General features: G+C 69.3%; 54 protein-coding genes, 1 tRNA gene and 1 pseudogene (1 of these 56 cut by a window edge). 22 read left to right on the top strand and 34 right to left on the bottom strand.

The genetic code is table 11. The features are described 5' to 3' along the window. Nucleotides 1-1361 (bottom strand): annotated as a pseudogene (locus MKK52_RS16970) (methyl-accepting chemotaxis protein); it reaches 337 nt to the left of the window's first position. Between the two features lie 264 nt (nucleotides 1362-1625). On the opposite strand from MKK52_RS16970, the gene MKK52_RS16965 reads away from it, so the two are divergent. Then, on the top strand, nucleotides 1626-2696 hold the full coding sequence (locus tag MKK52_RS16965; RefSeq protein ID WP_243955745.1) for a WcbI family polysaccharide biosynthesis putative acetyltransferase: 1071 nt from the start codon (nucleotides 1626-1628) through the stop codon (nucleotides 2694-2696). A 110-nt stretch (nucleotides 2697-2806) separates the two neighbouring features. Beyond that, nucleotides 2807-3814, top strand: a complete 1008-nt coding sequence (locus MKK52_RS16960) for an alpha/beta fold hydrolase (protein WP_243955890.1) — start codon at nucleotides 2807-2809, stop codon at nucleotides 3812-3814. On the opposite strand, the gene MKK52_RS16955 is transcribed toward MKK52_RS16960, so the two are convergent. The 3 genes from MKK52_RS16955 to MKK52_RS16945 form a co-directional block, all read right to left on the bottom strand. Next, nucleotides 3789-4520, bottom strand: coding sequence for a RibD family protein (locus MKK52_RS16955; protein ID WP_243955744.1), 732 nt, complete (start codon nucleotides 4518-4520; stop codon nucleotides 3789-3791). The genes MKK52_RS16960 and MKK52_RS16955 overlap by 26 nt on opposite strands. 65 nt (nucleotides 4521-4585) lie before the next feature. Further along, complete coding sequence (locus MKK52_RS16950; RefSeq protein ID WP_243955743.1) at nucleotides 4586-5353, bottom strand: SDR family oxidoreductase; 768 nt, start codon at nucleotides 5351-5353, stop codon at nucleotides 4586-4588. A 16-nt stretch (nucleotides 5354-5369) separates the two neighbouring features. Further along, on the bottom strand, nucleotides 5370-6080 hold the full coding sequence (locus MKK52_RS16945) for a GntR family transcriptional regulator (protein WP_243955742.1): 711 nt from the start codon (nucleotides 6078-6080) through the stop codon (nucleotides 5370-5372). A 103-nt stretch (nucleotides 6081-6183) separates the two neighbouring features. Between MKK52_RS16945 and MKK52_RS16940 the strand changes: the two genes are divergently transcribed. From MKK52_RS16940 to MKK52_RS16925, 4 genes are all read left to right on the top strand, one after another. Continuing rightward, complete coding sequence (locus tag MKK52_RS16940; RefSeq protein ID WP_243955888.1) at nucleotides 6184-7107, top strand: 3-hydroxyacyl-CoA dehydrogenase; 924 nt, start codon at nucleotides 6184-6186, stop codon at nucleotides 7105-7107. Between the two features lie 2 nt (nucleotides 7108-7109). After that, nucleotides 7110-8039, top strand: coding sequence for a 3-keto-5-aminohexanoate cleavage protein (locus tag MKK52_RS16935; protein ID WP_243955741.1), 930 nt, complete (start codon nucleotides 7110-7112; stop codon nucleotides 8037-8039). A gap of 80 nt (nucleotides 8040-8119) precedes the next feature. Continuing rightward, nucleotides 8120-8326 (top strand): antitoxin, encoded by a 207-nt coding sequence (locus MKK52_RS16930; RefSeq protein ID WP_313898761.1) that lies wholly within the window; start codon nucleotides 8120-8122, stop codon nucleotides 8324-8326. After that, nucleotides 8323-8745, top strand: coding sequence for a type II toxin-antitoxin system VapC family toxin (locus MKK52_RS16925; protein ID WP_243955740.1), 423 nt, complete (start codon nucleotides 8323-8325; stop codon nucleotides 8743-8745). Before MKK52_RS16930 ends, MKK52_RS16925 begins: the two co-directional genes overlap by 4 nt. Here MKK52_RS16925 and MKK52_RS16920 read toward each other — a convergent pair. The 4 genes from MKK52_RS16920 to MKK52_RS16905 are packed head-to-tail and all read right to left on the bottom strand — an operon-like array spanning nucleotide 8742 to nucleotide 13085. Next, nucleotides 8742-9053 carry a DUF167 family protein gene (locus MKK52_RS16920; RefSeq protein WP_243955739.1) on the bottom strand — a complete coding sequence of 104 codons (312 nt, stop codon included), beginning with the start codon at nucleotides 9051-9053 and terminating at the stop codon, nucleotides 8742-8744. The two genes, MKK52_RS16925 and MKK52_RS16920, sit on opposite strands and share 4 nt — an antisense overlap. 4 nt (nucleotides 9054-9057) lie before the next feature. After that, a complete protein-coding gene (locus MKK52_RS16915; RefSeq protein ID WP_243955737.1) occupies nucleotides 9058-10428 on the bottom strand; it encodes an FAD-binding oxidoreductase in 1371 nt (456 codons plus the stop codon). 33 nt (nucleotides 10429-10461) lie between these two features. Further along, on the bottom strand, nucleotides 10462-12069 hold the full coding sequence (locus MKK52_RS16910; protein WP_243955735.1) for an acyl-CoA synthetase: 1608 nt from the start codon (nucleotides 12067-12069) through the stop codon (nucleotides 10462-10464). Beyond that, nucleotides 12069-13085 carry a TRAP transporter substrate-binding protein gene (locus MKK52_RS16905; protein WP_243955734.1) on the bottom strand — a complete coding sequence of 339 codons (1017 nt, stop codon included), beginning with the start codon at nucleotides 13083-13085 and terminating at the stop codon, nucleotides 12069-12071. Before MKK52_RS16905 ends, MKK52_RS16910 begins: the two co-directional genes overlap by 1 nt. A 229-nt stretch (nucleotides 13086-13314) precedes the next feature. Between MKK52_RS16905 and MKK52_RS16900 the strand changes: the two genes are divergently transcribed. Both MKK52_RS16900 and MKK52_RS16895 read left to right on the top strand, forming a co-directional pair. After that, complete coding sequence (locus MKK52_RS16900; RefSeq protein WP_243955733.1) at nucleotides 13315-14949, top strand: dihydroxyacetone kinase subunit DhaK; 1635 nt, start codon at nucleotides 13315-13317, stop codon at nucleotides 14947-14949. Nucleotides 14950-14958: 9 nt separating this feature from the next. Further along, nucleotides 14959-15909, top strand: coding sequence for a D-2-hydroxyacid dehydrogenase family protein (locus MKK52_RS16895; RefSeq protein WP_243955883.1), 951 nt, complete (start codon nucleotides 14959-14961; stop codon nucleotides 15907-15909). A gap of 4 nt (nucleotides 15910-15913) precedes the next feature. Here MKK52_RS16895 and MKK52_RS16890 read toward each other — a convergent pair whose 3' ends face one another. From MKK52_RS16890 to MKK52_RS16870, 5 genes are read right to left on the bottom strand one after another with little or no spacing between them, the layout of a single operon-like run. Further along, a complete protein-coding gene (locus MKK52_RS16890) occupies nucleotides 15914-16978 on the bottom strand; it encodes an ABC transporter permease (protein WP_243955732.1) in 1065 nt (354 codons plus the stop codon). After that, nucleotides 16975-17898, bottom strand: coding sequence for an ABC transporter permease (locus tag MKK52_RS16885; protein WP_243955731.1), 924 nt, complete (start codon nucleotides 17896-17898; stop codon nucleotides 16975-16977). Before MKK52_RS16885 ends, MKK52_RS16890 begins: the two co-directional genes overlap by 4 nt. Next, entirely contained in the window at nucleotides 17895-19484 is a 1590-nt protein-coding gene (locus MKK52_RS16880; protein WP_243955730.1) for a peptide ABC transporter substrate-binding protein, read from the bottom strand. The genes MKK52_RS16885 and MKK52_RS16880 overlap by 4 nt, the downstream gene beginning before the upstream one ends. Further along, complete coding sequence (locus MKK52_RS16875; protein WP_243955729.1) at nucleotides 19484-19921, bottom strand: GlcG/HbpS family heme-binding protein; 438 nt, start codon at nucleotides 19919-19921, stop codon at nucleotides 19484-19486. The genes MKK52_RS16880 and MKK52_RS16875 overlap by 1 nt, the downstream gene beginning before the upstream one ends. A gap of 13 nt (nucleotides 19922-19934) precedes the next feature. Continuing rightward, nucleotides 19935-20435, bottom strand: coding sequence for a GAF domain-containing protein (locus MKK52_RS16870; RefSeq protein ID WP_243955728.1), 501 nt, complete (start codon nucleotides 20433-20435; stop codon nucleotides 19935-19937). A 304-nt stretch (nucleotides 20436-20739) separates the two neighbouring features. On the opposite strand from MKK52_RS16870, the gene MKK52_RS16865 reads away from it, so the two are divergent. Both MKK52_RS16865 and MKK52_RS16860 read left to right on the top strand, forming a co-directional pair. Continuing rightward, nucleotides 20740-22020 (top strand): glycosyltransferase, encoded by a 1281-nt coding sequence (locus tag MKK52_RS16865; RefSeq protein WP_243955727.1) that lies wholly within the window; start codon nucleotides 20740-20742, stop codon nucleotides 22018-22020. Nucleotides 22021-22113: 93 nt separating this feature from the next. After that, nucleotides 22114-23106, top strand: a complete 993-nt coding sequence (locus MKK52_RS16860; protein ID WP_243955726.1) for an SDR family oxidoreductase — start codon at nucleotides 22114-22116, stop codon at nucleotides 23104-23106. A 107-nt stretch (nucleotides 23107-23213) separates the two neighbouring features. On the opposite strand, the gene MKK52_RS16855 is transcribed toward MKK52_RS16860, so the two are convergent. Both MKK52_RS16855 and MKK52_RS16850 read right to left on the bottom strand, forming a co-directional pair. Beyond that, nucleotides 23214-23289, bottom strand: a tRNA-Lys gene (locus tag MKK52_RS16855). 101 nt (nucleotides 23290-23390) lie between these two features. Then, on the bottom strand, nucleotides 23391-24965 hold the full coding sequence (locus tag MKK52_RS16850; protein ID WP_243955725.1) for a 2-isopropylmalate synthase: 1575 nt from the start codon (nucleotides 24963-24965) through the stop codon (nucleotides 23391-23393). A 403-nt stretch (nucleotides 24966-25368) separates the two neighbouring features. Between MKK52_RS16850 and leuB the strand changes: the two genes are divergently transcribed. From leuB to ubiB, 3 genes are all read left to right on the top strand, one after another. Further along, the gene (gene leuB, locus MKK52_RS16845) at nucleotides 25369-26478 is read left to right on the top strand and encodes a 3-isopropylmalate dehydrogenase (RefSeq protein WP_243955724.1); all 1110 of its coding nucleotides are present in this window, start codon (nucleotides 25369-25371) and stop codon (nucleotides 26476-26478) included. Nucleotides 26479-26581: 103 nt separating this feature from the next. Further along, the gene (gene ubiE, locus MKK52_RS16840; protein WP_243955723.1) at nucleotides 26582-27355 is read left to right on the top strand and encodes a bifunctional demethylmenaquinone methyltransferase/2-methoxy-6-polyprenyl-1,4-benzoquinol methylase UbiE; all 774 of its coding nucleotides are present in this window, start codon (nucleotides 26582-26584) and stop codon (nucleotides 27353-27355) included. Nucleotides 27356-27368: 13 nt separating this feature from the next. After that, entirely contained in the window at nucleotides 27369-28931 is a 1563-nt protein-coding gene (gene ubiB / locus MKK52_RS16835) for a 2-polyprenylphenol 6-hydroxylase (protein WP_243955722.1), read from the top strand. Between the two features lie 6 nt (nucleotides 28932-28937). Here ubiB and zapE read toward each other — a convergent pair whose 3' ends face one another. Further along, nucleotides 28938-30170 (bottom strand): cell division protein ZapE, encoded by a 1233-nt coding sequence (gene zapE, locus MKK52_RS16830; protein ID WP_409564686.1) that lies wholly within the window; start codon nucleotides 30168-30170, stop codon nucleotides 28938-28940. A 266-nt stretch (nucleotides 30171-30436) separates the two neighbouring features. On the opposite strand from zapE, the gene MKK52_RS16825 reads away from it, so the two are divergent. After that, a complete protein-coding gene (locus tag MKK52_RS16825; RefSeq protein ID WP_243955721.1) occupies nucleotides 30437-31033 on the top strand; it encodes a GNAT family N-acetyltransferase in 597 nt (198 codons plus the stop codon). Here the strand turns inward: MKK52_RS16825 and MKK52_RS16820 are convergent. Then, complete coding sequence (locus MKK52_RS16820) at nucleotides 31030-31737, bottom strand: ComF family protein (protein WP_243955879.1); 708 nt, start codon at nucleotides 31735-31737, stop codon at nucleotides 31030-31032. The two genes, MKK52_RS16825 and MKK52_RS16820, sit on opposite strands and share 4 nt — an antisense overlap. Before the next feature lie 74 nt (nucleotides 31738-31811). Then, nucleotides 31812-32042 carry a hypothetical protein gene (locus tag MKK52_RS16815; protein ID WP_243955720.1) on the bottom strand — a complete coding sequence of 77 codons (231 nt, stop codon included), beginning with the start codon at nucleotides 32040-32042 and terminating at the stop codon, nucleotides 31812-31814. 146 nt (nucleotides 32043-32188) lie between these two features. On the opposite strand from MKK52_RS16815, the gene MKK52_RS16810 reads away from it, so the two are divergent. Next, a complete protein-coding gene (locus MKK52_RS16810) occupies nucleotides 32189-33070 on the top strand; it encodes a methyltransferase domain-containing protein (RefSeq protein ID WP_243955719.1) in 882 nt (293 codons plus the stop codon). Between the two features lie 22 nt (nucleotides 33071-33092). Here the strand turns inward: MKK52_RS16810 and MKK52_RS16805 are convergent, their stop codons facing one another. Further along, nucleotides 33093-33332, bottom strand: a complete 240-nt coding sequence (locus MKK52_RS16805; protein ID WP_243955718.1) for a DUF2188 domain-containing protein — start codon at nucleotides 33330-33332, stop codon at nucleotides 33093-33095. Nucleotides 33333-33458: 126 nt separating this feature from the next. Between MKK52_RS16805 and MKK52_RS16800 the strand changes: the two genes are divergently transcribed. After that, the gene (locus tag MKK52_RS16800; protein ID WP_243955717.1) at nucleotides 33459-33722 is read left to right on the top strand and encodes a hypothetical protein; all 264 of its coding nucleotides are present in this window, start codon (nucleotides 33459-33461) and stop codon (nucleotides 33720-33722) included. A 2-nt stretch (nucleotides 33723-33724) separates the two neighbouring features. Here MKK52_RS16800 and fabI read toward each other — a convergent pair whose 3' ends face one another. From fabI to fabA, 3 genes are all read right to left on the bottom strand, one after another. Next, entirely contained in the window at nucleotides 33725-34555 is an 831-nt protein-coding gene (gene fabI, locus MKK52_RS16795) for an enoyl-ACP reductase FabI (RefSeq protein WP_243955716.1), read from the bottom strand. Nucleotides 34556-34654: 99 nt separating this feature from the next. Further along, complete coding sequence (fabB, locus tag MKK52_RS16790; RefSeq protein ID WP_243955715.1) at nucleotides 34655-35881, bottom strand: beta-ketoacyl-ACP synthase I; 1227 nt, start codon at nucleotides 35879-35881, stop codon at nucleotides 34655-34657. Nucleotides 35882-36064: 183 nt separating this feature from the next. Next, a complete protein-coding gene (gene fabA, locus MKK52_RS16785) occupies nucleotides 36065-36604 on the bottom strand; it encodes a 3-hydroxyacyl-[acyl-carrier-protein] dehydratase FabA (RefSeq protein ID WP_243955714.1) in 540 nt (179 codons plus the stop codon). A gap of 191 nt (nucleotides 36605-36795) precedes the next feature. Between fabA and irr the strand changes: the two genes are divergently transcribed. After that, nucleotides 36796-37314, top strand: coding sequence for a Fur family transcriptional regulator Irr (gene irr / locus MKK52_RS16780; protein ID WP_243955713.1), 519 nt, complete (start codon nucleotides 36796-36798; stop codon nucleotides 37312-37314). Between the two features lie 54 nt (nucleotides 37315-37368). On the opposite strand, the gene MKK52_RS16775 is transcribed toward irr, so the two are convergent. Then, nucleotides 37369-37920: an SH3 domain-containing protein gene (locus MKK52_RS16775; RefSeq protein WP_243955712.1), complete on the bottom strand. Its 552-nt coding sequence runs from the start codon at nucleotides 37918-37920 to the stop codon at nucleotides 37369-37371. A gap of 193 nt (nucleotides 37921-38113) precedes the next feature. Here MKK52_RS16775 and MKK52_RS16770 point away from each other — a divergent pair, with 193 nt between their 5' ends. Continuing rightward, nucleotides 38114-39112, top strand: a complete 999-nt coding sequence (locus MKK52_RS16770) for a 2-hydroxyacid dehydrogenase (RefSeq protein ID WP_243955711.1) — start codon at nucleotides 38114-38116, stop codon at nucleotides 39110-39112. On the opposite strand, the gene MKK52_RS16765 is transcribed toward MKK52_RS16770, so the two are convergent. Both MKK52_RS16765 and MKK52_RS16760 read right to left on the bottom strand, forming a co-directional pair. Beyond that, nucleotides 39063-39728: a Crp/Fnr family transcriptional regulator gene (locus MKK52_RS16765; protein WP_243955710.1), complete on the bottom strand. Its 666-nt coding sequence runs from the start codon at nucleotides 39726-39728 to the stop codon at nucleotides 39063-39065. The genes MKK52_RS16770 and MKK52_RS16765 overlap by 50 nt on opposite strands. 63 nt (nucleotides 39729-39791) lie before the next feature. After that, on the bottom strand, nucleotides 39792-41099 hold the full coding sequence (locus MKK52_RS16760) for a flavin monoamine oxidase family protein (RefSeq protein ID WP_243955709.1): 1308 nt from the start codon (nucleotides 41097-41099) through the stop codon (nucleotides 39792-39794). Between the two features lie 89 nt (nucleotides 41100-41188). Here MKK52_RS16760 and MKK52_RS16755 point away from each other — a divergent pair, with 89 nt between their 5' ends. After that, nucleotides 41189-41890, top strand: a complete 702-nt coding sequence (locus MKK52_RS16755) for a sulfate transporter family protein (RefSeq protein ID WP_243955708.1) — start codon at nucleotides 41189-41191, stop codon at nucleotides 41888-41890. A gap of 95 nt (nucleotides 41891-41985) precedes the next feature. After that, the gene (locus MKK52_RS16750) at nucleotides 41986-43260 is read left to right on the top strand and encodes an efflux RND transporter periplasmic adaptor subunit (RefSeq protein ID WP_243955707.1); all 1275 of its coding nucleotides are present in this window, start codon (nucleotides 41986-41988) and stop codon (nucleotides 43258-43260) included. 2 nt (nucleotides 43261-43262) lie between these two features. On the opposite strand, the gene MKK52_RS16745 is transcribed toward MKK52_RS16750, so the two are convergent. Further along, a complete protein-coding gene (locus MKK52_RS16745) occupies nucleotides 43263-43640 on the bottom strand; it encodes a plastocyanin (RefSeq protein WP_243955706.1) in 378 nt (125 codons plus the stop codon). A gap of 231 nt (nucleotides 43641-43871) precedes the next feature. On the opposite strand from MKK52_RS16745, the gene MKK52_RS16740 reads away from it, so the two are divergent. Continuing rightward, nucleotides 43872-46634 carry an EAL domain-containing protein gene (locus tag MKK52_RS16740; RefSeq protein WP_243955704.1) on the top strand — a complete coding sequence of 921 codons (2763 nt, stop codon included), beginning with the start codon at nucleotides 43872-43874 and terminating at the stop codon, nucleotides 46632-46634. A 35-nt stretch (nucleotides 46635-46669) separates the two neighbouring features. Here the strand turns inward: MKK52_RS16740 and MKK52_RS16735 are convergent, their stop codons facing one another. The 7 genes from MKK52_RS16735 to MKK52_RS16705 all read right to left on the bottom strand — a co-directional run bounded on the left by MKK52_RS16735 (nucleotide 46670) and on the right by MKK52_RS16705 (nucleotide 52998). Continuing rightward, nucleotides 46670-48052, bottom strand: a complete 1383-nt coding sequence (locus MKK52_RS16735; RefSeq protein ID WP_243955702.1) for a class II 3-deoxy-7-phosphoheptulonate synthase — start codon at nucleotides 48050-48052, stop codon at nucleotides 46670-46672. Between the two features lie 93 nt (nucleotides 48053-48145). Beyond that, entirely contained in the window at nucleotides 48146-48469 is a 324-nt protein-coding gene (locus MKK52_RS16730; protein ID WP_243955700.1) for an RNA polymerase sigma factor region1.1 domain-containing protein, read from the bottom strand. 54 nt (nucleotides 48470-48523) lie between these two features. Continuing rightward, nucleotides 48524-49903: a glutathione-disulfide reductase gene (gene gor / locus MKK52_RS16725; RefSeq protein ID WP_243955698.1), complete on the bottom strand. Its 1380-nt coding sequence runs from the start codon at nucleotides 49901-49903 to the stop codon at nucleotides 48524-48526. Then, nucleotides 49900-51114, bottom strand: a complete 1215-nt coding sequence (locus tag MKK52_RS16720; RefSeq protein WP_243955696.1) for an O-antigen ligase family protein — start codon at nucleotides 51112-51114, stop codon at nucleotides 49900-49902. Before MKK52_RS16720 ends, gor begins: the two co-directional genes overlap by 4 nt. Before the next feature lie 6 nt (nucleotides 51115-51120). After that, complete coding sequence (locus MKK52_RS16715) at nucleotides 51121-51663, bottom strand: DUF2059 domain-containing protein (RefSeq protein WP_243955694.1); 543 nt, start codon at nucleotides 51661-51663, stop codon at nucleotides 51121-51123. Nucleotides 51664-51692: 29 nt separating this feature from the next. After that, nucleotides 51693-52406 carry a ribose-5-phosphate isomerase RpiA gene (gene rpiA / locus MKK52_RS16710; RefSeq protein WP_243955692.1) on the bottom strand — a complete coding sequence of 238 codons (714 nt, stop codon included), beginning with the start codon at nucleotides 52404-52406 and terminating at the stop codon, nucleotides 51693-51695. 127 nt (nucleotides 52407-52533) lie between these two features. Further along, nucleotides 52534-52998 carry a hypothetical protein gene (locus MKK52_RS16705; protein ID WP_243955690.1) on the bottom strand — a complete coding sequence of 155 codons (465 nt, stop codon included), beginning with the start codon at nucleotides 52996-52998 and terminating at the stop codon, nucleotides 52534-52536. Nucleotides 52999-53125: 127 nt separating this feature from the next. Between MKK52_RS16705 and gph the strand changes: the two genes are divergently transcribed. Beyond that, nucleotides 53126-53803, top strand: coding sequence for a phosphoglycolate phosphatase (gene gph, locus MKK52_RS16700; protein WP_243955688.1), 678 nt, complete (start codon nucleotides 53126-53128; stop codon nucleotides 53801-53803). A 6-nt stretch (nucleotides 53804-53809) separates the two neighbouring features. Here the strand turns inward: gph and MKK52_RS16695 are convergent, their stop codons facing one another. After that, a complete protein-coding gene (locus MKK52_RS16695; protein WP_243955686.1) occupies nucleotides 53810-54964 on the bottom strand; it encodes a pyridoxal phosphate-dependent aminotransferase in 1155 nt (384 codons plus the stop codon). Between the last annotated feature and the right edge of the window lie 37 nt (nucleotides 54965-55001).

The raw sequence follows: 55001 nt of genomic DNA, 5'->3' as shown, positions 1-55001 counted from the left end.
GCGATCTCCTCGGTCGCCCGGCCGGTCTGGTTGGCGAGTTCCTTCACCTCGGCCGCGACCACCGCGAAGCCGCGCCCCGCATCGCCCGCGCGGGCGGCCTCGATGGTGGCGTTGAGGGCGAGGAGGTTGGTCTGCGACGCGATGTTCGAGATCATCCCCACCATGTCGCCGATCCGCGTCGAGGTCTCGCGCAGGGCCTGCACGAGGGCGGCCGTCTGGTCGGCCTCGGTCATGGCAAGTTCGGCGAGCGCGGCCGAGCCCTGCACCTGCCGGCCGATCTACTGCACCGACGTGCCCAACTCCTCCGCCGCCGCTGCGACCGTGCTGACATTCGAGGCGGCCTCCTCGGCGGCGGCGGCGACGGTGGTCGATTGCGCGGCCGTCTCGGCGGCGGCCGAACTCATCTGCTGGGCGGTCGCCTGAAGCTCCGTCGCGGAGGACGACACCATCCCGACGATGCCCCCCACGGCGGTCTCGAACCCGTCCGCCAGTTCCACCATCGTGCGCCGGCGCTCGGTGGCGGCCGCCTCGTCGGCCAGACGCTGCATCTCGGCCTGTTCCAGGGCCTTGCGCGCGACCATCTCCTTGATGGCTTCTACCGCCTTGCCGACAGCGCCGATCTCGTCGCCGCGCTGCGCCTCGGCGATCTGCGCGTCGATGTCACCCTTCGCCACGCACTGGAGCACCGACACGAGGCTGCTCAGCGGCCGGTTGATGCCGAAGATCACAATGGTGAAGGACAGCCCGATCGCCAGGACGAACCCCACCAGGGCGGAGCCGATCAGGATGAACTCCGCGCGGCTCTCGGATTGCGCGGTCGCCTCCCGAAGCGCCTCGAACTGCTTCTTGAGGGTCGCGGTGCGGTCCTGGATCATGTCCCGAAGCTTCAGCCGGACTGCCGAGGCATCGACCAGCGCCACCTTGGTCGCGCCATCCACGTCGCCCTTCAGCCGAAGCTCGACGGCGCGGTTCAGCAGCGTCATCAACTCGGTGAGGCTCCGATTCAGGCTTTCGTTGGCGGCGCGGCGCTCGTCGGAATCGGCCAGCTTGTTCAGGCTGTCGAGGGCGGTCTTTGATGCGGCGAAGGCGGTGTCGTAGCGAACCCGGTAGCCTTCCACTTTGTCGTCGCGCTTTTCGATGAGCATGTTGCGGACGACGACCGACGCCTCGTTCGTCTCGATATTGAGCTTAAGAATGTATTCCAGACGGACAGCCTGAACTTCCGTGATGATCCGGATGTCGTCGGACAGATTGATGAGGGTGCTACGGGCATAAAGCACCAATCCGCCCGCAAGAAGGGCGAGGACGATCTGTGGAATTGCCGCCTTGACCATCAGGCGGGTGTCACGGAAAAAATTCATCGAGGCCATCCCAAGCCGAGAACCGACCGCTTCGGGCGGTGAAGCGACGTGCCCGCAGGCTCGCCTAAATCCTTCCAGAAAACCTGATCATGGCCCTCTCAGAGCAATTTATATCGAGGCATAAAATCAGTCATTTCGCCTAAATACGACGCCTTTGCTTCAGATAAACAATCATACCAGCAAGCACAGACAGCACGTGTACGTCGTGTCTACTAGTGGTTGTAAGAAGCCTGGCGGAGTTTGCCGCCGGTCCGGGGACATGCGATGGACGGCGCCATGTCCACCCTCGATGCAGTCCGGCGTGCCCAATACTGGCTGTCGCAAGTCGGCAAGTCTCGGGCGCGAAACCCGCGTCTGCTCGTTCTCGGCGTCTGCCAGGCCGGCACGGTGGCGCGGGCCATGCGCTACCTCCTGCCCGACGCGCAGGTGGATTTCCTCTCCGTCTTCACCCTCGGCCGCCGCTTTCGCCGCCTCGCGGACGTGATCGCGCGGGCCGACCGCTACGATGCCGTCTTCACCAACATTTACCTGCCGCCCTTCCGCGACGGCGGGACGATCCTCGATCTGCGGGCCCGGCCGAACGTCCACGTCATCCCGACCGTGGCCTTCGCGGCGTATCACCCGGACGTGGTGTCCATCGGCGTGCAGAACCATGCGACCCTGCGTGGCCTCATCTCCGGCCCGATGGGGCATTCGCACTCGGCGGTGACGCTCTTCGCCTACCTCGCCGGCTTCTCGCAGGCCCAGGCCCTGCGGTTGTTCAACGAGGCGGTGTTCGAGCGGCTCGGCTATTACGAGTTCTGGGACAAGTCCGTGGCGAGCCTGCGCCGGCTCGGCAGCGAGGCGGGCTACGATCTCGACGGGCATCTCACCCGCTGGGTGCGGCGCGGCTGCTTCATGCACTCGACCAACCACCCGAAGCTCTACGTGATGAGCGACATCGCGCGGGGGCTGCTCGGAAAGGCCGGCATCGGCTTCGAGGAATGCGACCTCGATGCGTTCCTGCCTGATGACCTCGGGGGCATGGGAAGCTGGCCGGTCTATCCCGAGATCGCCCAGCATTACGGCGTGCCGGGCAGCGCGCTGTTCTTCAAGGCCGAGACGCCCCGCTCCGGCCCTGCCCGCACGATGACCCGTGTCGCCTATGTCGCCGCCGCCTATGCCTATTACGACAACCGGCCGAAGGAGGTTCTGGTGAGCCAGCGCGTCCAGGCCTGGCGGGGGGATGCGCCGACGGTCGAGTTCCTGCGCCGCGCGGCCGGGCACCGGGAGGAAGCGCCCCTTGCGGCACGGCGCGGGGTACGTGCCTTGGCGGGGTCCATCGTCGCAGGGTAGCGCCGACGCCTTGGTCGCCCCTGCGGGGGATTGTAAGTTGCGACGACTTGGCACCTTCGGCCCGAACCGGCGTTGACGGGCTGGCCCACACCCGACCCCTTCCCGCAGTGATGTGCTCCCTCGCTCGCCCGTCCGGGCGCACACTCCTCACCCTTGCGGCCTCGGCGGGCACGCTCGCCCTCGCGCGCTATTTCCGCAGCGAGACGACCGATCCCCTGCCGGCCGCCCTGCCGGGGACGCGCGAGAGCGTGGCGGACCAGCAGGTCGGGTCGATCTCCTATTATGCCTCGCCGGAGGGAAGCGGGCGTCCGCTCCTGCTGATTCACTCGATCAACGCCGCCGGCAGCGCCTACGAGACCCGACCCCTCTACCTGCATTACCGCGAGACGCGGCCCGTCTACGCCCTTGACCTGCCGGGCTTCGGCTTCTCCGAGCGCAGCCGGCGCCGCTACACACCGCGCCTCATGGCCGAGGCGATCCACGCCGTCACGGCGCAGATCCGCGCCCGGCACGGCGGCGACGCCGTCGATGCCATGGCGATCTCGCTCTCCTGCGCGTATCTCGCCAAGGCCTGCCTCGCCCGGCCGGCGGACTACGCCACCCTCGGCCTCATCAGCCCCACGGGCTTCGACGGGCGTCTCTCCGGCGAAGGGCCGCCGGACGGGCATCGCGGACGGGACATCGTGCGCGGTCTGCTCGACAGGCCCCTCGTCGGGCCTGCCCTGTTCGGGGCGCTGGCGAGCCGGGTGAGCATCCGCTTCTTTCTGGAGAAGACCTTCGGCGCGACGAAGATCGACGAGGGGCTGCTCGATTACGCCTACGCCACGGCGCACCAGCCGGGGGCGGAGCATGCGCCGTACTGCTTCATCGCCGGGCACCTGTTCCCGACCGACTCGACGCTGCTCTACGACCGCCTGCGCCTGCCGGTCTGGATGATCCACGGCCAGCGAGGCGACTTCGTGGATTACCGCCTCGCCCCGCGCTTCGCCGACCGTCGCAACTGGCGGATCGATACGGTGCCGACCGGCGCGCTGCCGCAATTCGAGCGGCTGCGCGCCGTGACGGCCTGTTACGACAGCTTCCTCGGGGCGATCAGGCTTCCTCCCCGACAGGGGTGATGCGGTAGCGCAGCCAGACGGTGCCGTCGTCGAGTTGCTCGCAGGATTTTAGATCGAGCTTGCGACGCTTCCCCATCGAATCGGATTCCTCGCCGCGAAAGTCGAACACGGCCGGCGTCCCGGAGACGCCATCGACGGCCGGCGCCAGGAGCAGGCTGAGTTCGTCGATCACCCCGGCTTGCAGCATCGAGCCGTTGATGTGCCCGCCACCCTCGACGAGCAGGCGCTCGATGCCGAACAGCGCCTTCAGCTTGCGCACCGCCAGTGCGAAATCGACCTCGCGCTCCCCGGCGAACAGGTAGGATTGGCCGCCGGCCTTGAGCGCCCGCAGGTGCTCGTCGGGCACCGATTCCGTCAGCACCACGACCACGTGGTCCCCGGTGATGTCGTTGCGGGCGCCCCAATCGAGCCGGCCGCGCGCGTCGAGGGCGATGGCGTAGCCCTTCGCGTCGTGCGTCGCGACATGGTCCTCGCGCGGCACCGGCACGCCGTCGTCGGCGGGGGCCTGCGGCAGCGGGTCGGCGCTGTCGGCATAGCCCTGCATGGTGATGCGCCCGCACATCCAGGCATCGCCGCCGAGTTCGGCATGGATGCGCTCGTAATGCCGGTCGGCATCGGCCAGCCAGCGGCGGACCTTGATCCGCCCATCGACGGAACTCGTCATGTGGCAGAGGACGTAGGGGCGGTCGGGGTGGGGATTGTCCATGATCGGCTCGGGTCACGTCGCGAGAGCCGGTATCGCTCCGGCGGCGCGATTGGTTCCGGCGCGGATCAGGAGAGCATCCGCGTGTCGCCGTCGATGGCGATGGCCTGCCCCGAGATCGTACGCCCCCGGTGCGAGGCGAGCAGCAGGATCTGGTCGGCGAGTTGCCGCGCGGTGACGTATTCCTTCATCGACACGAAGGAGAAGGCCCGCGCCTCCATCTCGGCGAAGCTCGTGCCCTGCTGCTGTGCCTTGGCTTCGAGCACGCGCCGCTGCCGATCCCCCGCCACGAGGCCGGGCAGGATCGCATTCACGCGGATGCCCGCCTCGCCGAGTTCGATGGCGAGTGACTTCGTGAAGCCGATCACCCCCCATTTCGCCGCCGCGTAGGGGCTGCGCAGGGCGAAGCCGAACCTGCCGGCCGCCGAGGACAGGTTGACGATGGAGGCGTTGTCGCTTGCCCGAAGGTAGGGCACCGCCAGCCGGGCGCAGTTGAACTGGCTCGTCAGGCACACGGTCAGGCAGCGATCCCATTCCTCGGGGGCGATGTCCTCGACCCGGCCGGTCGGCCCGGCGATGCCGGCGTTGTTCACCAGCACATCGAGCCCGCCGAGATCGGACACCGCCGCCTCCATCATCGCCGCGACCTGATCGCGCTCGCCGACATCGGTGCGGCAGCGACCCACGCCGGCGGGCAGGCCGGCGAGGGCAGCTTCATCGACATCGCAGGTGAAGACCCGCGCGCCCTCTTCGAGGAAGGCCTCGACGATGGCCCGCCCGATGCCGTTGGCGCCCGCCGTAACCAGCACGCGCAAACCGTTGATGCCGAGGTCCATGATGCGTCCTATGGGTTCAGGGGATGGCGGTGGCTGGAAGGGCGCCGCGCGAGAGGATGAAGTCCGCCGCATCGCCGATATCGGCGGCGATGGCGGCTTCCGCCGCCGGGCCGTCCCGCGCCTCGATGGCGCCGAGCACTTCGGCGTGGCGGCGGATGGCGAAACCCTGCCGCAGCCTCTCGGGATACGCCCTCAAATCTAGATTCAGCACCGGCCCGGCCTTCAGCCACAGGCGGGCAATGATCTCCCGGAGCGGTTGCAGACCGCAGGCGGCATAGATCGCAAAATGCAGATCACGGTTCAGCGCGACCGCGCGGGCGCCATCGGGCTGTGCCGTTTCCGCCAGCGAGCGGAAAGACGCCTCCGCCCGGCGGATCGCCGCCAGTTCTTCGCCGCTGCGTCGCATCGCAGCCCGCGACGCGGCCATGCCCTCGACCGCCATGCGCGTCTCGGCCAGTTCGCGGAACGCCCTGGCGCTGAGGATCGGGACCCGCAGGGCGCGGTTCAGCGCGACCTCCAGGGCGCCGTCCGAAGCCAGCCGGCTCACGGCCTCGCGCACCGGCATCACCGACACCCCGAGCGCCGCCGCCGTCTGGCGCAACGAGAGCTTGTCGCCGGGCGCGAGACGCCCGGAGGCCAGGAGATCGCACAGGGCGTCGTAAGCGGTGTCCGCGAGGGTGCGCCGCTCGATCTGCGGGAGATCCGCGAGGGCTCTGGGTGAACTCATGTGCCAACTCTAGACGAAAGCTGCAGTATCACGCTAGTGATGTGTGATCACAGTTCGGGCGGCTACGCGAGGATCGGGATTTGTGTCGGAAGGTACCGTGGCGGTGACCGAATCCGTTGCCATCGTCGGCGCGGGTCTGATCGGCCGGTCCTGGGCGATGATCTTCGCCCGCGCCGGCTGGGACGTGCGCCTGTTCGACAAGGCCGAGGGCGTCGCCGCCGGGGCGGTGCCGCTCTGCGCCGAGGGCTTGCGGACGCTCGCCGCCCACGGTCTTTGCGACGATTCCGAGGGCGCCGCCGGCCGCATCCGGGCGGTGCCGAGCCTCGCCGACGCCCTGTCCGGCTGCACCTTCGTGCAGGAGAACGGGCCGGAACTGGCCGAGGTGAAGCGCGCCCTCTTCGCGGAGATGGACGTCCTCGCGCCGCCGGAGACGGTGATCGCCTCGTCCTCCTCCGCGATCCGCTGCTCGCTCCTCACGGAAGACATAGCCGGCAGAGGTCGGTGCCTCATCGGCCATCCGGTGAACCCGCCGCATCTGATCCCGCTCGTGGAGATTTCCGGCGCGCCCTGGACCGATCCGGCAGCCCTGACACGGGCGCGGGACGTCTACGAGGCCATCGGGCAGGTGCCGATCACCGTGCTGAAGGAGGTCGAGGGCTTCATCCTCAACCGGCTTCAGGGGGCGCTGCTGGCGGAAGCCTTCCGTCTCGCCTCGGAGGCCTACGTGACGCCGCAGGATCTCGACCGCACCGTCGCGGACGGGCTTGGCCTGCGCTGGAGCTTCATGGGCCCGTTCGAGACCATCGAATTGAACGCGCCGGGGGGCATCGCGGATTACTGCGCGCGCTACACCGGCTTCTACAAACGCCTCGCCGCCGAGCCTCCGGCGCCCGCCGTCTACGAGCCGACGGCGGTCGAGACGATCCTCGCCCAATGGACTGCGCCCGCCGACCTGCCGGCGCGGATGAAACGACGCGACGCGCGCCTGGCCGCCCTTCGCGCGCACAAGAGCCAGCAGAAGGATTGAGCATGGCCACCCAGCGGAAGGTCATCATCACCTGCGCGGTGACGGGGGCGATCCATACGCCGAGCATGTCCCCCCACCTGCCGGTCTCGCCCGAGGAGATCGCGGACGCCGCCATCGGCGCGGCGGAAGCGGGCGCGGCCATCGTCCACCTGCACGCCCGCGACCCGCAGGACGGGCGCCCGGACCAGAGCCCGGAGGCGTTCGCGAAGTTCCTCCCGGTCATCAAGCAGCGCTCGAACTGCGTCGTGAACCTCACGACGGGCGGCGCGCCGACCATGTCCATCGAGGAGCGCGTCCGCCCCGCCGCCACGTTCAAGCCAGAGGTCGCCTCCCTGAACCTCGGCTCGATGAATTTCGGCCTGTTCGGGATGCTCGACCGCTTCAAGGACCTGAAGCACCAGTGGGAGCGCGACTACCTCGGCAACAAGGACATCATCTTCCGCAATACGTTCGGGCAGATCGAGCACATCCTCACCACCTGCGGCCCGAACGGCACGCGGTTCGAGTTCGAATGCTACGACACCGCGCATCTCTATAATCTCAAATACTTTTTCGACCGTGGCCTCGTGCAGGCGCCGCTGTTCATTCAGACGGTGTTCGGCCTTCAGGGCGGCATTGGCGCCCACCCGGACGACGTGATGCACATGAAGCGCACCGCCGACCGGCTGTTCGGAGATCAGTACCAGTGGTCGGTGCTGGGCGCGGGCCGCAACCAGATGAACATAGCCGCCATGGCCGCCGCGATGGGCGGCAACGTCCGCGTCGGCCTGGAAGACAGCCTCTGGGACGGCCCCGGCAAACTCGCCGAGACCAACGCCGCCCAGGTCCGCAGGGTACGCAGCATCATCGAGGGGTTGGGACTCTCCATCGCCACCCCCGACGAAGCGCGGGAGACGCTGGCGCTGAAGGGCGGGGACAAGGTGGGCTTCTGAGGGTCTTGCTTCGTGAGATGCCCCGGCATATGTCATATCATATGCCGGGGCGATACATGGTACGCGTCGCAAGCTTGTTCATGAACAACCGCAGCCAAGCCGTTCGCATCCCGAAGGAATTCGAGTTGCCGGGCAGCGAGGTCACGATCGAGCGCCAGACGGACGGCAGCCTCGTGATCCGCCCCAGGCTTCACTTGGCTGCCCTCGTGGCGTCTTTCGAGCCGTTGCCGCCCGGCGATATCCTGGATGACATCCCGGAACTCGAGATTGAGGATGTGACGCTGTGAGCGTCGCGCCGCATTACTTGCTCGATACGAACATCCTGTCTGATCTGATCAATCGCGGCCGGACCAGCGTAGTGTCCGCAAAGCTCGACAAGTTCGGCTCCGTCGTGTGTACGAGCGTCGTGGTCGCGGCCGAGATTCGCTACGGTGTCGCGAAGAAGGGCTCCGCGCTTCTGGCGGAACGCGCCGATGCGGTGCTGAAGACCATCCCCATCCGCGCGCTCGGCGATCCCCTGGATCGACACTACGCCGAAATCCGCGTCCATCTGGAGCGCCAAGGGACGCCGATAGGCCCGAACGACCTGCTGATCGCAGCCCAGAGCCGTGCCCTCGACCTGTGTCTGCTGACGGCGAATGTCGGCGAGTTCGGTCGCGTGCCGGGTCTCGCGGTGGAGAATTGGCTCGATCCGCGCGAGCGTTAAGGCACCACGCCGAACACCCGCGTTAGGTCCGCCTCCCCTACCCCCACGATCTCCAACCACTTCACCCGCGCCTGATGGCCGGCAACGACCTTTACGGCGCGGCCGGGCACGTTCAGCGTGCTGGCAATAAGCTTTTCCAGCGCCTCGTTCGCCGCGCCTTCGACCGGCGGCGCCGAGACGCGGACCTTCAGACAGGGCGCGCCGTCCGCGTCGCGCATCCAGCCGTCGATGGCGTCGCGACCGCCGCGCGGAGTGAGCCTGACCGCGAGGCGCGCTGGCTTGTCCGCCTTGGCGGGAGCGCGGGCCATAACGTCAGAAGACCTTGCCTGGGTTCAGCCGGTTGTCGGGGTCCAGCGCCCGCTTGACGAGCCGCATCGTGGCGATCTCCTCCGGCGAGCGCGACAGCTTCAGCTTGCCCCGCTTCATCAGGCCGATCCCGTGCTCGGCCGAAACCGAGCCATTCAAATCTGCCAGCGGCTCGTAGATCGCCGCGTCGATGGCCGCGTTGCCGGCGGCGCCGAGGTCGGTCGTGTTCCAGTGCAGGTTGTTGTCGCCGATATGGCCATAGACCACCGCGCGACAGCCGGGGATCGCGCCCATCCGCGCCAGGGCGCCCTCGACGTAACCGTTCATCGTGTCGAGGGGCACGCTCACGTCGAAGGCGCGTTCGATCCCGTCGGCGTTCATGTTCTCCACGCGGTCGCGGATGCGCCACATCGCCTGCCGCTGCTCCTCGGAAGAGGCGAGCGCCGCGTCGAGCACCGTGCCCTCGCCCATCAGGCGGTCGAGGAGGTCGACGAAGCGGTCCGTTTCCTCCGGAACGCACTCGACTTCGATGATCGCGTAGAACGGGTAGTCCGGCCCGAGCGGCGGGGTGGCGCGGCCGGGCTTGGTCATCAGCCGGTAGAAGTCGGGCCACAGGCCCTCGAAGGAGGAGACGCGGCCCTGGAAGGCCGATTGCGCGGCCCGCAGCAGCCGGGCGCCGTCATCGACGCCGGGGCAGGCGACGAGGGCGGTGACGTAACCCGCCGGCTCCGGCCTCAGGCGCAGCACCGCGCGGGTGACGATGCCCAGCGTGCCCTCCGTGCCGAGGAACAACTGCTTCAGGTCGAGCCCGGTGTTGTTCTTGATGAGCGGACGCATGGACGACACGATGGTGCCGTCCGCGAGCACGGCTTCGAGCCCCAGCACCATCTCGCGCATCATGCCGTAGCGCAGCACGCGCAAGCCGCCGGCATTGGTGGAGATCGTTCCGCCCACGGTGGCGGAGCCGCGCGCGCCGAGATCCAGCGGGAAGAACAGGCCGGCGTCGCGGGCGGCGTTCTGCACCGATTCCACCGTCGCGCCGCTGCCCGCCACCACGGTCATCGACAGGAGATCGATGGGGGCGATGCCGGTCATGCGCTCGGTGGAGAGGGTGATCTGGTCGGTCTCGCAGAGGATGCCGTCCACGAGACCGGTGGCCCCGCCGCGCGGCACGATGCTCACCCCCATTTCCGCGCAGGCCTTCACCACGCCGGCGGTCTCCTCCGTGTCGCGGGGGCGCACGAGGGCAAGGGCGGCGCATGGCTCGGCCGGGCGGGTCCAGGCGGCCGGGCGGCTGCGCAATTCCTCGCCCGTCACGAGGCCGTTCGGCCCGACGATGGCGGCGAGGCGGTCGAGGATCGCGGACGCTTGGGTCATGGCGCGTGAGCTATCATTCGAGTGAGCGTACGGTCACAGCGGAAGGCTGCCTGTGGCGTCGAGCCCTTCGCGGATGGCGCGCTTGGTGATCTTGCCGTAGCCGGATTTCGGCAACTCGTTCCAGAAGAAGATGCGCTTCGGCAGCTTGTAGCGCGCCACCTCGGCCGAGAGCCATGCGATCAGCGCAGCCTCGTCCACCTCTTCGCCGGGCCGAAGGACGCAGACCGCGACGCCGACCTCGCCCCAGGTCGGGTCGGGCACGCCGAGGATCGCGACCTCGGCGATGGCCGGGTGCTTCAGAAGCTTTTCCTCGGTCTCGCGCGGATACACGTTCGAGCCGCCGGAGATGTACATGTCCGAGGCGCGGCCTGTGATGAACAGGAAGCCCTCGGCATCGAGGTGGCCGAGATCGCCCGTGCGGAACCAGCCGTTGCGAAACGCCTCCGCATTGGCTTTCGGGTTGTCGTAATAGCCCGCAAACACCGCCGGGCCGCAGACGCAGATTTCGCCGGTCTCCCCTGCCTGGAGCGAGCGGCCTTCCGCGTCCTGGATGTCGACCTGCATACCCGTGCGCTCGAAGCCGCAGGTGCCGACCTTCACCGCCGGCCCATCCTCGGCGGCGTGAAGGCGCGGCGGCAGCACGGTGATGTTGCCCGTCACCTCGCCGAGGCCGAAATACTGCACCAGCACCGGACCGATGGCCTTCAGCGCCCGCTTCTGATCCTCCCGGTACATCGGCGCACCGGCATAGATGACGTGGCGCAAGCTCGAATGGTCGTGATGCGCCACCGACGGGTGCTCGGTCAGCAGCTTCACGATGGTCGGCACCGTGAACATGTTGGCGATGCGCCATTCCTCGACCAGCGACCACACCTCCGCCGGGTCGAGCCGGTCACCCGCCGTCAGCACCGTCGTCGCTCCGGCGGCGGCCTGCGCCAGTTGGTGGATGCCGGCGCCGTGCGAGAGCGGCGCCACGACGAGGGAGGTGTCGCCCTCCTGCGTGCCCGGCAGCAGGTCACAGAGGTGGTTGGTGATGACGAAGCCCATCTGGCCATGCGTCAGCACCGCCGCCTTGGGCCGCCCGGTCGTGCCGGAGGTGAAGAAGAACCAGCACGGGTCGTCGTGCTCGACATCCGCCGTGGGAGCGGCCTGCCCCGCATGGTCCGCGACGAGGGTGTCGTAATCCTCCCCGAAGGTCGCCCCGCCGATCTCGACCACGATGTCGATGGCGGGGCACTCGGCCCGGATGGCGGCGGCGTGGTCGGGGAAGACGCTGCCGCAGATCATCGCGCGGGCGCCGCTCGCCTTGGCGAGATAGGCGACCTCTGCGGGAGTCTGCCGGTAGTTCGTCGGCACCCAGACGGCGCCGAGCCGGAAGCAGACGAACATCGATTCGAACAACTGGTGGCAGTTGCGCGACTGCACCAGCACCCGGTCGCCCTTCACCACGCCGCGCTGGGCGAGCGCGGCGGCCATGGCATCGACGCGGGAGTCGAGGTCCGCCCATGTCCAGCGGCGTTCGGCCTGAACGAGGCCGAAGCCGTCGCGCAGGCGACGGCCGTTCTTGCGCAGGACATGGGCGAGGTTCATCACCCGCCGCGTGCAGGGGGCGACCCCGCCGCGCGGCGCGGTGGCCGCCATCAGGCGAGCTTCCCCGTGTACTTCTCGAGGATCGACCAGCCCTCTTCGCCGTATCGGCCCTTCCACTCGGTGTAGAAGCCGGCCTTGCGCAGCTTGTCACGGAAGGGTGCCGGGTCGGGCTTGTTGAAGACCAGACCGTTCTTGGTCAGCTCTTCCTGAAGGCTGGCATTGAGCTTGGCAACGTCCTCGCGCTCCTTCATGCCGGCGGCGTTGATGTGCTTGGCCACCATCTCGCGTAAGTCCGGCGGCAGCTTCTCGAAGGCGCGGCGGTTGGCCAGGAACCAATATCCGTCCCACATGTGGTTCGTGAGCGAGCAGTACTTCTGTACCTCGTAGAACTTTGTTGTGGAGATGACCGCCAGCGGGTTCTCCTGCCCTTCCACGATCTTGGTCTGGAGGGCGGAATAGGTCTCGTTCAGGTTGATCGAGGTCGGCGCGGCATCGAACGCCTTGAACATCGAGGTCCAGAGCGGCGACACCGGCACACGGATCTTGAAAGCCTTGAAGTCGTCCGGCACGGCGATGGGCCGGGTCGAGGACGTGGTCTGCCGGTAGCCGTTGTCCCAGATCTTCTCCATGGCGATGAGGTTCGCCTTGGCGATCTGCCCGCGCACCCAGGCGCCGAGCTCACCGTCCATTGCCGCCCAGACTTTGTCGTAGTCCGGGAAGGCGTAGCCGATGCCGTTGATCGAGGCGTTCGGCACGAGCGTCGAGAGGATGAGCGGCGACATCGTGAAGAACTCGACGCCGCCGTTTCGCAGTTGGCTCAGCGTGTCGGTGTCGGAGCCGAGCTGGCTGGTCGGGAAGATCTTCAGGTCGAACCGGCCGCCGCTCTCGGTGCGCAGGGCCTCCGCCATCTCCCGGGCGCGCACATTCATCGGGTGCGTGTCGGGCAGGTTGTTCGCGTATTTGTAGGTGAAATCGGCCCGCTGGGCGCGGGCGACGTGGGGCGCGGCGACTCCGGCGAGCACAGCGGTGGAACCGGCCGACAGAATGCGGCGGCGGGTGAAAAGCATGGCGAACGCCTTCCCGGTGGGGGCTTCGAACGAGCCCGGCATTTCCTCGTGGCCCACGGGTGAACCCCGCGGATTTTGTATGCGAAGCCATCGATAGCTTCGGTCGGGGTCGTGTCAACGGCCAAGACATACGATGCGTCCGGCGCCCACGGCCGTTGTCAGCCGCTACGGATCGCGCCACCCTCGGTTCAGGACCGCGCGGGGATCGCGGCCAATGGGGAGGGGTGTCATGGCGAGTTCGCTCGGGCATTTCATTGAGGCGCGTGACAGCCTCGTCACCGACGCCATCGACGGGCTGCTGACCGCGCGGGGCGGGGCGTTGGCCCGGCTCGACGGCTATCCCGACATCCGCGTTGTGGTTCGGGCCGAGCGCGATCCCGGCAAGGTCGCCGTCATCTCCGGCGGGGGCTCGGGGCATGAGCCCACCCATGCCGGGTTTGTCGGCGAAGGTCTGCTCGACGCGGCGGTGTGTGGTGATGTCTTCGCTTCGCCCTCGGCCGATGCGGTGCTGGCGGGCATCCTCGCGGTGAGCGGCCCGGCCGGCTGCCTCGTTGTGGTGAAGAACTACGCGGGCGACCGACTCAATTTCGGCCTCGCCGCCGAGCGGGCGCGGGGCCTCGGCATCGCCGTCGAGACGGTGCTGGTGGCCGACGACATCGCCCTGCCGGCGGCCAAGCAGCCGCGCGGCATTGCGGGCACGCTGTTCGTCCACAAGGTGGCGGGCCACGCCGCCGCCGCCGGATTACCCCTCGCGGAGGTCGCGGCGCGTGCTCGGAAGGCGGCGTCGGTCGCACGGTCGCTCGGCATTGCCGTCTCCACCGCGACCATTCCCGGCTCGCACCGGGCCGAGCGCATGGCGGAGGGACAGGCGGAACTCGGGCTCGGCATCCATGGCGAGCCGGGGGTCGAGCGTCTCGCCCTGCCGCAGGCCTCCGAGCTAGCGCGCATAATGGCCGAGCGCCTCGCGCCGACGCTGCCGGGGGATGGGCCGCTGGCGCTCCTCGTCAATAATCTCGGCGCGACGACTGCGCTCGAAATGCAGGTTCTGACCCGCGCGGTGCTCGCCACCGATCTCGGTAAGCGAGCGCGGCTGCTCCTCGGCCCGGCGCCGGCCATGACCGCGCTCGACATGCACGGCGCGTCGCTGAGCTTCCTGCCCCTCGACGGAACGATGGAAGAGGCCTTGCTCGCCCCGGTGCCCGTGCCATCATGGCCGGCGGCGGTAACGGTGGCGGCGCCCGTGGTGAAGCCGCTTCCCGACGGCCTCGAAGGCGAGCGCTTCACGCCCTCGCAGGACGCCCTCGCCGCCGGGCGCATCGCGGTGGTGGCGAAGGCGCTGATCGCGGCGGAAGCCGACCTCAACGCCCTCGATGCGAAGGTCGGCGACGGCGACACCGGCACCACCTTCGCCGGCGCCGCCCGCGCCGTGCTGGCCGATCTCGACCGGCTGCCGCAAGCCGATCCGCCTGCCCTCGCCCGCGCCCTGGCCGAACGGATCGGCCGCGCGGCCGGCGGGTCGAGCGGCGTCCTCGCCTCGATCTTCTTCGCCGCCGCAGGGGCGTCCCTTACGGACGGAGCCGGCTGGCCGGAGGCCCTGGCGGAGGGCGTCACGCGGGTGCGGGCCTATGGCGGCGCCAATCCCGGCGACCGGACCATGCTCGACGCACTCATCCCCGCCATCGAGGCGCTGAGATCGGGCGATCTCTCCGGCGCGGCGTCGGCTGCCCGCGAGGGCGCCCGCGCCACCGCCGGCATGAGCCGCGCCGCGACCGGCAGGTCGAGCTACCTCGCGGCGGGCGACCTGCAGGGCGTCGAGGATCCCGGCGCGGCGGCCATCGTCATCGCCTTTGCCGCCCTCATCTGAAAGCCGATGATGCCCACCTGCCTGATTCTCGACGATTACCAGAACGCCGCCCTCGGGCTTGCCGATTGGGGGAGCCTTGATGGTGTCAGCGTCTCCACCGTCACGGAGTATATCGGCGACCGGAAGGCGCTGGTGGCGCGGATCGCGGAGGCCGAGATCCTGGTGATCATGCGGGAGCGGACGCCCTTCCCGGCGGATCTGCTGGCGCGTCTGCCGAAGCTGAAGCTGCTCATCACCAGCGGGATGCGCAACGCCTCCATCGACCTCGCGGCGGCGAAGGCGCAGGGCGTCACCGTTTGCGGGACTGATTCGAGCCCGACGCCGCCCACCGAATTGACCTGGGCGCTGATCCTCGGCCTCGCCCGGCACCTGCCGGAGGAAGTCGGGAACATCCGCTCCGGCAGGTGGCAGACCAGCATCGGCGCCGACCTGTCCGGCGCGACGCTCGGCATCTTCGGCCTCGGCAAGATCGGCGCGCTCGTCGCGCGGGTGGGTCAGGCCTTCGGCATGAACGTGCTCGCCTGGAGCCCGAACCTCACGGCGGAGCGCGCCGAGGCGGCCGGCGCAAGGCTGGCGCCGTCCAAGGAAGCCCTCTGCGAGGCCGCCGACTTCCTCACTCTGCACCTCGTGCTGAGCGAGCGCAGCCGGGGCATCGTCGGCGAGGCCGAGTTGCGGCGGATGCGCCGGAGCGCCTACCTCGTCAACACGTCCCGCGCGGGGCTCGTGGATCAAGTGGCCCTGCTCCGTGCGCTGCAGGAAGGCTGGATCGCGGGTGCCGGGCTCGACGTGTTCGACACCGAGCCCCTGCCCTACGACAGCCCGTTCCGCCGCCTGCCGAACGTCCTCGCCCTGCCGCACCTCGGCTACGTCTCGCGGGCGAACTACTCGCGTTTCTTCACCCAGGCCGTCGAGGATATCGCGGCGTGGCAGGCCGGAAGCCCGATCCGGCAACTCGGCTGAGCCCTCAGGCGGTGCGGGGGTCGAGGGCGTCGGCGAGGCCGTCGCCGAGGAGGTTCAGCGAGACCAGCGTCGCGATGAGGAAGGCAGCCGGCGCCGCGAGCATGTGCGGCGCGGCCTCGATAGCGCGGGCGCCTTCCGCGATCAGCACGCCCCAACTCGTCTGCGGCTCCTGCACGCCGAGGCCGAGAAACGACAGGAAGCTCTCCAACAGGATCACGCGCGGCACGAGGAGCGTCGCCGCGACGGCCACCGGCCCCAGCGTGTTCGGCACGATGTGCCGGAGCACGATGCCCCCCGCCGACAGGCCCAGCGCGCGGGCGGCGCGGACGAAATCGCGCTCGCGCAGGGAGAGCGTCTGCGCGCGGACGATCCGCGCCATGTCGAGCCATTCCACGGCGGCGATGGCGAGCAGCATGAGCCCGAGGCTCGCCCGGAAGAACACCAGCAGCAGGATGACGAAGAATACGAAGGGCAGCGCGTAAAGCGCATCGAGCGCGCGCATCATCGCGGCATCGACCGCCCCGCCGGCATAGCCCGCCACCGCGCCGTAGCCGACGCCGATCAGCAGCGCCACCAGCGTCGCCGTAAGCCCCACCGCCAGGGAGACGCGCCCCGCCACGAGGCTGCGCGTGAGCAGGTCGCGCCCGTGAACGTCGGTGCCGAGGAGGAGGCGCAGATGGCGGATCGGCACGTCGAGGACGAGACGGCGCCCGCCCTCCTCTTCCGCCACCACCGACGGTGCGCCGAACAGGTCGGAGCGCGGCAGGTAGACGAGGCTGCGCCGGTCGATGGGTTGGTCCGCCGCGAGGGTGAGGTTCAGGCGGTCGCCGTCCCGCGCGAAGGCGGCGACGCGGGCGCGCATGCGGAACGCGATGCGGTTCAGGGCGGGCTTCAGTTGGGCGTCGTCCGGCTGGGCCGTCAGCCCGGCGGGCAGTTGGCGCAGATCCGGGTAGAAACGGTCGGGCTCGTGGCCGGTGAAGGCGGGGCCGACAAGGCAGGCGAGCGCCAGAAGCGCCAGTACGACGAGGGAGGCGACGGCGCTCCGCGCGCGAGCCAGCCGCCGGATCATGATCCCGCTCGCAGGCGCGGATCGAGCCACGCGCAGGCGAGGTCGGCGGCGAGGTTCAGGACGATGACCAGCACCGCCACCAGAAGCACCACGCCCATCACGAGCGTATAGTCGCGGTTGACGGCGCCCTCGACGAAGTAGCGCCCGATGCCCGGCAGGCCGAAGATCGTCTCCACCACCACCGAGCCGGTCAGCAGGGCGGCGGCGAGCGGCCCGAGATAGGCCACCACCGGCAGAAGCGCCCCGCGCAGGGCATGGCGCGTGACGAGGACGGGCGGCAGGCCGAAGGCGCGCATGGTCCGCACCGGCTGCGTTCGCAGGACCTCCCCGAGGGATGCGCGGGTCATGCGCGCCAACGCCCCGATTTGCGGCAGGGCCAGGGTGAGGACGGGCAGGATGAGATGGCGCGGATCCCCCTCCTCCCATCCGCTCAGCGGGAGCCAACGCAGTGTCAGCCCAAAGGCGATCTGCAACAGGGGCGCGACGACGAAGCTCGGCAGCGACAGGGTGAGCGCGGCACCGAGCCCGATGGCCCGGTCGATCCACCCGTCCCGCCGCAGCGCCGCGATGCAGCCGAGCCCAATGCCGAAGATACAGGCGACGATGAGGGCCAGGACACCGAGGGTCGCCGAGACCGGCAGGCCCCGCGCGATCAAACCGGCGACGCTCATGTCGCGGAACGAGAACGACGGCCCGAGATCGCCCCGTGCCAACGCCGCGAGATAGCTGCCGAACTGCGCGATGAGCGGCCGATCCAGCCCATAGACCTTGCGCAGGTTCTCCATCGCGGCTGGCGAGAGCGGGCGTTCGAGGTCGAACGGCCCGCCTGGGGCGAGGCGCATCAGGAAGAAGCTCAGCGCCACCACTGCCAGCAGCGTCGGCACCCCCTGCCCCAGCCGCCGCAGGATGAGGCCGATCATGCGGTCAGCCTGAAGTAGCGGGTCGGCGCGGCGTTGCGTAGGTTCGGATGGTAGCCCCGGAGGCGCGGCGAAATCAGCGCCTTGGTCCGGTAATGCATCAAAGGAATCCAGGGCAGCTCGCACAGCGCGATCTCCTCGGCCCGGTACAGGAGGTCGGCCCGCCGCGCGAGGTCGCGCTCGCGGGCGCCCTCCTTCAGCAGCGCGTCGTAGTCTGGATTCGACCAGCGGCCGGCATTGAAGCCGTCATTGCCGGTCTGGAGCAGGAACAGGAAGTTCTGCGGATCGGAATAGTCGGCGATCCACGACATGCGCGCGATGTCGAAATCGCCGCCGTCGCGCAGATAGGCGAAGTGGGTCTTCGCATCGGTGTAGACGAAGCGCGTCACGATGCCGAGGTCGCGCCACATCTCAGCGAGCGCCACGGCAGTGTTGCGGTTGTTGTCGCTCATGTTGAAGCGGTACTCGACCTTGAGCGGATTGCTCTTCGGATCGAACCCGGCGGCCGTGAGGAGGACGCGGGCCTCCTCCTCGTGGTCGATGGGCAGGCCCTTGCGTCCCGCCGTTTCCGGTGGCGTGCGGTAGTGGTCCAGGCCCTCCGGGCAAAGGGAATAGGCCGGGCTCATCGTGTCGCCGAAGAGCGCCTGGGCGAGGTAGTCGCGGTCGATCACCAGCGAGAGGGCGCGGCGCACCCGAACGTCCGAGAACGGCGCCTTGCGGGTGTTGATGGCGAGCGCCGCCAGCCCAAGCGCCGGGCCGAGGACCACCTGCGGTCCGAATCGGTCCTGAAGCGCCACCATCTGGTCGCCCGGCAGGTCGGACAGGGAATCGATCTCCCCGGCGGCGTAGCGGCGCACGGCGCCCGATAGATCCGGCGTCGGCAGGAAGGCGACCCGGCGGATCGGCACCGAGGCCGCCGCAGGATGGTGCGGGTTCGCTTCCAGCAGGATGCGGTCGCCCGGCACGTTGTCGAGCAGGCGGTAAGGGCCGTTCGTCACGAGGTTGCCCGGCCGCGTGAAGGATTCACCGTGCTTCGCCACCGACGCAGCGTGGACGGGCGCCGCCGTCTGATGGGTCAGGAGTTCGAGGAAGTACGGCGTCGGCTCTTCGAGCGTGATCTCGACCGTGGCCGGGTCGGGCGCCGAGACGCCGAGGGTCTCCACGGGCTTCTCGCCGCGATTGATCGCGGCCGCGTTAGTAATAGGAAACAACACCTCGGCGTATTTGGCGCCCGTGGCCGGGTCCATGATCCGCCGAAGCGAATAGACGAAGTCCGCCGCCGTCACCAGCTCGCCGTTCGACCAGCGGCCGTCCGGGTCCAGGGTGAAGCGATAGGTCATGCCGTCGTCCGAGACGGACCATGCCTTCGCCGCGCCGGGCACGATGGCCCCACGATTGTCGTAGGTGAGCAGCCCGTCGCAGAGGTCGCGCAGGATGTGCGCCTCCGCGACCGTGGAGGACTTGTGCGGATCGAGGGTTTCCGGGTCGGCGTCGTTGCCGCGCCGGTAGAGCGGATCCCCGGCGGCGGCACCCGACGTGGCAGCGAGCGCGGCGGCGCCGGCGAGCCAATCCCGCCGACGCAGGCGCATCAGGCGCCGGTCTCGGCCACGAGCCCGGCGGCCTCGATCCCGGCGACGGCACAGATCTCGTCGTTGTCGGAGGTGTCGCCCGAGATGCCGACCGCGCCGAGCAACCGCCCGTCCTTGCCCCGGATCAGGACGCCGCCCGGAACCGGCACCAGGGCGTCGGGCCCGGCGAGGTGGCTGATCGCAGCCACAAAATAGGGCTGCGCCTCCGCACGGGTATGGATGGCCCGCGAGCCCATGCCGAGGGCGAGCGATCCGTTGGCCTTGCCGCAGGCGACTTCCGCGCGACGCAGGGAGGCGCCGTCCTCGACCTCGACGCAGCGGAGCGCGCCGCGCGCGTCGTAGACCACCACTGCCATGGGCTTCAGGTGCCGCTCGCGCGCGGTGCGCAGGGCCGTCGCCACGACGATGCGGGCGGCCTCCAGAGTCAGATCGATCATCGGTGCTTCGCGTTCAGGCTGAGTGGGACAAGCGTTCGAACGCGATTGTGGCCACCTGCGCCAGGATCTCAAGTCGCCGCACGGTGGATTCGTCGGGCTCGATATACGCGCACCAATAGGCGCCCAGCGCCGCGACGGGTTCCGGCGCGCCCATCGGCACCATGGCGAGGCTGCGCATGGACGTGCGCCAATAGGCGATCTGCGGCACGCGAGGGTCGTTCTCGAGATCGGGGATGACCGCCGTGCGCCCATTCAGCATCGCCCAGCCGGAGACGCATTCGGTCATGGGGAACCGCGCGCCGCGCCACAGGGGCTCGATGGCGTCCTCGGCGGCGTAATGACAGCAATCGCCCTCGCGCAGCACCACCGCGATCCCATCGGAGCCGACGACGTCGCGGGCAGTCCGGCAGAGCACCGCCACGATCTCATCCACCGAGCGCGCAGCCGCCAGCGACTTGGCCGCTTCGGCCAGCCGGACCCCATGATCCTCGTCGTATTCGGTCGTCAGCAACATCCAGAAAATCTCGCGATGAACCATCGCTCAAGGGGGTGGGTCAGCCCCTCATCGATCCAATAGGTGAATGAACGAGGCCGGAAAGGCGTTCCACCGCTACGCTATCACGCGCCCCGGCGTGGCAGCGAAGCCGCAGTGATGCTGCCCACGGTGGAAACCACTCAGAGGAAAAGTCGCCGCGCCTGAATCGCCCGTGAATCGCCGGCTCGACGTGCGGCGACGCACCTAAGAGGCCGCTGCACTGCAACGTCGCGAACCCTCCGGCGAATTGTCCGGTGAGGACACCAATTCCGAGGAGTTCGCCGTGAGAGTGCTCATCGCCGCCACGCCCCTGACCGGGCACGTCAACCCGCTACTGGCCATCGGCCGGCTGCTGTCGGCCCGGGGAGACAGCGTCACCGTCCTCACCGATCCCGCCTTCGCGGACAAGGTGACCGAGGCGGGCCTGCGCTTTGCCCCCTACGACGATCACGGCTCGGCCAGCTATCTCGAACCGACGCTGCCGCCGGGCCCGGAGCGCTGGACCAACGAGTTCGACCGCCGATTCATCGCGCCGATGCCCGTTCAGGCCGCGCGGCTCCGCGAGCTGATCGCCAGCGAGGCGCCCGATGTGATCGTGGCGGGCAGCATGTTCCTCGGGGTGCTGCCGCTGCTCCTCGATACGAAGCCCCGGCCGCCCATCGTCGTCGTGAACATCAGCATCCTGTTCCTCGACAGGCCGGATGGCGCTCCCCTCGGGATGGGTTTGCCCCCCGCCCGCGACGAGGCGGGCTTCGCCCGCTACGCGCAGTTCAAGGCCGGCATGGACGCGGCTTTCGTCGGCCCGGTGCGGGCGCGCGCCGACCGCCGGCTCGCCGAACTCGGTCTGCCGGGCCTGCCGGCCTCGCTCACACAGTCCATCGCCATCCTGCCGGATGCCTTCCTTCAGCCCAGCGTGCCGGAGTTCGAATACGATTTCGGTTCGTTGCCGGAGACGCTGCACTTCGTCGGCCTGCTGCCGATGGCGCGGACGAACGCCGCGGTGCCGGACTGGTGGCCGTCGCGGGACCGCAGCAAGCGGATCGTGCTGGTGACGCAGGGAACCCTGGCCAATGCAGAGTTCAGCCAGGTCGTGGAGCCCACCCTGCAGGCCCTGGCGCACCGGGACGACTTGCTCGTCATCGCCACGACCGGTGGGCGTCCGATCTCAGCCCTTACCGTCCCGATTCCGGCCAATGCCCGCGTAGAGCGCTTCCTGCCCTTCGGCGAAATCCTCCCGGAAATCGACCTGCTCGTCACCAACGGCGGTTACGGCAGCGTCTGTCAGGCGCTTTCGGCCGGCATTCCCATCGTCTCGGCGGGCCTGAGCGAGGACAAGGCGGAGGTCTCCGCCCGCATCGGCTGGTCCGGAGCCGGCATCAACCTCGCCACCAACACGCCCAGCGTCGCCGCGCTGCGCGAGGCCGTCGACACCGCCCTGTCCGATCCGCGCTACCGGGATCGGGCCGGGGCCATCGCCGAAGCCTTCGCCCGGCGTGATGCGGGACGCGAGATCCTGTCGGCCATCGACGGGCTCGTCCGCACTCCCGTAGCGCTCGAAGGGTGATCCCGGCGGCCGGGCGACACGTCGCTTGGCCGCAGGAACAGGAGCGCCTGCCCCCGGTTCGCCCTTCGCATGGGACGGACGGGAGAGCGGGACATGGCGCAGGTGCGCGGATCGACGGTCGTCATCACGGGGGCGTCGAGCGGCATCGGACGCGCCGCCGCCTGGGCTTTCGCCACGCGCGGCGCCCGCGTCGTCCTGGCCGCGCGCCGCGCCGAGGTTCTGGAAGACCTCGCGCGGAAGATCCGGGAGGATTGCGGCGAGGCCCTCGCCATTCCCACCGACGTGACAGACCCGAAAGCCGTCGAGGCGCTGGCCGAGGGAGCGGTGCGTCGGTTCGGCAAGATCGACGTCTGGATCAACAACGCGGGCGCGGGCGTCTTCGGGCCGCTGCTGGACGCCCCACTCGATCTTCACCGCGAGACCATCGCGATTAACCTGCTTGGCGCGATCCATGGCGCCTACGCGGTACTACCGCATTTCCAGCGGCGGGGACGCGGCACGCTCATCAACACCGTCTCGATGGGCGGATGGGCGCCGACACCCTTCGCGGCGGCCTACACGGCGAGCAAGTACGGCCTGCGCGGCTTCTCGGCGAGCCTCCGACAGGAACTCGCCCGGCACAAGCACATCCATGTCTGCGGCGTCTTCCCCGCCATCGTGGACACGCCCGGCCTGGAACACGGGGCGAACGTCTCCGGCAAGACCCTCAACCCCGGCCATCTCTACTATGCGCCGGAGGACGTGGCCGAGGCCTATGTCCGGCTCGTGCGCCATCCGCGCCACGAGGTGGCGGTGGGCTGGCCGGCGCGGCTCGCGCAGGCGGGCTACGCCCTGGCGCCGGGCCTGACGGAGCGCATGATGGGCGCGGGCTTCCGCTTCGCCCTCGACCGTGCCGATCCGGGACCCCGAACCCACGGCGCGCTGAAGGACCCGATCCCGCAGGGCACGACCGCCGATGGCGGCTGGCGCGAGCGCAAGGGCGTGCCCTCTGCCGGGACGATGAGCACGGGCCTGGTCGTAGCGGGAGTGGGCGCGGCGGCGTTGCTCGGTCTCGCCCTCGGCACCCGCAGTTCACGAGAGTCCTGAGCGCCCAACGGCTCGGGCGGCAGGCCGATCTGCCGTCCTCAACATCCGCCGCTATCCGACCATAAGTGGATGCAGTTCAAAATGTCTAGAATGTCCGGGAGAAGTCTTGGTGGGCGCACTAGGGTTCGAACCTAGGACCCGCTGATTAAGAGTCAGCTGCTCTACCAACTGAGCTATGCGCCCGATCACTAAGTGATCGCCCCCGCCGGCCACCAAGTCCGTCTGGGGTGCCGGGCTGATACCAATGCCACCGGGGGCTGTCCACCCCCGGCGGCGATTTTTTCTCACTCGGCCGCCGCGTGCTGTGCATGGAGCCGCACGGCCTGGGCCGAGAACTTGTTCAGGGCCGACAGGTAGGCCTTCGCCGAAGCGACCAGCGTGTCCGGGTCGGCGCCGCGGGCGGTGATGCTGCGGTCGGCATCGCGCAGGCGCACCGTCACCTCGGCCTGGGCGTCGGTGCCGCCGGTCACGGCGTGGACGTCGTAGAGGTCGAGCTGCGCCTCGTGCGGGACCAGGGCGCGGATCGCGTTGAAGACCGCATCCACCGGCCCGTTGCCGTCCGCTTCCTCGATTCGCGAGCCGGCCTCGTCCTGGATGCGCAGGGTGGCCCGCTGCGGCCCACGCGTGCCCGCGATGACCGACAGGGAGACCAGCCGGATCCGGTCCTGCGCCGTGGCGAGGTTTTCGTCCACCAGGGCCTCGATGTCCTCGTCGTAGACGTGCTTCTTCCGGTCGGCCAACGCCTTGAAGCGCTCGAACGCGTCCTGGAACTGGTTGTCGGACAGGTGCAGACCGAGATCGTCCAGCTTGGAGCGGAAGGCCGCCCGGCCGGAATGCTTGCCCATGACGAGGGAGGTCTTGGTCAGGCCGACCGAGGCCGGTGTCATGATTTCGTAGGTCTCAGAATTCTTCAGCATCCCGTCCTGGTGGATGCCGCTCTCGTGCGCGAAGGCGTTGCGGCCGACGATGGCCTTGTTGAACTGCACCGGGAAGTTCGTGGCATGGCTCACGAGCTTCGAGGCACGGGTCAGCATCTGCGATTCGATGCCCGTCTCGTAGGGCATCACGTCGGCGCGAGTGCGGATCGCCATCACGATCTCTTCGAGCGCCGCGTTGCCCGCCCGCTCGCCGATGCCGTTGATGGTGCATTCCACCTGCCGGGCGCCACCCTCGATGCCCGCCAGCGAGTTCGCAATGGCGAGGCCGAGGTCGTTGTGGCAGTGCACGGAGAAGATCGCCCTGTCGGCGTTCGGCACGCGCTCGCGCACGCTCCGGAACATCTCCCGGTACTCGGCGGGCGTGGCGTAGCCCACCGTGTCGGGCAGGTTGATGGTGGTGGCGCCCGCCTTGATCGCCGCCTCGACGCAGCGGCACAGGTAATCGATGGGCGTGCGGGTCGCGTCCATGGCCGACCATTCCACGTCCTCCACGAGGTCGCGGGCCTGGGCAACGGTCTTCAGGATGATATCCAGCACCTCGTCCTGCGTCTTGCGCATCTGGTGCGCGAGATGGATCGGCGAGGTCGAGACGAAGGTGTGGATGCGCCCGCGCTGGGCGTGCCGGACGGCCTCGCCGGCGCGGGCAATGTCGGCGGTGATTGCGCGGGCCAACCCGGCGATGGTCGCACGCTTGGTGCGGCGGGCGATCTCGGACACGGCCTCGAAATCGCCGATGGAGGCGATGGGGAAGCCGGCCTCGATGATGTCGACGCCCATCGTGTCGAGCAGTTCGGCGACTGCGAGCTTCTCGTCGAAGGTCATGGTCGCGCCGGGGCATTGCTCGCCGTCGCGCAAAGTCGTGTCGAAGATCAGGACGCGGTCACGGGTGCCGGTCGTCTGGGTCGGGGATTGGGTGCTCATCGTATCGCCTTCCTGAACCCTGTCGCGCTCCGCCCGGGCTGCTGGCCGGAGGCGGGGAATGCCCTCGTCGGGCGGTTATTCGCGAAACAAAATCCCCTAAGGGCCCAGGCGCATGCCCGGACGGCCCTCAGGGGCGGGTAAGCAGAAGGTCGAGGAGGAGGACCGGGCGCGCGCGCGACAGCAGGGCCGCGTGAGCGGCACCGGCGATCTCGGACGCTGAGCCGGCGCTGGCCAAGGCTCGTCTCTCCTCATGGGTCGCGCGGCCAAAGCCGTGCGTCAGGCGCGAAGAGGTACATCCGCACCGTTCGAAACTCAAGGGCATGGCGGGCGCGGACGGCTTCCCCTCGGGCGGAGACCGCACTAAAGCCGCGCAAGTTCTCTCAAATCGTGCGCGAGACCCACCATGGCCAGCTACAAACTCCTGCTCCTGCCCGGCGACGGCATCGGCCCGGAAGTGGCGGGCGGGCTTCAGGTGGTGCTCGGCGCGCTGAAGGAGACGGGGCTCGCCTCGTTCGAGACCGAGACCGACCTCGTCGGCGGCTGCGCCATCGATGCCCACGGCGTGCCGCTGGCCGACGCGACCCTGCAGCGCGCGAAGGACGCCGACGCGATCCTCCTCGGCGCGGTGGGCGGGCCGAAATGGGCGGGCGTCGCCTACGAGAACCGCCCCGAGGCGGGGCTTTTGCGCCTGCGCAAGGATCTCGACCTCTTCGCGAACCTGCGTCCGGCGATCTGCTACCCGGCCCTGGCCGAGGCCTCCGCGCTCAAGCGCGAGCTAGTCGAAGGCCTCGACATCATGATCGTCCGCGAGCTGACCGGCGGCGTCTATTTCGGCGAGCCGAAGCAGATCACCGAGCTGCCCGATGGCGGCAAGCGGGCGGTGGATACGCAGGTCTACACGACGGGCGAGATCGAGCGCATCGCGCATGTCGCCTTCGATCTCGCGGGCAAGCGTTCGGGCCGCGTCGCCTCGGCCGAGAAGCACAACGTGATGAAGACCGGCGTCCTGTGGAAGGAGGTCGTCACCCGCGTCCATGCCGAGCACTACGCCGACATCGAACTGGAGCATATCCTGGCCGACAATTGCGCCATGCAGCTGGTGCGCCGTCCGAAGCAGTTCGACGTGCTCGTGACCGACAACCTGTTCGGCGACGTGCTCTCGGACATCGCGGCGATGCTCACCGGCTCGCTCGGGATGCTGCCCTCGGCCTCCCTCGGTGCCGTCGATGAGAAAGGCCTGCGCCGCGCCCTCTACGAGCCGGTGCATGGCTCGGCGCCCGACATCGCCGGGCAGGACAAGGCGAACCCCATCGCCATGATCGGCTCGCTGGCCATGTGCTTGCGCTACTCGTTCGGCCTCGGCGACGCGGCGGATGCCCTCGACGGGGCGATCACCGATGCGCTGGCCGGGGGCGCTCGCACCGCCGACATCGCCGGGCAGAGCGCCAACCCGATGGGCACGAAGGCCATGGCCGAGGCCATCGCCGGAGCCCTGACGGCGCGTGTCGGCTGAAAACACCCCGTGGGACGCCGTCTGCGACGCATGGCGGGCTGGCCGGACTCCGGCTAAGACGCCCGGATCGCTCGGCGGTCCGGGCGCGAAGGGCGGGAGCAGCATGACGGTGTCGGACGAGGGCTCGGGTCGCGAAACCACGGATTTCGGCTTCGAGCGGGTGGCCCTCAACGAGAAGCAGGGACGCGTCGACAGCGTGTTCCACTCCGTGGCCCGCCGCTACGACGTGATGAACGACTTGATGTCGGCGGGGCTGCACCGGGCGTGGAAGGCGCAGCTCGTCTCAATGCTGCGCCCGTCCAAGACGCGGCCCTACGATCATCTCGACGTGGCCGGCGGCACGGGCGACGTGGCGTTCCGGGTGCTCGATGCGGGCGGCCCGGCGACGTGGGTGACGGTGCTCGACATCAACGAGTCGATGCTGCGCGTCGGCGCGGAGCGGGCGCCGGAGAAGTACGAGGGCCGGGTGAACTTCGTCACCGGCAACGCCGAGAGCCTGCCGCTGCCGGACGCCTCTTTCGATTCGTACACGATCGCCTTCGGCATCCGGAACGTGCCGCGCATCGATCTCGCGCTCAGCGAGGCGCGGCGGGTGCTGAAGCCCGGCGGGCGCTTCCTGTGCCTCGAATTCTCGGCCGTCGATGTGCCGCTCCTCGACAAGATCTACGAGGCGTATTCCTTCCACGTCATCCCGCGCATCGGCGCGCGGGTGGCGGGGGATGCCGATTCCTATCGCTACCTCGTGGAGTCGATCCGCAAGTTCCCGACGCGCGGTGCCTTCGCCGGCATGATCGAACGGGCGGGCTTCCGCCACGTCACCGACCGGCCGCTTTCCGGCGGCATCGTCGCGATCCATTCCGGCTGGAAGGTCAGTTGAGGGTGGTGCACTCGTGATCGGCGCTGCCATCAACCTCGTCCGTGGGGCGCGGGTGGGCTTCGTACTCGTCCGCGAGGGCGCGCTCGCCTTCGCCGACCCGTCCGAGATGCCGGCCGTCCTGCGCTTCGCCCTGAAGGTCGGCCGCTCCATCGAGCGGAAGGGCCTGGGCGACGGCGCCGCCCGCCTCTCGGCGGCGATGACGCGGCTCGGGCCGTCCTACGTGAAGTTCGGACAGTTCCTAGCGACCCGCCCCGACATCGTCGGCATGCGCGCCGCCCTGGACCTCGAACAGTTGCAGGACCGTGTGCCACCCTTCCCGCAGGCCACCGCCGTGCGGGTGGTGGAGGCCGCCTTCGGCAAGCCGATCGGGCAGCTCTTCGTCTCGTTCAGCGAACCCATCGCTGCAGCCTCCATCGCGCAGGTCCACCGGGCCGTGGTGCAGGATGCGGACGGCACGCAACGCGCCCTCGCCGTGAAGGTGATGCGCCCGGGCGTCCGCGATGGGTTCAAGCGCGACCTGGAGGTGATGCGCTTCATGGCGCGGATCGTCCACGCCCTCTCGCCGGAGGCCGAGCGCCTGCGCCCGCGCGAGGTGGTGGAGATCCTTGCGCGCTCAGTGCTGATGGAGATGGATTTCCGCCTGGAAGCGGCGGCCGCCTCCGAACTGGCCGAGAACACACGCGGCGACGACGATTTCCGTGTGCCCCGCCCCGAATGGGAGCTGACCGCCCGCGACGTGCTCTCCTCGGAATGGATCGACGGCATCAAGCTGCACGGCCCGGCGGCCATCGTCGCGGCGGGTCACGACCCGCGCGAAGTCGGCCGCGCGGTGATCCAAAGCTTCCTGCGTCAGGCGATCCGCGACGGGTTCTTCCACGCCGACATGCACCAGGGAAACCTGTTCGTGGACGGTCAGGGCCGGCTGGTGGCGGTCGATTTCGGCATCATGGGCCGGCTGGGGCCGAACGAGCGGCGCTTCCTCGCCGAAATCCTGCTCGGCTTCATCACCCGCGATTACCTGCGGGTGGCGCGTGTGCATTTCGAGGCGGGCTACGTGCCGGCGCACCATTCGGTGGAGGATTTCGCCCAGGCGATCCGCGCCATCGGCGAGCCGATCCATCAGCGCAAGGCCGACGAGATTTCGATGGCCAAGGTGCTGACGCTGCTGTTCGACGTCACCGCTCTGTTCGACATGAGCACGCGCACCGAATTGGTGATGCTGCAGAAGACCATGGTGGTGGTGGAAGGCGTGGCCCGCTCCCTCGACCCCAAGCTCGACATGTGGACCACCGCCGAGCCGGTGGTGCGCGCGTGGATCGCCCACAATCTCGGTCCCATCGGGCGGCTTCAGAGCGGCGCGGAGGCATTGCGGACCCTCTCCGACGTGGTGACGGACTTCCCCGACCTCGCCGTGCGCTTGAAGCGCGTCCTTGTGCGGCTCGATGAGGCCGGCACGGGGGACGCGAAGCGCCTCGAACGCTTCGCCCGCAACGAGCGCCTTCGCGCCGTTTGGTCGACGCTGGCGCTTTGGGGCATCGCCATCGGCGCACTGACCCTGGCGTTCCGGGGCCTGTGAGCCCCGCTACGTCTCGACGAGACCGCTGCTCGACCCGCTGGCCTCGGACGTCGCCCGGCCGTGCGGCTTGGCGATGTACTCTTCCGAGCGCATCTCGATGAGGCGCGAGACCGTGCGGTCGAACTCGAAGGCCTCCCGGCCGGTGCTGGCCGTGTAGAGGTCCTGCGCTTCGGCCGCCGCCGAGGCGACGAGCTTCACGTTGCGGTCGTAGAGGGTGTCGATGAGCGTGATGAAGCGCTTGGCCTCGTTGCGCTCCGCCTCCTGCATCACCGGAATGCCGTCGATCAGCACCGTGTGGTAGGCGCGGGCGACGGCCATGTAATCCGAGGCGCCGAGCGGCTGGCGGCAGAGGTCGTCGAAGCTGAAGCGCGCCACACCGCCGGCCTCCTGCGGCACCCGCACTTCGCGGCCATGCACCGTGAGGCTTCCCTCCGCGCCCTTCGTTCGGCCGGTGAGGCCCTTGAACGCGGCATTGAGAGCGGCGCGAGCCGCGTCGTCCGCCGGCACATGCCAGACCTTGGCACTCCCCAGCTTTTCGAGGCGGAAATCCGTCCGCGAATCGAGCCGTAGGACGGAGACGCGCTCCTTCAACACCTCGATGAAGGGCAGGAACAGTGCCCGGTTCAAGCCGCCCTCGTAGAGCCGGTCGGGCTCGACATTCGACGTGGCGATGACGGTCACGCCCCGGCGGAACAGGTGGTTGAACAGCCGCCCCAGGATCATCGCGTCCGCGATGTCGGTGACGGTGAACTCATCGAAGCAGAGGAGCGTCGCCTCGTTGGCGAGGGCGTCGGCCACGGGGCCGATGGGGTCGTCGCCCTTCACCTCGCCGCGCTTCAGCGCCTGCCGGTAGGCGTGGATGCGCTCATGCGCGTCCGCGAGGAAGCCGTGGAAATGGACGCGGCGCTTGGGCCCCGGTGCCGCCTCGTAGAACAGGTCCATCAGCATGGTCTTGCCGCGCCCGACCGAGCCCCAAACGTAGAGGCCGCGCACCGCTTCCGGCTCGTCCTTACGCTTGAACAGCCAGCCGAGGGCGCTGCTCTTGCTGGCGCGCTTGCGCCGTCCGAGTTCCTGCACGATGGCATCGAGGCTGCGCACGGCGGCGACCTGCGCCGGATCGCGCTCGATGGCGCCGGTGGCGATCAGCGCCTCGTAGCGATCATGGACGGGACCGGGCGAGACGGCGCTGCGGCGTGCCTCGGGAGACGGGCCGCGCCCCACGCCGGATGTCTGGCTCACGAAACCGGTTCCTCGCCAAGTCCGATGCCCGGCGGCGCCGGGCGGCGCCGTTCCTGTGCCGTGGCAAGCGCTTCCGAATCAAGTCTTTCGGCTCGACGGTTCAAGCAAACCGTTCCATGTCCGAACCACATCGCAACCCCCGCGCCACAACCCATGCGGCAGTTTTGCTGCATTGCACAACGCCGTATGCTCTGCCATATCGCAGGAGTATTCGGGAGGAACGTCCGTGTCCCGTGGCGCCGAGGCGCCAACGACCGGAGACGTTCATGGCCGACCAACGGCAACTAGACTCATCACCCATCGTCCGCCGGCTCTGGCTCAGCGACCGGCAGGCCGTGCTGGACTATTTCTGTCGCCTCGACGCCGACACCCGTGCAAACCGTTTCATGGGGCAGGTCAGCGAGGCCGGGCTCCGGGCCTATGCCGATCAGGCGACGTCCGCGCGCGGCGTCATGTTCGGCGCCTTCCTCGACGGGACCCTGCGCGGCCTCGGCGAGTTGCGGCCCGGCGGCCCCGGCCCATCGAACTACTTCATCGGGCCGGAGGCGGAAGCCGCCTTCGCGGTGGAGCGCCCGTTCCGCCGCATGGGCCTCGGCGCCGCGCTGTTCGCGCGCATCACCCAGGCGGCGCGCAACCGCGGCGTGTGTGATCTCCATGTCCGCTGCTTCGCCCGCAACGGGCCGATGATCCGCCTCGCCGCCCGGCAGGGCGCCACCCTCAGCCGCGACGGGCTGGACGCGGACGGGTCGCTGCACCTGAACCGGGCGACGCCTCTCTCGCTCTGGTACGAGAGCATCGCCGAGGCCTTCGACTTCACCCTCTCGGTCTCGGCAAAGACCCTCGACCGGAAGGACGCCGCCTAGCCGACCGGCTCCCCCACCAGGGCGAAGGTGAGGAGATCGACGGACGCCGCACCGCCCCGCAGCAAGGCGCGGGCGGCGGCATTCGCGGTGGCCCCCGTGGTGCGCACGTCATCCACGAGGAGCACGCGCAGCCCTGCAATCCGATACGCCTCGGCGGGCGGGACGTGAAACGCCCCCGACAGGTTCTCGGCGCGGCCCGCGCGGCTTAAGCCCACTTGAGAGCGCGTGGCGCGTCGGCGGATCAGCGCTTGGGGAAGAAAGGGCAAACCCGCTTTATCCGCGAGGGGTCGCGCCAGCAGTGCCGCCTGATTGAAGCGCCGCCGCCACAGCCGCCAGCGATGCAGCGGGACAGGCACGACGCAATCAGCCTGCGCGATCAGGTCGCGCCCCGCACCCGCCATCATGCGTGCCATCGGCCGGGCGAGATCGTGCCGGTCCTCGTATTTCAGGCGATGGACGAGGCCGCGCGCCACGTCGTCGTAGAGCGCTACGGCCCGCGCCCGCGTGAAGACGGGGGGCTGTGCGAAGGCTTGGGGGGAAGTCAGCCGGCCGATCCCAAGATCGACGGCGAAGGGCATGCCGAGGCGGTCGCACAGCGGCTCCTCGATGAGCCGCAGGCCGGACCAGCAGGCGGGGCAGAACGCGCCCGCATCGGCGGTGGCAGCGCCGCATCCGGCGCATGTCGGGGGATAGACGAGGCCCAGCGCGAGATCCCGCGCCCGGCGGAAGGAGACGGCGGCGCCCCGGAGGGCGCCGCCGGACTTGTCGGTAAGGGTGCTCAGCGCGCCCCGGCAGGCTGCATCGCCTGCTGGTCGGCGGCCTTCGCCTTAGAGTTCGCCCGGTGACGGCCGATGGCACAACCGGCGGCCGCGCCCATCACGCCATGGCCCGCCATGTGGCCGGCGACACCGCCGACGAGAGCGCCCTTGATGCAGCCCTTCGCCTCGGCGGCGCCGGTGGCGGTGAGGGCGGACAGGGCGACGACGGTGCCGAGAATCAGACGCTTCATCAGGTTTCTCCCAAACGAGTCCATGAGCCAACTGGCTTGTGGGGCAGGAACGGCGAGTGCGGTTTCCAGTTCCGTTTTCATTCCTCAGCCGACTTCACGTCTTCGCGGGTGGTATCGAGCCCCTGCATACGCCATCTCACCCGGTGATGAGTACGCCCCATCCGCTTTTCGACACCGCTCTGATCCGCCGCCGCCTCGCCCGCGCGCAGGCCGGCGGCTATGCCGGTTTCCTGCTGGAGCGCGCCGCCGAGGAACTTGAGGATCGGCTGGCCACGGTGCTTCGCGATTTCCGCCGGGTGCTCGATCTCGGCAGCCCCGCCGCCGTGGCCAATTCCGTCCTGGCGCGGCGCTATCCCGAGGCCGAGCGCTTCCGGCTCTCACCTCTGCCGGAAGCGGGTCCCGGCCGGGCCGTGGCGGACATGGAAGCGCTGCCCATCGGCCCGGCCAGCATCGACCTCGTCGTGTCGCTGCTCGCCCTGCATGCGGTGAACGACCTGCCCGGCGTTCTCGTGCAGGTCCGCCGGGCGCTCCGGCCGGATGGGCTCTTCGTGGGATGCCTGTTCGGCGGGGCGACCCTTACGGAGTTGCGCCACAGCCTGACCCAAGCCGAAAGCGAGATCGAAGGAGGCGTCAGTCCGCGCGTGGCGCCGTTCGTGGCGATCCGCGAGGCGGGCGGGCTTCTGCAGCGGGCGGGCCTCGCCCTGCCGGTGGCGGATTCCGACCTGCTGACGGTGCGTTATGCGGATGCCTTCGCCTTGATGCGCGACCTGCGCGCCATGGGCATGACGAACGCCCTCACCGACCGCCGGAAGCGCCCGATGCGCCGGGCGACGTTGCTGCGCGCGGCGCAAATCTACGCGGAGCGCTTCGCGGATGCGGACGGGCGGATCCGGGCGAGCTTCGAACTGGTCTGGCTTCTCGGTTGGGCACCCCACGACAGCCAGCAGAAGCCGCTCAAGCCGGGCAGCGCCTCGGCGCGCCTCGCAGACGCCCTCGGGACCGTCGAGTTGAAGGGAGAGGGCAGCTAGTCCGCCCTCCCCGCGTGACGCCTTACTCTTCGACCTTGGCGACCGGGCGGTCGTTGCCCTGGGCGGTCTCGTCGTGCCATTGGCCCGCCTTGTCCTGATAGCGGATGCCTTCGGTCGAGCCCGGCACCTGTTGCTCGGCGGCGGCGGCCTGGGCGGCCTGAAGCGCCTCGTCCCGGCTGGGGAAAGTCTCGGAAAAGACGTCGCCGACCTTGTAGGCGTAGCCGCCGTCGTGCTCGACAATGTGATAGGTGACTTCCGACATGACGCCTCCGAACGCGTGAACGGGTTTCGGAGCGCGAACCCCTGGGGCACCGGAGCGGTTCCGCAGCCACCGATCCGCCCGAATGCGGCATCAGAGGCATCGCCTCCTCGCTCGCAGGGTCATTCGATGCCGCTTCGTCCCCGTCTTCTCGCCTGTGCCGCCTGCGTCGTGACGCTCAGCGCCCTGCCGGCGCGGGCGGAGGAAGGCTTCCTCGACAGGCTGTTCGGCGGGACGCCGGGCGCCGCACCGGCCAACCCGTTCGCCTCCAACTACCCGTCCGCAGCGCCCTCGCAACGGGAGGTCGCCGCGGCCCGGGCGGAACGGGCCGCGCGCCGGTCGCGCGGCGGCGAAGGCGGGCCGATCCCGCCCGGCCGCATCCCGGAGGAGTAGCCTCAGGCGTCGCCGACGACGCCCGCCTCGTCCTGCGCCTGGAGCACGTCCGGGCGCGGCATCGAGATGATGTTGTAGCCCGAATCCACGAAATGGGTCTCCCCCGTGACGCCGCCCGACAACGACGAGAGCAGGTAGAGCGCCGAGCCGCCCACCTCGTCCAGCGTCACCGTCCGCCGCAGGGGCGCGTGGGCGCGCTGGTGGTTGAACATCAGCCGCGCATCCGCGATGCCCGCGCCCGCCAGGGTCCGCATCGGCCCCGCCGAGAGGGCGTTCACGCGGATGCCATCCGGCCCGAGATCGGTGGCGAGGTAGCGCACCGAGGCTTCGAGTGCCGCCTTGGCCACGCCCATCACGTTGTAGTTGGGCATGACGCGCGTCGAGCCACCGTAGGTCAGCGTCAGCAGCGAGCCGCCGTTCTTCATCCGCTTGGCCGCGCGCTGCGCGATCTCGGTGAAGGAGAAGCACGAAATCGTCATCGTGCGCACGAAGTTCTCGCGCGTCGTGACATCGACGTAGCGGCCTTTCAGCTGCGCCTTGTCGGAGAAGCCGATGGCGTGGACTACGAAGTCGAGCTGGCCATCGAACCGTTCGTCGAGGGCGTCGAAGGTGGCGTCGACGGAGGCGAGATCCTCCACGTCACAGGGCAGCACGATATCGGAATCGAGCCTGGCGGCGAGCGGCGCGACTCGGCGCCCGAGGGCATCGCCCTGATAAGTGAAGGCAAGCTGCGCACCGTGGGCGTGGAGCATCTTCGCGATGCCCCAGGCGATCGAATGGTCGTTGGCCACGCCCATGATCAGACCGCGCCGGCCTGCCATCAAACCCGTCATGCGAAACCGTCTTCATCGTGGCCTGCCGCCCCCGATGAGAGGGCGGCTCTGAGCCCTTGCCTTAGCCCGCCCTCCGCGGCCCTGTCCAATCGCCGCCCGTTAGGCGTCGATATGTTTCAGGACCAGCGTCGCGTTGGTGCCGCCGAAGCCGAAGGAGTTCGACAGGACGTGGCCGAGCTTCACCCCGTCGCGGCGGGCGCGGAGGATCGGCATGTCCGCGAAGGCGGGGTCGATCTCGTCGATATGCGCGCTCTCGCAGATGAAGCCGTTGTTCATCATCAGCAGGGCGTAGATCGCCTCCTGCACGCCGGTCGCCCCGAGGGAATGGCCGGTGAGCGACTTCGTGGCCGCGATGGGCGGGCATGCGTCGCCGTTGCCGAACACCTCGCGGATCGCCTCGATCTCCTTGTCGTCGCCGACCGGGGTCGAGGTCGCATGCGGGTTGATGTAGTCGATCTTCACGCCCTTCAGGCCGGCGATCGCCTGCTTCATGCAGCGGATCGCGCCCTCGCCCGAGGGGGCCACCATGTCGTAGCCATCCGAGGTGGCGCCGTAGCCGGCGATCTCGCCGTAGATCCGCGCGCCGCGCGCCTTGGCGTGCTCGTACTCCTCCAGCACCACCACGCCCGCGCCGCCGGCGATGACGAAGCCGTCGCGGCCGGCATCGTAGGCGCGGGAGGCCCGGGCCGGCGTGTCGTTGTACTTCGAGGACATGGCGCCCATGGCGTCGAACAGGACGGAGAGCGTCCAATCCAGCTCCTCGCAGCCGCCCGCGAAGATGATGTCCTGCCGCCCGCCCTGGATGATCTCGGCGGCGTTGCCGATGCAATGGTTCGACGTCGCGCAGGCGGACGAGATCGAATAGTTCACGCCCTTGATCTTGAACCACGTGGCGAGCGTGGCCGAGGCGGTGGAGGACATGGCCTTCGGCACCGCGAACGGTCCAACCCGCTTCGGACCCTTGCTGCGGGCGATGTCGGCCGCCTCCACGATGGCATGGGTCGAGGGGCCGCCCGAGCCCATGATGATGCCGGTGCGCTCGTTCGAGACGTCGCCCTCTTCGAGGCCGGCATCGCGGATCGCCTGTTCCATGGCGACCTGATTCCAGGCGGTCCCGCCGCCGTGGAAGCGCATGGCGCGCCGGTCGAGCACCGTCTCCGGGTCGAGGGTGGGGGCACCCTGGACCTGACAGCGGAAGCCGTGTTGGGCGAAGGGCACGGCCCGGGTGATGCCCGAGCGTGCCTCGCGAAGGGAGGCCAGAACCTCCTGCGTGTTGTTGCCGATGGACGAGACGATGCCCATCCCGGTGATGACGACGCGGCGCATGGAAAGACCAAACCTCCGTCGCGGCGACGGTTGCCCGCGCCGCGTTGCGGTCAGCTAAGGGGTAGCCGGTGCAATCTCAACAGCCCGGAACGTCAGGCGTTGCCCGCGCCACCCTCAACTTCGACCGGCCGGGCCGATATCGACCCGATCCGGCCTCCTAGATGGGAGCGGATATCAGGCGTTCTAGGCCCGGAAAAGCGCGACGCGCAGATCGGTCGCCTCATAGATCCGGTTTCCGTCGGCTTCCAGCCACCCATCGGCGATGCCGAGGACCAGCCGGCCCTGGCGGACGCGCTTGAGATCGACACCGTAGACGACCTTCTTGACGGTCGGCAGCACCTGATCGGCGAACTTCACCTCGCCGACGCCGAGGGCGCGGCCACGACCGGAGGCACCCAGCCAGCCCAGGTGGAAGCCCACGAGCTGCCACAGGGCGTCGAGGCCGAGGCACCCCGGCATGACGGGGTCGCCTTGGAAATGGCAGGGGAAGAACCAGAGGTCGGGGCGGATGTCGAACTCGGCCAGGACATGGCCCTTGCCGTGGGCGCCGCCCTCCTCGCCGATGGAGGTGATGCGATCGAACATCAGCATCGGCGGCAGCGGCAATTGCGCGTTGCCCGGTCCGAATAGCTCGCCGCGCCCGCAGGCCAACAGGTCCTCGTAGGAGTAGCTCGAGCGGCGGCTCGGGGCCGGCGATTGCGCGGTGTCGGCGTCAGGCGGCATGAAAGCGCAGCAATTCCCGTTCAGTAGCGACGTTCCGGCGCCCATCGCCGGCCCATCCGCAGGCGGGTTAGCACGGGCGGGGGCGCGTTCAAAGCGTCTCGCCCCGTCAAGCTGCGCCGGGTTGCGACGCGGGGTCGCCTTCCGTATACTCGTAACAATTGTTTGCCCTCTCTTAGAGCGTTCAGTCCCCAATGTCAGAGATGGTGCCCCTGCAGGCTGTCCTCAGCGGTCGTATCCCCGCCTTCCAAACGGAGGCGAACGGGGCCGGCCGTCGCGGTTGCCCGCTCTCGGACCTGCGGGAGCGGCTTCGCCGCGCCGGCCTGCGCCCGACCCGTCAGCGCCTGTCGCTGGGATGGCTTCTGTTCGGCCGGGGCGACCGTCACCTGACGGCGGAAATGCTCTACGACGAGGCGATGCGCGCCAAGGTGCCGGTCTCGCTGGCGACCGTGTACAACACCCTGCACCAGTTCACCGAGGCCGGGCTGCTGCGCCAGCTCGCCCTCGACGGGTCGAAAGCCTATTTCGATACGAACCCGAGCGAGCACCACCACTTCTACCTGGAGGAAGAGGGCGCGGTGATCGACATGCCGGATTGCGGCATCACGGTCGATTCGCTGCCCGAGGCTCCCGAGGGCATGGAGATCGCGGGCGTCGAAGTGATCGTCCGCCTACGCCGCAGCCGCCCCGCCGGCCGTCGCCAGCAGGGCTGAGCGGCCGACCATCGAATTATCAACGAAAAAGGCCCGGCTCGCGCCGGGCCTTTTTCATTCCACCTTCTCGTTCGGATAGACGCCCCAGAGTCGATTCTGACGGATATACCCGTCGACATCGCGCTTCGACGGGAGCGTCACGACCAAGCGGCACCACGTCCCGCCACAGGTCTTGACGTTGCCGATCACCCCGGATTGCAGCCGCGCCTGATCGCTCGACGTGTCGTCGGGGCTCGACCGGAGAGGCACCGCCGCCTTGGCGCCGTCCTTGTCCGGCCCGGCATTCACGATGGCCGTGCGCCGTCCGGACAGCAGCGAGTGCAGCACCCAGCCTTCGGTGCCCTCGGAATCGCGGATCCGCCGCCACGTCTCGAACTCGCCGATGATCTCGACGGGCAAGCCGGCGCGCTGGAACACCCACAGGGTGCGGTGGTCCTTGGAAGGACCCTCGCGCAGGTTCACGCGGTCGGTCTTGAGGCTGGCATAGCGCGGCAACGGCAACTTCGTAACCGGGCCGACGCCGTTCTCCTGCGCCAGGGCGGGGCCGGCGAGGCCCATGGTGCCGGCGAACAGGACGGCGATGAGAGTCGGGCGTAGCGCGCGCATCGTCCCTCCGGGAATGACGTCCGGGGCGGATCCCCCAATGGTCGATCCGCGCTCCGATTGTGTTCCGCCCGGCCTCTGCTAGACAGGCCATCACGGCCGGCGCCAGCCGGCAACCGGGGTGCGGAAGCCGGTCCTGTGTGGCCGAACTCGGTTAACGGATGCTTGCGGCCCATGCGCCGGGGGGAGTGAGACCGTGTCGAAGCGTAAGCCGCTCGTGGTGGTGACGCGCCGTCTGCCGGACGCCGTCGAGACGCGGATGCGCGAGTTGTTCGACGTCCGCTTGAACGAGAGTGACTCGCCGCTCACGGGCGAGGCCCTGGCCTCCGCCCTGCGCGAGGCCGACGTGCTCGTGCCGACGGTGACGGATGAGATCGATTCCGGTCTTCTCGCCCAGGCCGGGCCGAACCTGCGGCTCATCGCCAATTTCGGCAACGGCGTCGATCACATCGATGTCGGCGTCGCGCTCGAGCGGGGCATCACCGTCACGAACACGCCGGGCGTCCTCACCGAGGACACGGCGGACATGACGATGGCGCTGATCCTCGCGGTCGCCCGCCGGGTGCCCGAGGGCGCGCGGATCATCCCCGAGGACGATTGGACGACCGGCTGGTCGCCCACCTGGATGCTCGGCCGCCGGATCACCGGCAAGCGCCTTGGCATCGTCGGCATGGGCCGGATCGGTCAGGCGCTGGCCAAGCGCGCCCGCGCCTTCGGCCTGCAGGTGCATTATCACAACCGCCGCCGCGTCCCGGCGGCCACCGAGAGCGCACTGGACGCGACCTACTGGGAATCGCTGGACCAGATGCTGGCCCGCGTCGACATCGTGTCGGTGAACTGCCCGCACACTCCGGCGACCTACCACCTGCTCTCGGCGCGTCGCCTCAAGCTTCTGAAGCCCGAGGCCATCGTCGTGAACACCGCCCGTGGCGAGGTGATCGACGAGAACGCCCTCGCCCGGCTAATCGAAGCCGGTGACATCTCGGCGGCGGGCCTCGACGTGTTCGAGCAGGAGCCGGCGGTGAGCCCGCGCCTCGTGAAGCTCGCCCGTCAGGGCAAGGTTGTGCTGCTGCCGCATATGGGCTCGGCGACCCATGAGAGCCGCATCGACATGGGCGAGAAGGTCATCATTAACATCCGGACCTTCATGGACGGGCACCGCCCGCCGGACCGCATCCTGCCGAGCATGCTCTAAAGCATTCCCCGGCGGCGATGCGTTCGCTGCCGCCGGCCGTGTGGAACAGGCGCTCGCTGGTCAGCTTCAGGAAGTAGAATCCGAATTCCGGGTTCTGGTAATAAAGCTGCTTGACCTCCGAATAGGAGACTCGCAGCGCCCTCCCCGCCTGCATGCAGACCAGTGACGCCGTGCGCGTGTTGCCCGGCGAGAGCAGGCCGAGTTCTCCCACGATCCCGCCTGTCCGCACCTCGTACCCGACTTCGGGCACGAGGAAGACGCCGCTCTCGATATAGTAGAGCTCGTCGGCCGGGTCGCCCTTTCGGAACACCGTCTCCCCGGTGCCGAAGCGGCGCCTGCTGCCGAACGGCGCCAGCCATTCCAGGGTCAGGCTGCCGGAGGCCGCCGCCTCCGCCTGCCGCACGAGCCGCACCATCTCCCACAGCCTGTAGGCGTTGAACGGGATCTGGATGCACTCGGTCAGCACCACGGGCATGCTGCCGATCAGGACGCCGTAGGTGACGACGGCACAGCTCGCGCAAAGGGAGATGATCCGCAGCGGGATCATCGTGCTCATCGCGGAGGACGCGATCGTCAGCGCGGTCCCGAGATAGCCGATGGCCTCGATCCAGTTCATCGCCTTCCCCGGCAGCGGTTGCGGCGGGGAATGCCCGTCCGCGTCCGTTCCGGCAAGCCGATCTCAGGCGGAAGTTGCGGCTTCCAGCGTTGTGCGAACGGCCTCGGCGGCGCGTATCCCCTGCTCGTAGGCGCCGCCGACCGTGCCCCATTGCTCCCGCGACAGCGCTTCGCCCGCGAAGAACAGCTTGCCGCCGATGCCGTCGCGCAGGGTGAGCCGCGCCTGGGCATGGCCCGGTGGGACGACGGCCCAGGAGCCACGCGCGAACGGATCATGCCGCCACGCGCTGATAGCCGGGATCGTGAGATCGCGCAGCCGCGCCCGCCCGACCTGCTCGGCCAGCACGGCGCGGACATGCCGGCGTACCGCATCGGGACCCCCGCCCGTGGCGTCGATGGCGGCGGCCTCGTGGATGTCCAGTTCGTAGAAATGGAACGGCGTGCCGTCGATGCGGGTAAGCAACCCGGAGGGTGAGCGGCGGCGGCCGTGGAAGCCCGCGAGCCGGTCGCGACCGCCGAACGGGCTCGACGGCCAGTGCAGCACCGCATGCTCGTAGATGCCGGTGGTGAACCCGTCGATGGCCGCCCGCACCGTATTGGGAAGGGGCGGCGAGAAGGCGGGTCCGTCGCGCAGGACCATGACCGGCACGGTGACGATGGCGGCTTTCGCCGACAGGCTCGTGCCGTCTTCCAACGAAATCCGCACCCCCTCCCCCGCCCAGTCGATGCGGCGGACGGGGGCCGAGAGGCGGATCGGCAGGCCGGCGGCGAGCCGCGCGAGGTAGTTGCCGTAGCCCCCGGCGATGAAGAAGTTATCGCCGTATTCCATGCTCGGGAAATCATGCAGGGAGACCTCTCCGAGGGGTCGACCCGAGACGAGGCCGTGGACCTGCGCGACGCGCGCGGCCCAGGGCCCGAGCCCGGCCGGCAGCGCGCTGGCGGCGGGGCGATCCTCGCCGTCCTTGCCGGCGCCGCCGGTCATGGCCTGGTCGGCGCGCTCGAAGGCGCGGGCGCCCGCGCGGGCTTCCGAGGGGCGGGCGGGCCTGCCGGAGACCCAGGTGTGGCCGTTCTGCGGCGCCCGGTGCAGGCGCTCGCCGCGCTCCCGCCCGAGGGCCACGAGGGGATTGATCGGCCCGGCATGGAGCCAGTGCGCCCCGAGATCGACTGGGTGTCCGCGCAGCGGCACCGTCACGGCCCGGCCGCCAACACGATCCCGCGCCTCCAGCACCGCCACCGACCGCCCGGCCTCAATAAGGCTCCGGGCCGCCGCGATTCCCGCCGCCCCGGCGCCGACGATCACCACATCCGGGGAGGCCGGCAGCGGCGCCAGGGCCGGACGAAAATCGGGGGTCAGGGCCGGTTGCGTCGTCATCGTCACCGTCTCGCTTCTCCCCCGCCCTTGCACCGCAGCGGGCGCGATCCCACAACCCAGCCGTCTCGATCCGCTCCGGACCAGAACCGATGATTCTCGATTCCGCTTCCGCGGCCCTTCGTCAGACGCTGTCGCCGGCCCTGCGCGGCATCCTCTGGAAATCGCTCGGCCTCACCCTCGCGATCCTCGCATTGCTGTGGCTCGGCCTGACGCGGCTGATCCAGGCGTTCCAGGCGAGCCACCACATCTCGTCGCAGTACCCGATCCTAGACAGCCTCGCCTACTACCTCGCGGGGTTCGGCCTCTTCGTCGCCCTCGCCTACCTGATGCCGGCCGTTTCGATCATCGTCGCCGGCTTCTTCCTCGATGATGCCGCCGAGATCGTGGAGCGTACAGACTTCCCCGGCGAGCCGCCGGGGCAGGCCATGCCGTTCGGCATCTCGATGCTCTATGCGCTACGCTTCGCGGGCCTGACGCTGCTCGTGAACATGGCCGCGCTGGTGATCTTCTTCGTTCCGGTGATCGGCGTGGCCGCGTTCTTCGCCGCCAATGCCTACCTGCTTTCGCGGGAATATTTCGAGATGGCGGCAGCGCGTTTCCGCCGGATCGACGGCGCTGCGCAGATGCGCCGTGACCATGCCCTGCGCACGCTCCTCGCCGGGTGCCTGCTGGCGGGAATGATGATCGTGCCGGTGGTCAATCTCGTGACGCCTCTCTTCGGAATCGCCCTGATGGTCCATCTGCACAAGCGCATCTCGGCGCGTCAGCCGCGCCTGACCTACCCGCGCTGACCCCCCGCTGCGGCGAGGGGCGCCCTGGTATTCCAGCAAGCGCCCCTCTAGCGTGCCGCGATGCCCGGTCGCCGCCGGGCCGGAGCGGGCCTGTGATGGAATCGCGTGAGGAACGCCAGGACCCGCCGCCCCCACCGGGCATGGCCCCCTTCGTGCTCCTGATCCTCGCCGCGGCGGGCCTGATCGGCTGGGGCGCCTACGGGCAGTGGCAGCGCGACGTCGAGGCGACGCGCACCCTCGACAAGATCCGCACACTGGTGCCCCGCGTGCGCACGGCCCTGGCCGAGCGGGCCGACGGCCCCCTCGACCTGACGTTGCCCGGCGAGACGCGCCCCTTCCTCACCGCCGCCATCGCCGCGCGGGCGACGGGCTACATCGCCGAGCGCCGGATCGACATCGGCTCCCGCGTGAAGGCCGGGGACCTCCTCTTCCGGATCGCGGCGCCCGATCTCGACCAGCAGCTGACCCAGGCCGAGGCGCAACTCGGCCAGTTGAAGGCGCAGAAGCTTCAGGCCGAGGCGCAGGTTGAGCAGGCCAAGGCCAACGTCACGCTGGCCAACCTGACCAACAACCGGACGACGACCCTCGCCGACCAGGGCTGGGCCTCCCGCCAGAACGCCGACACCTCGCAGGCGGGTGTCCTGTCCCAGGCCGCGACCCTGGCCGGCGCCGAGGCCGGCGTGAAGGTCGCCGCCGCCAACATCAAGGCGCAGGGCGCGGTGGTCGAACGCCTGAAGGCGCTCGCCGCGTTCGAGAGGGTCGTGGCGCCCTTCGACGGCGTGGTCACCACCCGGAACATCGATGTCGGCGATCTGGTGAAGGCCGACAACGGCGGCACGCCCCTCCTGACCATGGATCAGGACACCACCCTGCGCATCGCGGTGAACGTGCCGCAGAACCTCACCCGTGGCGTGGCCCCCGGCGTCGAGGCGACGATCCGCGTGCCGCAACTGCCGGGACGGACCTTCACCGGCTCGGTGGAGCGCAGTTCCGTCGCATTGCAGGCGGCCTCGCGGACTCTGACGACCGAAGTCGATGTGCCGAATCCGGACGGCATCCTGCGCGCCGGCATCCATGCCGACGTCACCCTCAAGCTGCCGCGCGACAAACCGGGCGTGATCGTCCCGTCCGAAGCGGCGATCTTCAGCAAGGGGGAGTTGCGCGTCGCCGTGGTGAAGGATGACGGGCGCGCCACCTGGCGGACCATCCGCCTTCGCAGGGATTTCGGCCGGGCGCTCGAAATCGAGGACGGCATCGATGCGCAGACCCGCATCATCCTCGGCCCGCCGCCCGACCTACGCGAGGACCAGCCCGTGGAGCGGGACGACGGCCCCGCCGGGCACCAGCCGATGCGCTCGGCGGCCCGCTAGAATCAGTTCACCCGGACGACGAGCTTCATCTTCGGGTGGATGCCGCAGAGCACTTGGAACACGCCCGTCTGCGTGAACGTGACCGGCGTGCGGCTGCCCGGCTCCTGATCGCCCGAATCGAAGCTGAAGGTCGGCGAGTCGACGTAGGCGTGGTGGAGCAGGTCACTGTCGTCGTTGACGATGACGATCGTTTCCCCCTTCGACACCACGATCGTCTCGGGATGGAAGGTCCGCCCCTTCTGCGAGACGATGATGCCCAGGGCCTGCAGCTTCCCCACGACGGGAATGCCGGCGACGATGCCGAGCCCCAGCGACAGCAATGTCGGGAACATCACTGCAAGGCCAGGCTTGCGCGGCGGGAGAGTGGCGAGGCTCGACATGCAGGCTCCCGTTTCTTCACAACACGTAGCCATACAAGGTTGAGAAAAGCTTTTGCTTGATCCACCTGACCACGCTGCTTGCCTTCGCAATGCAAGCGTGGGGCCGGGACGGCACTTTCGTAATTCAACGAAACGCTCAGCTAATCACACTTTAAGATGTCGCCCATAGGATCGACGTCGCGGACCGAGTGGTGAACCGGTGAGATGCAATATTTCGAGGCGGCATTCCCGATGAAAGCGAGGGCGCGAGCCCTCAGGCGGAGCTCGCCGGTCGGCGCCTTCGTCGCAACGATCAAGGCGCGCATCTTCATCGCCTTCTTCGTGATGAGCCTGCTCTCCGGCGGCCTCGGCTTCTACGCCATCGTGGCGATCGCCCATGTCGGCGATCTCGTCGGCCGGACCTACGACCAGTCGTTGATGTCCATCAACTATGCGCGCGCCACGGCGGCGGACTTCGCCAAGATGCGCGCCACCTTCGCGCGGCAGGGCCTCACACGTGACAAGGCCGCCATCGCCAAGCTCGACGCGCAGATCACCGAACTCCACACCACCCTCGCCGAAGACCTGACCATCGCCGTCGAGCGCGCCCAATCCGACCGGGCCGTGCGCGCCGCCCTCGCCGTGCAATCCGGCGTCGCCGCCTGGGACGACATCCGGCGCAGCTTCGGCGACCTCTCTGCCGTCCGCCCCGAGCGCTGGGATGCCCTCGACCATCAGGCCGACGCCATCGACGCCCAGATCGACATGCTGGTGAACTACACGGCGGGCGATGGATTCACTTTCCGGCAGGCCGCCCGGATGGCGGTCGGCAGCGAGTTGCGCCTCAACATGGCAGCGGCGCTGCTCGCAATCTTCGGCTCGGGCGTGATCGCGTGGCTCCTGCACCGCCGCATCCGGGGGCCGATCGTCTCCGCGTCGCTCGCGGCCCAGCGGATCGCGGGCGGTCACCTCGACGATTCGATCCCCACCGACGGCCGCGACGAACTCGGCAGCCTGCTCCGCTCCATGGCGGCGATGCGTGACAACATCCGCGCGATGATGGAACGCGAGGTCCGCCAGCGCCAATCGGCGGAACGGCTGCTTACCGACGCGCTGCAAAGCTCGCGCGAGGGCGTCGTCGTCGTCGATGCTCTCGGGTGCATCGCGTTCGCCAACCCGATGGCGCTGAAGTTCTTCGAAGGGCTCGGGACGGCCGGCAACTCCTCCGGTGAAACCAACTGCCGCGAGGCCCTGTCCTGCGATGGCGAGTTCCGGTTGCCGAACGGGCGCTGGCTGCGCGTGAGCCGCAGCGCCACCGAGGGCGGCGGCTTCGTCGCCGTGTGCAGCGACATCAGCGTTGAGAAGGAGCAGGAGGCCAAGCTTCGCGAGACGAACCTGCGCCTCGACGCGGCCCTCGACAACATGTCCCAGGGCCTGTGCCTGTACGATGCCGACCACCGGCTGATGGTGGTGAACCGCCGCTACGGCCAGATCTACGGCCTGCCGGCGAACGCGGTGACGCCGGGCATGACGGCGATGGAGGTGCTGGCCGTCAGCTCCAACGGCGGCAATTCGGCCGTGCCCTCGGTCTATCCGGTGATCGACGAGCTGCCGAATGGCAAGGTCATCGCCATCGAGCGCCGGAACACCGCCGATGGCGGCTTCGTGGCGACCTTCGAGGATGTCACCGAGCGGCGCCATGCGGAGGCGCGCATCGCGTTCCTCGCCCATCACGACGTGCTCACCGGCTTGCCGAACCGCATCGCGCTGGAACAGCAGATCAACGCCTCCATCGCGCAGACCGGGCGGGACCAGGGCTTCGCGATCTTCGCCCTCGACCTCGACGATTTCCGGCCGATCAACGACACGTTCGGCCACGCGGTCGGCGACGAACTGCTGGTGGCCGTGGCCAACCGGTTGAGCGCCTGCGTGCGCGAGATCGACTGCGTCGCCCGCATCGGCGCCGACGAGTTCGTTGTCGTCCAGCGGGCCGTCGAACGGCCGGAGGATGCCGCCGTCCTCGCCCGCCGGCTCATCGACGTGGTGAAGGCGCCCTATGTCCTGTCGAACCAGACCGTCAGCGTCGGCGTCACCATCGGCGTCACCGTCGCCCCCGGTGACGGCACGAGTTGCGGCAAGCTCCTGAAGAACGCCGACGTGGCGCTGGCCAGGGCGAAGGCTGAGGCGCGGGGCGCGTTCCGGTACTTCGAGCCGGATATGGATGCCCGGTTGCAGGCGCGGCGAGCGTTGGAGAGCGACCTGCGCCACGCGCTGGAGACCAAGGCGTTCGAGGTCTACTACCAGCCGATCTACAGCCTCGGCTCCGAGCGGATCTGCGGGTTCGAGGCGCTGCTGCGCTGGAAGCACCCGGTGCGCGGCTTCATCTCGCCGGCCGAATTCATCCCCCTCGCGGAGGAGTTGGGCCTGATCGTTCCCCTCGGGGAATGGGTGCTGGTCCAGGCCTGCACCGATGCCGCCCGCTGGCCGGATGGCCTGAAGATCGCCGTCAACGTTTCGGCGGTGCAGTTCACCTCGGCGAGCCTTGTGTCCGCCGTGCGGGATGCCCTGCGCACCACCGGCCTTCCCGGCCGGCGACTGGAACTCGAGATCACCGAATCGGTGCTCGTCGCCAATCCCGGAGTGACCACCGCGATCCTGCACAGCCTCAAGGGGCTCGGGGTGCGGGTGTCGATGGACGATTTTGGCACCGGGTACTCGTCGCTGAGCTACCTGCGCAGCTTTCCCTTCGACAAGATCAAGATCGACCAGTCCTTCGTCCGCGACCTCTGCGAGGAGGACGGCACAGACTTCATCGTCCGCGCGGTCATCAGCCTCGGCGCGAGCCTCGGCATGACGACGACGGCGGAGGGCGTCGAGACCGAAGCGCAGCTGGCGCGGCTGCGTGCCGAGGGTTGCGACGAGGTGCAGGGCTATCTCTTCAGCCGCCCGGTGCCGATCACCGAGGTGCCGAACGTCATCGCCCGCTGGAACGGCGCGACGCGCGCCATCGCCTGAAACGGGAAGGCCGGGTTCATCGCCCGGCCTTCGTCTTATTCCGCCGCGTCGAGGCGCGGGGTTTCGAGATCGGCCCGCTCGCGCTTCACGAGTTCGGCCGTGCGGAACGCCACCTCAAGAGCCTGCTCCGCGTTGAGGCGCGGGTCGCAGTAGGTGTGGTAGCGGTCGCTCAGGTCGTCGGCCGTCAGGGCGCGGGCACCGCCCGTGCACTCGGTCACGTCCTTGCCCGTCATCTCCAGATGGATGCCGCCGGCAATCGTACCCTCGGCGCGGTGGACGCCGAAGAAGCCCTCGATCTCCTGCATCACCCGGTCGAACGGGCGGGTCTTGTAGCCGCCCGCCGAGACCGTGTTGCCGTGCATCGGATCGCACACCCACACGACCGACCGGCCCTCCCGCTCGACCGCTCGCACGAGACCCGGCAGGTGCTCGCCCACCTTGTCCGCGCCGAAGCGGCAGATGAGGCTCAGGCGCCCCGCCTCGTTCTCCGGGTTCAGGAGGTCGATCAGCTTGATCAGCCCCTCTCCCGTCATGGACGGACCGCACTTGAGACCGATCGGATTCTTGATGCCGCGCGCGTATTCCACGTGGGCATGGTCCGGCTGGCGGGTGCGATCACCAATCCACAGCATGTGCCCGGAGGTCGCGTACCAATCGCCGCTCGTGGAATCGACGCGGGTCAGGGCCTGCTCGTAGCCGAGCAGCAGCGCCTCGTGGCTCGTGTAGAAATCGGTGGTCCGCACCTCCTGGTGCGTCTCCGGGTTGATGCCGATGGCGCGCATGAAGCCGAGCGCGTCGGTCATGCGCGAGGCGACGTCCTGGTAGCGCGAGGATTGCGGCGAATCCTTCACGAAGCCCAGCATCCAGCGGTGCGCGTTCTCGAGGTTCGCGTAGCCGCCGGTCGCGAAGGCGCGCAGCAGGTTCAGCGTCGCCGCCGACTGCCGGTACGCTTCGAGCTGGCGCCGCGGATCGGGGATCCGCGCCTCTTCCGTGAAGCCGATGCCGTTGACGATGTCGCCCCGGTAGCTTGGCAGGGACACGTCGCCCTGCGTCTCGTTCGGGGACGAGCGCGGCTTGGCGAACTGCCCGGCGATGCGCCCAACCTTAACCACGGGCGATCCGCCCGCGAAGGTCAGCACCATCGCCATCTGCAGGAACACGCGGAAGAAATCGCGGATGTTGTCGGCCGAATGCTCGTCGAAGCTCTCGGCGCAATCGCCGCCCTGGAGGAGGAAGGCCTCACCGGTGGAGACGCGGGCCAGCGCCGCCTTCAGCTTGCGGGCCTCGCCTGCAAAAACCAACGGCGGAAAGCTCGCGATCTGCGTCTCGACGGCAGCCAGGGCGGCGGCGTCCGGATAGGCCGGCACCTGCTGAATCGGCAGATTCCGCCACGTCGTCGGTGTCCAGCGCTCGCCCATGATTCCTCTCCACGCACGTCACTCGTGCGGCCGCGCCCTTCGCGCGGATGGGGGCTTATAGAGACATTCCTCACGGATCGCGAGGGGGCTGCGCTAGAGGCCGGGCTCGCCGTCCTCCACCTCGATCCCGTGCTCCGCGAGGATCCAGAAGATGGCTTCCAGATCCTCCGCCGAGACGTCCCGGGGCGGCAGCGCCTCTTCCAGGTCGTCGTAGGTCAGGCAGCGGCTGCGCTGGGCTTCCGCCTTGGCGAGCAGCCTGTCGATGGCCCGCCGGATGTCGGCCGGCAGCGCATCCTGGCTGGGCAGGCGATACGAGAACGCCGGCCGCAAGGCTTCGGCCAGAAGGCCGTCAATGATCGCTTGACGCCGGTCGTGGGCGTCGTCGCGTTTTCCGTTGCCAGAGCCGTGTTTGCCCATCCGCCTGATATGGCTCAGGGGCGCACGGCGTCGAGGCCCCGCTACACGATAGCGTCAACCGACTCCCACCGGATGCTTGGTCACGGCCGGCACCCGCATCGTCACGAGTTCCTCGGCGGCGGTGGGGTGGACGGCGATGGTCCGGTCGAAATCTGCCTTGGTGGCCCCCATCGTCACGGCGATGCCGACCGCCTGGATCAGCTCGCCCGCATCCTGCCCGAACAGGTGCACGCCCATCACCCGATCTGTCGCGCAATCGACGATGACCTTCATGATCACCCGCTCGTCGCGGCCGGAGAGGGTCGCCTTCATCGGCCGGAACGACGCCTTGTAGACGTCGATCCGCTCGCAGGCTTGGCGCGCCGCGCTCTCGCTGAGGCCCACGGTGCCGATCTCGGGCGTCGAGAACACGGCGGTGGGGATGAGGTGGTGATCGACGCTGGTCGGCTTGCGGCCGAACTCGGTGTCGGCGAAGGCGTGGCCCTCGCGGATGGCGACGGGCGTGAGGTTGGCGCGGTTCGTCACGTCGCCCACGGCGAAGATCGACGGCACGGTGGTGCGCGAGAATTGATCGACGGGGATCGCCCCGGCCGCGTCGGGTACGATACTCACCCGGTCGAGGCCGAGCCCGCCGATGTTCGGCTTGCGGCCGGTGGCGAGGAGGACCTGATCGGCCTCGATCACGCTGCCATCGTCGAGCGTCGCCGTGAGCCCGGAGCCCCGCCGCTCGATCCGGCTCAGGCTGCGCCCGAGGCGGAGGTCCATGCGCTTGGCGTAGGCCTCGGCCAGGGCGTCGCGGACCTCGTCGTCGAAGCCGCGCAGCAGCTTGTCGCCCCTGTGCAGGAGCGTGGTGCGGCTGCCGAGGGCGGCGAACACGCCCGCGAACTCCACCGCGATGTAGCCGCCGCCGATGACGAGGATACGCTCCGGCAGGCTCTCCAACTCGAACACCTCGTTCGAGGTGATGGCGAGGTCTACCCCCGGCACGGCCGGCTCCTTCACCGGATGCGCGCCCACCGCCACGAGGATTCGCTCAGCGCGCACGCGGCGATCCGACTTCAGCAGATGCACCGTGTGGGCGTCCTCGATCACCGCCCGCTCGGGCACGATCTCGACGCCCGCCCGCATTAGGTTCACGTCGTAGATGCCTTCGAGCCGCGTGACTTCGGCGTCGCGCCGCGCCTTCAGCACGGACCAGTCGAAGCGCGGCGTCGGGAGCGTCCAGCCGAACCCGGCGGCATCCTCGAACTCGTCGGCGAAGCGGCCGGCATAGACCATCAGCTTCTTCGGCACGCAACCCCGGATCACGCAGGTGCCACCGACGCGGTATTCCTCGGCCAGCATCACCTTCGCGCCGTAGCCGGCCGCGATGCGCGCCGCCCGGACACCGCCCGAGCCGCCACCGATGACGAAGAGATCGACGTCGAAGCTCATGTCGGCAGATCCGTCGCGGGTGTTCGAACACGGGCACGGGCCGCCCGCGCCCAGGTGATGGCAGCACCGAGCCCGGCCGTCCACCAGCCGGCCCAGCCGTTGTGCTCCACGAAGGCGATGGAGGCCGAGCAGGCGACGAGGCCGAGCGCCACGGCGAGGTCCGCCGCCGGCAGGGTGGCGATCCGCGCCAGCATCAGCATCAGGACCAGAGCCGCGAGGAACGCCCCCGGCACGCCGAGTTCGGCCCAGACCTGGAGGAAGCTGTTATGCGGGTGGCCGACGCCGAGGAGGATCCGCATGTCCGGCGGCACCTGCGCGGCCACGGGCGTCTCCGCGAACCGCGCGCTCGTGCCGAAGCCCGCGCCGCGCCACGGCGCGGCGGCGACCGCCGTGCCGAAGCTGCGGGCGATGGCGACCCGCGCCCGCGACGAGGATTGCGTCAGTTGCTGGTGCGCCGCCTCGGGCATGAGCCGGGCGAGGAGATCGCCCTCGACGGGCGCCAGCGCCACGGCGAGGCCGAGCCCGAGGCCGGCGAGGGCCACACCCGCCTTGCGTGGCAGCACGCGGCCGAGCCCCGCCATGGCGGGGCCCGCCGCCAGTCCCATCATCGCCGCGCCGCTGATCGAGCGCAGGATGCCGAGGCCGGCGAAGCCGAGCGTCGCGAGGGCGGCCACCCGCCTCTGCGACCGCCACAGCAACAGGGCAAGGGGCCCGGCCACGAGGTCGAGGGTCAGCACGGGCCGGTTGTGCACGAAGGCCGCGGCCCGGCGGCCGAACGCTCGCTCCACCGGCAGGTCGTAGGCGAGGTCGATGGCCACGAACAGGCCCGACGCCACGATCACGAGGCAGCCAAGCGGCAGGGCGATTTCCGGGATGCGCCCCGGCGCGAGCCGCGCCAGCAGATAGGCCCCGATCAGCGTCGGCAGGAATTCGCCGAGGATGCGCAAGGACAGAGCCGGAAACGGGCTCCACGCGATGGAGACGAGGCTCCACGCAAGGAAGGCCAGGGCGGCGAGCCCCAGCGGCGTCCTGAGCGGGCCGATGAGCAGGGCCGGCGTGTCGCCGCCCCCCTCGCGCCAGCGGCCGGCGAGGAAGGCGAGCGCTGCAATGCCCACGACGACGGGGCTCGACCGGTTGGCGAGCACCATCGCCAGGGGCAACAGTGCCAGAGCCGCCCCACCGAGGGCGTAGAACGGCCGGGCCGCGTGCATGGGGGCTTACTGAAGCTGGTGGCCGCGCTTGCCCATCTCCGCGCGGACGCGGATCATGATGTATTCCGAGACCTCCTCGGTCCAGCCCTGCATGGCGCGGACCATCTCGTCCAGAAGGGCCGGCTGCATCTCGACGTAGCGCTTGCCGGCGGGCGAGCGGAAGAAGTTCGCGATGTCGTTGAGTTCGGGCTCGGAGAACTTCGCCGCGTAGGTTCGCGCGGCGATGTCGATCATCCGCTGCTTCTGCAGCTCCATCTCCGGCTGGAGGGCAACCAGCACCTCATCGAGGTCCTTCTGCAGCTCCGGCCGGGTGACGGCCTGCTTGCGGATCTGGTCCGCGAAGGACGGAATGATCGAATCGAACGAGCGCGCGATGCCTGAGGAGAGCATCACCTCGCGGGCGAGGGCGAGGTGGTTGGCCGTATAGGTCGGCCCGGCCGGGGTGTTGGCGGCCGGCAACGGGGCGGCGGGCTTCTTGGCCTGGGCCAGGGCCGGCAGGCAGGGAGCCGCGAGGGCGAGGCCGACCAGGGCGGCGAGGAGGCGGGACATCAGCGGGTTCCGTCGTTGCGAGGAGCGGTTCAGGCGAGGCGGCCGAGGATCGTGACCTCGGCTTGCCCGCCGACATCGGCGGCGAGGATCGCGGCGGTCGCGATTCCGAGGAAGAGTCCGTGCTCGACCACGCCTGGCACGGACCAGAGGGCGGTGCCCAGCCGTTCGGGATCGGGGATGCGGCCGAGCTTGGCATCGAGGATGACGTGGCCGCCATCGGTCTTCACCGGATGGCCATCCGGGCCGAGGCGCAAATCGACCGGCCCCCGGCAGCCGGCGGCGGCGATCGCTTCCTCGACCGCCTGCTGGGTCGCGGTGAGGCCGAACAGGTTCACTTCGATGGGGAGCGGGAAGGCGCCGAGCGTCGCGACGTGCTTGGACGCATCCGCGATCACCACCATCCGGTGGCTGGCGCAGGCAACGATCTTCTCGCGCAGCAGCGCGGCGCCGCCGCCCTTGATGAGGCGCAGGTTGTTGTCGACCTCGTCCGCCCCGTCGATGGTGAGATCGAGGTGCGGAAGCTCGTCCAGGGTGGCGAGGCGGATGCCGAGCCCCTGGGCCTGACGCCGGGTCGCCTCGGATGTCGGCACGCCGACCACGTCGAGCCCGTCGCGCACCCGCGCGCCAAGGAGGTCCACGAAGGCGGCGGCGGTCGAGCCGGTGCCGAGGCCGAGGCGCATCCCCGGCTCGACCAGTTCGAGGGCGCGGGCGGCGGCGGCCCGGCGAAGGTCGGGCCCGCTCATGGACGACGGTTCCGGGAAGTCTGAGCGAAGTGGACGACGCGCATGATCGGGCTGGCCCTGAGGGACGTTCGCCGCGCCCCTACCATGCCGGCCGCCCGACCGGAACGGGACTCGCGCGAAGCCGGTATCACGGACGGCCACCCTGTGGGGGCGTGGCGCCGGGGCCCGGCCGCCCGGTGGAGATGCCGGGGACGGGCGTGCCGTCCTGCGCCTCGGCGCCAGCCTTCGATTGCTGGGTGCAGACCACCTGCTCCTTCTTCACCAACACGAAGCAGATGCTCATCTCGCCGGTGCGGTAGTTCACCCGGAACACGCCGGCCTCGCGGGCGTGGCGGCTGGCGACGAGACCGTATTCCGCCGGGGGCTGCGCGCCCGCGCCCTCACCCGCGCCGAAGCACACGGTCTGGCCGATGCCACCGCCCGATTCCTGAAGCCCGTACTGGCAGGATGTGACTTCGCCCGTCACCTTGTCGACCCGGTACATGCGGTTCAGATCGGTCTGCGGCGCGGGCACGAATTCATACGAGGACGCCAGAGCCGGCAAGGCGTGCAGCGTGGCACAGACGAGAAGCGTCGGCAGGATCGGGCGCATGGGACATCCGGTAGAGGGAAGCCTCCGGTCTCGCTGAGGTTTCGGGCAAGTCTTAGGCATGGCGCACCTTGCCGGGCCGCCACCGGCCAGATAGCGAGGCGCCATTCCCTGACAGACGGATCTTGCCATGGCCGCCCCGCCCATCGCCGTGTTCGACCTCGACGGCACCCTCGCCGAGACGGCGGGCGACCTAATTGGCACGCTGAACGTGCTCCTGACCCGCGAGGGCCTTGCCGAGCTTCCCCTTTCACAAGCGCGCGAATTGATCGGCGCCGGGGCCAAGGCCCTGATCAAGCGCGGCTTCGAGGCCGAGGGGCGCGAGATCGGCCCGGCCGAGCACGAGCGGCTGTTCGACGACTTCATCGCCCATTACGGCGAGCATCTGGCCGATTCCTCGCACCTGTTCGACGGCGTCGTGCAGGCGCTGGACCGGCTGGAGGCGTCGGGCTTCCGGCTCGCCGTCTGCACGAACAAGTACGAGGGGCAGTCGGTGAAGCTGCTGGGCCTGCTCGGCATCGCCGAGCGCTTCGCCGCCATCTGCGGCCGGGACACGTTCCCGCAATCGAAGCCCGATCCGCGCCACCTCACCGGCACGATCAAGCGCGCGGGCGGCGATCCGGCCCGCGCCGTGATGGTGGGCGATTCCCGCACCGACATCGATACCGCCAAGGCGGCGGGCATCCCGGTGGTGGCGGTCACGTTCGGCTACACCGACACCCCCGTCTCCAAACTCGGGCCCGACCGGGTGATCGAGCACTTCTCGGAGTTGCACGAGGCCGTCACCTCGCTGGTGCGCGTGGCCTGAAAAGGCTCAGGCGAGCCATGTCCTGAGGCGGGCCACCGTATCGCGGCAATCCTTCTCCGATCCGGCGAAGGAGAAGCGGACATGGTGGCCCCCGGCGGCGGGGTCGAAATCGAGGCCGGGCGTCGAGGCGATGCCAGCCTCGTCCAGCATCCGGCGGCAGAAGCCGGCGGCGTCGTTCGTCAGGTTCGACACGTCCGCGTAGATGTAGAACGCCCCGTCCGCCGGATGGACCTTGCCGAGGCCGAGGCCGGGTAAGGCGTCGAGCAGGATGGCGCGGTTACGGGCATAGCCCTCGCGGACGGCTTCCAGCTCCTCCGTCGCGTCGAACGCGGCGAGCGCCCCGACCTGCGAGAGGTAGGGGGCCGAGATGTAGAGGTTCTGCGCCAGCCGCTCGACGGCGCGCAGCAGGCTCTCCGGCACGACCATCCAGCCGATGCGCCAGCCCGTCATGCAATGGTACTTCGAAAAGGAGTTGATGATCACCGCATCCGGCTCGAACTGGAGCGCGGTGGCGGCCGGCGCCCCGTAAGTGAGGCCGTGGTAGATCTCGTCCGAGATGAGCGGCAGCCCGAGGCTCCGGGCACGGGCGCAGAGGTCGGCCAGCGCTTCGGGCACGATCACCGTTCCCGACGGGTTCGCCGGGCTCATCACGAGCACGCCGTTCAGGTTGCTCGCCTCGTGAGTCGCCTGCAGCAGGGCGGCGGTGGGGGCAAAGCGGTCCTGCTCGCGCAGGACCATCGGCACCGGCTCGACGCCGAGCGAGGCGAGGATGTTGCGATAGGCCGGATAGCCCGGCTGCGGCACGCCGACCCGGTCGCCCGCATCGAACAGGGCCATGAAGGCGAGGAGGAAGCCCGCCGAGGAGCCGGTCGTCACCACGACCTGCTCCGGGGCCACCGTGACGCCGTAGCGCGTCCGGTAGTCCCGCGCGATGCGCTCGCGCAGCGCCGGCAGACCCAGTGCCTCCGTGTAGGGCACGCGGCCGAGGGTGAGCGCCTGGCGGGCGGCCTCGACCACCGGGCGCGGGGCGCCCGCCGAGGGCTGGCCCACTTCCATATGCACCACGTCGAGGCCGGAGCGTTCCCTGGCGGCGGCGGCGCTCATCACGTCCATCACCATGAACGGTGCGACGGAGGCGGCACGGCGGGACGGTTGCGGCATGGGATCCGACGGGTTCACGCGCCCGGCGGGCGCAGAC

The sequence above is a fragment of the Methylobacterium sp. J-067 genome (assembly GCF_022829465.1).
Lineage (GTDB): Bacteria > Pseudomonadota > Alphaproteobacteria > Rhizobiales > Beijerinckiaceae > Methylobacterium > Methylobacterium litchii.
This window is presented reverse-complemented; position numbering and strand designations above follow the sequence as displayed.

Bases quoted from the DNA above. Each gene is read 5' to 3' on its own strand.
- MKK52_RS16915 (WP_243955737.1), bottom strand. From the start codon at position 10,428: ATGACCCAAGCGTCCGCGATCCTCGACCGCCTCGCCGCCATCGTCGGG.
- MKK52_RS16740 (WP_243955704.1), top strand. From the start codon at position 43,872: ATGAAAGCGAGGGCGCGAGCCCTCAGGCGGAGCTCGCCGGTCGGCGCC.
- MKK52_RS16760 (WP_243955709.1), bottom strand. From the start codon at position 41,099: ATGACGACGCAACCGGCCCTGACCCCCGATTTTCGTCCGGCCCTGGCG.
- MKK52_RS16950 (WP_243955743.1), bottom strand. From the start codon at position 5,353: ATGGACCTCGGCATCAACGGTTTGCGCGTGCTGGTTACGGCGGGCGCC.
- MKK52_RS16900 (WP_243955733.1), top strand. From the start codon at position 13,315: ATGGCGAGTTCGCTCGGGCATTTCATTGAGGCGCGTGACAGCCTCGTC.
- gph (WP_243955688.1), top strand. From the start codon at position 53,126: ATGGCCGCCCCGCCCATCGCCGTGTTCGACCTCGACGGCACCCTCGCC.
- MKK52_RS16960 (WP_243955890.1), top strand. From the start codon at position 2,807: ATGTGCTCCCTCGCTCGCCCGTCCGGGCGCACACTCCTCACCCTTGCG.
- MKK52_RS16895 (WP_243955883.1), top strand. From the start codon at position 14,959: ATGCCCACCTGCCTGATTCTCGACGATTACCAGAACGCCGCCCTCGGG.
- MKK52_RS16730 (WP_243955700.1), bottom strand. From the start codon at position 48,469: ATGGGCAAACACGGCTCTGGCAACGGAAAACGCGACGACGCCCACGAC.
- MKK52_RS16955 (WP_243955744.1), bottom strand. From the start codon at position 4,520: ATGGACAATCCCCACCCCGACCGCCCCTACGTCCTCTGCCACATGACG.
- fabB (WP_243955715.1), bottom strand. From the start codon at position 35,881: ATGCGCCGCGTCGTCATCACCGGGATGGGCATCGTCTCGTCCATCGGC.
- MKK52_RS16965 (WP_243955745.1), top strand. From the start codon at position 1,626: ATGGACGGCGCCATGTCCACCCTCGATGCAGTCCGGCGTGCCCAATAC.
- MKK52_RS16715 (WP_243955694.1), bottom strand. From the start codon at position 51,663: ATGTCCCGCCTCCTCGCCGCCCTGGTCGGCCTCGCCCTCGCGGCTCCC.
- MKK52_RS16745 (WP_243955706.1), bottom strand. From the start codon at position 43,640: ATGTCGAGCCTCGCCACTCTCCCGCCGCGCAAGCCTGGCCTTGCAGTG.
- MKK52_RS16870 (WP_243955728.1), bottom strand. From the start codon at position 20,435: ATGTTGCTGACGACCGAATACGACGAGGATCATGGGGTCCGGCTGGCC.
- MKK52_RS16755 (WP_243955708.1), top strand. From the start codon at position 41,189: ATGATTCTCGATTCCGCTTCCGCGGCCCTTCGTCAGACGCTGTCGCCG.
- rpiA (WP_243955692.1), bottom strand. From the start codon at position 52,406: ATGAGCGGGCCCGACCTTCGCCGGGCCGCCGCCGCCCGCGCCCTCGAA.
- MKK52_RS16750 (WP_243955707.1), top strand. From the start codon at position 41,986: ATGGAATCGCGTGAGGAACGCCAGGACCCGCCGCCCCCACCGGGCATG.
- MKK52_RS16945 (WP_243955742.1), bottom strand. From the start codon at position 6,080: ATGAGTTCACCCAGAGCCCTCGCGGATCTCCCGCAGATCGAGCGGCGC.
- MKK52_RS16810 (WP_243955719.1), top strand. From the start codon at position 32,189: ATGAGTACGCCCCATCCGCTTTTCGACACCGCTCTGATCCGCCGCCGC.
- MKK52_RS16800 (WP_243955717.1), top strand. From the start codon at position 33,459: ATGCCGCTTCGTCCCCGTCTTCTCGCCTGTGCCGCCTGCGTCGTGACG.
- fabA (WP_243955714.1), bottom strand. From the start codon at position 36,604: ATGCCGCCTGACGCCGACACCGCGCAATCGCCGGCCCCGAGCCGCCGC.
- MKK52_RS16930 (WP_313898761.1), top strand. From the start codon at position 8,120: ATGAACAACCGCAGCCAAGCCGTTCGCATCCCGAAGGAATTCGAGTTG.
- MKK52_RS16910 (WP_243955735.1), bottom strand. From the start codon at position 12,069: ATGGCGGCCACCGCGCCGCGCGGCGGGGTCGCCCCCTGCACGCGGCGG.
- MKK52_RS16890 (WP_243955732.1), bottom strand. From the start codon at position 16,978: ATGATCCGGCGGCTGGCTCGCGCGCGGAGCGCCGTCGCCTCCCTCGTC.
- MKK52_RS16815 (WP_243955720.1), bottom strand. From the start codon at position 32,042: ATGAAGCGTCTGATTCTCGGCACCGTCGTCGCCCTGTCCGCCCTCACC.
- MKK52_RS16695 (WP_243955686.1), bottom strand. From the start codon at position 54,964: ATGCCGCAACCGTCCCGCCGTGCCGCCTCCGTCGCACCGTTCATGGTG.
- MKK52_RS16905 (WP_243955734.1), bottom strand. From the start codon at position 13,085: ATGCTTTTCACCCGCCGCCGCATTCTGTCGGCCGGTTCCACCGCTGTG.
- irr (WP_243955713.1), top strand. From the start codon at position 36,796: ATGTCAGAGATGGTGCCCCTGCAGGCTGTCCTCAGCGGTCGTATCCCC.
- gor (WP_243955698.1), bottom strand. From the start codon at position 49,903: ATGAGCTTCGACGTCGATCTCTTCGTCATCGGTGGCGGCTCGGGCGGT.
- MKK52_RS16920 (WP_243955739.1), bottom strand. From the start codon at position 9,053: ATGGCCCGCGCTCCCGCCAAGGCGGACAAGCCAGCGCGCCTCGCGGTC.
- MKK52_RS16860 (WP_243955726.1), top strand. From the start codon at position 22,114: ATGGCGCAGGTGCGCGGATCGACGGTCGTCATCACGGGGGCGTCGAGC.
- MKK52_RS16880 (WP_243955730.1), bottom strand. From the start codon at position 19,484: ATGCGCCTGCGTCGGCGGGATTGGCTCGCCGGCGCCGCCGCGCTCGCT.
- leuB (WP_243955724.1), top strand. From the start codon at position 25,369: ATGGCCAGCTACAAACTCCTGCTCCTGCCCGGCGACGGCATCGGCCCG.
- MKK52_RS16850 (WP_243955725.1), bottom strand. From the start codon at position 24,965: ATGAGCACCCAATCCCCGACCCAGACGACCGGCACCCGTGACCGCGTC.
- MKK52_RS16885 (WP_243955731.1), bottom strand. From the start codon at position 17,898: ATGATCGGCCTCATCCTGCGGCGGCTGGGGCAGGGGGTGCCGACGCTG.
- MKK52_RS16735 (WP_243955702.1), bottom strand. From the start codon at position 48,052: ATGGGCGAGCGCTGGACACCGACGACGTGGCGGAATCTGCCGATTCAG.
- MKK52_RS16935 (WP_243955741.1), top strand. From the start codon at position 7,110: ATGGCCACCCAGCGGAAGGTCATCATCACCTGCGCGGTGACGGGGGCG.
- MKK52_RS16705 (WP_243955690.1), bottom strand. From the start codon at position 52,998: ATGCGCCCGATCCTGCCGACGCTTCTCGTCTGTGCCACGCTGCACGCC.
- MKK52_RS16805 (WP_243955718.1), bottom strand. From the start codon at position 33,332: ATGTCGGAAGTCACCTATCACATTGTCGAGCACGACGGCGGCTACGCC.
- MKK52_RS16720 (WP_243955696.1), bottom strand. From the start codon at position 51,114: ATGCACGCGGCCCGGCCGTTCTACGCCCTCGGTGGGGCGGCTCTGGCA.
- ubiE (WP_243955723.1), top strand. From the start codon at position 26,582: ATGACGGTGTCGGACGAGGGCTCGGGTCGCGAAACCACGGATTTCGGC.
- MKK52_RS16825 (WP_243955721.1), top strand. From the start codon at position 30,437: ATGGCCGACCAACGGCAACTAGACTCATCACCCATCGTCCGCCGGCTC.
- fabI (WP_243955716.1), bottom strand. From the start codon at position 34,555: ATGACGGGTTTGATGGCAGGCCGGCGCGGTCTGATCATGGGCGTGGCC.
- MKK52_RS16765 (WP_243955710.1), bottom strand. From the start codon at position 39,728: ATGAACTGGATCGAGGCCATCGGCTATCTCGGGACCGCGCTGACGATC.
- MKK52_RS16775 (WP_243955712.1), bottom strand. From the start codon at position 37,920: ATGCGCGCGCTACGCCCGACTCTCATCGCCGTCCTGTTCGCCGGCACC.
- MKK52_RS16875 (WP_243955729.1), bottom strand. From the start codon at position 19,921: ATGATCGATCTGACTCTGGAGGCCGCCCGCATCGTCGTGGCGACGGCC.